This window comes from Sinomonas sp. ASV486 (assembly GCF_030908215.1).
GTDB lineage: Bacteria > Actinomycetota > Actinomycetes > Actinomycetales > Micrococcaceae > Sinomonas > Sinomonas puerhi.
The window spans coordinates 175,257-232,927 of the sequence record NZ_JAVFJK010000003.1 but is presented as its reverse complement, the minus strand read 5'-3'; the positions used below and the strand labels follow the sequence as shown (position 1 = coordinate 232,927).

Sequence of the window (57,671 nt, the reverse complement as noted above, 5' to 3'; positions counted from 1 at the left end):
TGCCGTCGATGCCGGCCATGAGCTGGGCCGAGAACGCGAGGTACGGGTTCGACGACGGGTCCGGCGCGCGGAACTCGATGCGCTTCGCCTTCGGGTTCGAGCCCGTGATCGGGATCCGGATGCCGGCGGAGCGGTTGCCCTGCGAGTACACCATGTTGACCGGGGCCTCGAAGCCCTTGACGAGGCGCTTGTACGAGTTCACCGTCGGGTTCGTGAACGCAAGCACCGCGGAGGAGTGCTTCAGGAGGCCGCCGATGTACCAGCGGGCGAGGTCCGAGAGGTTGGCGTAGCCCTTCTCGTCGTAGAAGAGCGGCTCGCTGCCATTCCACAGGGACTGGTGGCAGTGCATGCCCGAACCGTTGTCGCCGAAGATGGGCTTCGGCATGAAGGTTACGGTCTTGCCCCACTCGAGCGCCGTGTTCTTGATGATGTACTTGAACTTCTGAAGATCGTCCGCAGCACGCACGAGCGTCGAGAAGCGGTAGTTGATCTCGGCCTGGCCAGCGGCGCCGACCTCGTGGTGGGAGCGCTCGACCTCGAGGCCTGCGGCGTCGAGGGCGAGGCACATGGCGTCGCGGAGGTCCGCCTGGTGGTCCACGGGGGCCACCGGGAAGTACCCGCTCTTGAACGGCGTCTTGTTGCCGAGGTTGCCGCCCTCTTCCTCGCGGCCCGAGTTCCACGGGGCCTCGATCGAGTCGACCTTGTAGAAGGAACCCTGCGGGGAGGACTCGAACTGGACGTTGTCGAAGACGAAGAACTCGGCCTCGGGGGCGAAGAACGCCGTGTCTGCGATACCAGTGGAGGCGAGGTATGCCTCGGCGCGCTCTGCTACGCCGCGCGGATCGCGGTGGTATGGCTCGCCCGTGCGGGGGTTCACGATCGAGAAGTTCAGCGCGAGGGTCTTCTCGACGCGGAACGGGTCGAGGAACGCCGTTGTGACATCCGGGATGAGCTGCATATCAGACTCGGCGATGCCCTGGAATCCGCGGATCGAGGAACCGTCGAACAGCTGGCCGTTCTTGAAGAAGTCGTCGTCGACCGTCTTGGCCGGGATGTTGAAGTGCTGCTGGACGCCCGGGAGATCGGTGAAACGGATATCGACGAACTTGACGTCCTCATCCTTGATGTATGTGAGGACTTCATCCGCAGATTTGAACATCTGTACTCCTAATGCGTCGGTGGTAACAGTCGGGCCGGCGCGATCATCGCACGCGCATGCACTGCGCGGCGCCGAACGCCTCGCTGCAACTGGTACCACACTACGAACAGGGGGTTTCCCGTCCATGTCGGCATTGTTTCGGCGAGGTTACGCGGCCCGACCCCGTGTAAACGCTAGCGGCACGTGATCCCGAGGGCCAGCCCGCGCCCAGAAGTCGTCCGCTGACCCCGGGCAGGTCGGGGGTTCTGACGCTCTTAGAATGGATGGATGATCGACCGCAGAGACATCGGATCCTGGATCAGTGGCCCCCAGCTCGCTGAAGGGGACTTCCCGGGGAGGCGGCTGGGCATGCCGCGCACGGGACCGGGCTCTGTCGGCCGGCCGGGGCGCCGCGTCCTGGCCCTATGCATTGACTGGGCAGCGTCCTACGCGATCGCCGCCGCGTTCTTCGGCGGAAGCCAGATGTCGATCCTCCTCGTGTTCGCCTTCGAACAGGTGCTTCTCGTCGGGTTGGCGGGCTTCGGCCTCGGCCACCGGCTCGCGGGCCTCAAGGTGCGTCGCCTCGACGGCGGGTCGGTCGGGATTCCGCGGGCGGCTCTGCGTACGCTCCTGCTGTGCCTCGTGATCCCCGCGGTGATCTTCGACCCGGACCAGCGCGGCATCCACGACAAGGCCGCGGGGACCGTCGTCACGCGCCTCTAGAAGCCCACCTGCACGCACCTCTGAGGTCACCGGTCCGAGCCCCCTGAAAGTGATCGGGCTGAGAGTGATCCGGCTGCGACCCGGCATGCGAAAGGCCCCGGCAGTCCTGCCGGGGCCTTTCGCTTCAGAGTGCGGCTATTCCGTGCCTTTCTCAGCGACCGCGCATCGCGCGACGGTCGGGGCGGACCCTGTTCGGGTCGATGCCCTTCGGGATGGGCAGCTTGCTGCCGAGGGACCCGATGCGCTTGTTCACCGCGGTGACCTCGACCTTGGTCAACTGGGGCTTGAGCTTGTTCATGGCGCCGGCAACGTTGCGGAGCTGGGTCTGACCCTCGTCGCGGCCTGTCTCGATCACGTGGATCGGAACGTTGGGGAGGATGCGGGCGAGGCGCTTGCGCTCGCTTTCCACGAGCGGACGGACGCGGGAGCTCGGGCCCTCGGACACGAGGACGACGCCGGGGCGGCCGACCGCACGGAACACGACGTCCTGCGTGCGCGGGTTCACGGCCACTGGCTGCTCCTCGACGATCCAGCCGCGGCGAAGCGAGTTGAGGGCGGCGCCGGCCGCGCCGGGCTGACCTTCGATCTGCGAGTAGGCGGCGCGTTCGGCGCGCCGGCTGAGGATGAAGACCGCACCCAGGACGCCCAGGAGGACGCCGATGATGAGGCCAGTGATCCAGTTGTCGAGGAGGAATCCGATCAGCAGGCTCACGGCCGTGACCCCGAGGAACACGAGCAGCATGAGCCACACGGAGTTGGGATCGGCCTTCCGAGTCATCTGGAAGACCTGGATGAACTGCTGGAAGCCGTTGGGCTTCTTCGCCTTCTTCGGAGCCTTGTCCGAGGGCGTGGTGTCGGTGCTCTTCGCCATAGTGCCTCAATTCTAAGTCACCGGCGGCCTCGCGGGACGCCCGAACGCCCGCTCTCAGCGAGAACGGGCGTTCCGGTGGATGTGCGCGGCCTCAGCCGAGGTGGGCGGCGACCAGTGTTGCGGCCTCCTGGCGCGTGGTGCCGGAGGACTCGATGTGGGCCAGCTGGGCAGGGATCTCCCAGCCCTTCTTGCGCATGGCGGTGGCCCACAGGCGGCCGGCCCGGTACGAGGACCGCACGAGAGGCCCGCTCATGACGCCGAGGAAGCCGATCTCCTCGGCTTCCTGGGAGAGCTCGACGAACTCCTGGGGCTTGACCCAGCGATCCACGGGGTGGTGGCGCTCCGACGGGCGCAGGTACTGCGTGATCGTGATGAGGTCGGTCCCGGCGTCGTGCAGGTCCCGCAGCGCCTGGGAGATCTCCTCACGGGTCTCGCCCATGCCGAGGATGAGGTTCGACTTCGTGACCATGCCCTGATTGCGGCCCTGGGTGATGACGTCCAGGGAACGCTCGTATCGGAACGCGGGCCGGATGCTCTTGAACAGGCGCGGCACGGTCTCGACGTTGTGCGCGAACACTTCGGGCCTGGACTCGCAGATCGCGGTGATGTGCTCAGGCTTGCCGGAGAAGTCGGGGATGAGGATCTCGACGCCGGTGCCCGGATTGAGCTCGTGGATCTTGCGGACGGTCTCGGCGTACAGCCACACGCCCTCGTCTTCGAGGTCGTCGCGGGCAACACCCGTGACGGTCGCGTAGCGCAGCGCCATGGACTGGACCGAACGGGCCACCTTGGTGGGTTCGAAGCGGTCCAGCGGGGAGGGCTTGCCCGTGTCGATCTGGCAGAAGTCGCAGCGACGTGTGCACTCCGAGCCGCCGATGAGGAAGGTGGCTTCCTTGTCCTCCCAGCATTCGAAGATGTTGGGGCAGCCTGCCTCTTCGCAGACGGTGTGGAGCCCCTCCTTCTTGACCTGATTCTTGAGCTGGATGAACTCGGGCCCCATCTGGACCTTGGCCTTGATCCACTCCGGCTTGCGCTCAACGGGGACGGCGGCGTTGCGCTGCTCGATGCGCAGCATGCGGCGGCCTTCGGGTGCGAGGGTCACGCGGGAACTCCTTCGGTCTGGGCGACGAACTCGCCGGCACGGCGGGAGAGCTCCTCCGTGATCCGGCCGACGATGTCCAGCGGGCCGACTTCCCGGCCGCACTCGGCGGAGATCGTGGTGGTCCCGGCATCGGTGATGCCGCACGCGATGATCTGCTCGTAGGGCTCAAGGGTGTTGCTGCAGTTGATCGCGAAGCCGTGGCCCGTGATCCCTTCATGCACACTGATGCCGATGGCGGCGATCTTCCGGTCACCGCCGCGCTCGTCCGCGCGGACCCAGACCCCTGAGCGTCCGTCGACGTGCTCGGCCTTGACCCCGTACTCCGAGATGACGGTGATCATGACGTTCTCGAGGAGCTCGACGTAGGCGCGGACGCCGCGCGGCTCGGCGAGCCTGACGATAGGGTAGCCCACGAGCTGGCCCGGGCCGTGCCAGGTGAGCTTGCCTCCTCGGTCCACGGGCACTACGGGGGTGCCGTCGAGAGGACGCTCGTGGTCCTCGGTGCGCTTCCCGGCGGTGTACACCGGGGAATGCTCGAGGAGGAGGACAGTGCTGGGGGCGGTTCCCGCCGCCACGTCCTCGTGGAGCTTGAGCTGGGCGGCCAGACCATCGGTGTATTCGACGTAGTCAGGCGCGAACCCCAGCCGGGTGAACGCAAGAGTCATGCGGACAAGCTTAGTCCTCGGCCCGGAAGCTTCCCGAAGAGTGTGACGAGCCTCGCATCCGGGGCGCCTGTGGATAACTTCCGAGGCACTTTCCCGATCTGGGGTAGACATGAGCCATGGACGCTTTCAGCGCTGGTCATGGTGGTGCGGGCGGGGATCCGGCCGAGGTCCCCGCCAGGGGCGGCGCCGCGGGCCCCGCCGACGGGATTCCGGTGCTCGCCGGACACGAGGTAGTGCGTCCCCTCGGCGTGGGCAGTGCGGGGACGGTGTGGCTGGTGCGTGAGGCAGCGAGCGGCCGCCAGTTCGCGGCGAAGGTCCTGCTCGCGGGTGCCGAGGGCGCCGATCTGGACGACGCCCTCGCCCGGGCCCAGAAGGAAGTGAGGATCGCCCGTGCGCGCCCGCACGACCACGTCCTTCCGGTCCATCGGGCCATGTCGGCGCAGGCCGCCGGCGGAACGGGGCGGGATGCCATCGCGATCCTCAGCGACTATGCCCCCGGAGGTTCGCTCGGCCATCTCCTGCGGGTGCGGGGCCGACTCCCGATCGGCGAGTGCATCACCGTGGTGGCACCGATCGCGCAGGCCCTCGCGGCGCTCCACGCCGAGGGCACCGCGCACGGAGACGTCTCCCCGGGCAACATCCTCTTCACGGTGGACGGCATGCCGATGCTCGCGGACTTCGGCCTCGGCCGAATGGTCGGGGACGCCGCTTCGAACCGCGGCGGAACGCCGGGCTTCTCCGACCCGGTTGCGGCAGGCGCCGGGCCGGCCGGCGGAGCGGACCCGTTCACGCACGACGCCGCCCGGCCCGGTCGCGCACGCGGGCTCGGACCCGCCACGCTCGCCGCGGCGGGCGACGTTTTCTCACTCGGTGCGGTGGCCTGGTTCATCCTCACCGGCGAGCCGCCTGCCCCGACGGACCAGAGACCACCCCTCTCGCTCATCATCGAGGACGTGCCGGCCGAGCTGGCCGCGGCCATCGAGGCAGCGCTGCGCGATGACGCCCGGCAGCGGCCGTCCGCAGAGGAGCTTGCGCGTTCGGTGCTGCGCAGTGCGCGCCCGGCAAGCGTGGACCTCGCGCCAGCGGTGGACGCGAGCGTCCTCCCGGAGCTGCAGACGCGGCGGAGGGAGCCGCCGTCCGGGAGGCGGGGTCCACTGTCTGCCGGGCATTGGCCCCGCGGTCTCCTGCGCCCCGGCATGGGGCGCTCAGGCATGGGGCGGTCAGGCGTCCAGCGCTCCGGCATCCAGCGCCCCCGGGCCAGCGGTTCTGGCGGTCTGGGACCCGGGAGCTCCGGTCTGCAGGGTGCCGGACGCAGGCACGCTGCCGCAGCCCGCCGCCGCCCACGGACGTCGCCTCGGAGCGACTCGCGTGCCCGACTGCGGGTCGGGCTGCTGTGGTCGGCCGTTCTCGGGGCTGCGGTGCTCGCCGGCGCGTGGTGGATCGGGTCCTTCGGGCCTGGCATGAGCCGCGCCGAGGGCCGAAGTGCCAGCACCGCAGCGCAGGCCGGCTATCCGCGGCCCGCAGCCTGGTCGGTGCTCCCCGAGGCCCTGCGCCGTGGCGCAGACGCGGCCGACCCCGTGCAGGCCGTCCAAGCATTGTCCGAGATCCGCGCCCGGGCGATCGCGGGACACGAGCGTGAGCTCCTCGATTCAGTCAATGCGAAGGGCTCCTACGCGGCATCGGCAGATGCGGCCCTCCTCGACCGGCTCATCGCCGACGGCCAGAGGCTCGAAGGCTTCGCCGCCCGGGTCCTCTCCGCCGACCTCGAAAGGGGGGAGACGGGCCAGGCCTCCCTGCCGTCCGCAGGGCCGCCCACCCCGGGCGCGGAGACCGCCGTCGTGCGCGTGCGGATCGTGACGAGCGGCTACACCGTCAAGAACAGCGACGGCGTGACGGTGGGGGAGCGGCCGGCGGGCCTCGACCAGGAGCTGAGGATCATCCTCGAGCGCGACGAGCAGGGCTGGAAGGTCGCGCGCATCGCCGCCGCCTAGCCTCCCGCACCCGCGTCACGGACTGTTCCGATGCAATGTAGGTCACACTCGCCGTGGCGGCCACCGACGGACCCGGCGGGGGGCGCTGCCCTGCCTATGATCGGAGAATGACTGGCTCCAGCTACTTCCGCTATCCCCACGTCCACGGGGACCTCGTGGCGTTCGTCGCCGAGGATGACGTCTGGCTTGCGCCGGTTGCCGGTGGCCGCGCCTGGCGGCTCTCGTCGCTCGGCCTCCCCGCGCGCAACCCGCGCTTCGCCCCCGACGGCAGCAAGGTTGTGTGGACCGTGGTGCAGGGCAGTGCGCCCGAGGTGGTCTCGGCCGACGTGGACGGCGGCGGGTTCCGCCAGCTGAGCTGGTTCGGCCACTCGACCACACGCGTCAAGGGGTTCACACCGGACGGACGCGTGGTCGTCACGAGCGCGCACAACCAGCCGGACGGCCGGCACACCCACGCGTACTCGATCCCTGTGGACGGCGGGTGGCTCGAGGAGCTCCCGTACGGACCGGTGGACTCGGTGGCCTTCGGGCCGAGCGTGGGAGACGATCGTCCGGTCGTTGTCGGGAGCGTCCTGACCCGAGACCCTGCGCACTGGAAGCGGTACCGCGGAGGGGCCGAGGGCAAGCTGTGGATCGATCCGGACGGCGGCGGAGAGTTCCGCCGTCTCGCCACCGGTCTGGACGGGAACCTCGCCGACCCGATGTGGGCGGGAGGGCGCATCGCCTTCCTCTCTGACCATGAGGGAGTCGGCAACCTCTACTCGGTCGACCGCACCGGCGGCGATCTCGCGCGCCACACCGACCTGGACCGCTTCTACGCGCGGCATGCGAGCACTGACGGTCGCCGCGTCGTCTTCGAGAGCGCGGGGGAGCTCTGGATGCTCGACGGCCTCGACGCGGAGCCCCGCCGTCTTGAAGTGGCACTCGCCTCGGCCTCCACGTCCCGACGCACGGTTCCGCTCGCCGTCGGCCGTCACCTCGGCGAGGTTGTCCCGACTCCTGACGGCCGCGCGAGCGTGGTCGAATCCCACGGCACCGTGCACTGGCTCACGCACCGCGACGGCCCGTCCCGGGTCGTCGAGGCGACCCCCGGCGTTCGCGCGCGCCTGGCGCGGCCCCTCGGGGCGGACTCCGTCGTGTTCATCGCCGACCACGACGGCGAAGAAGGGCTCTTCATCCGGCGCCTCGCCGCCGACCCCGCGGCTGCCCCCCACGAAGCCCCACACACTGTGCCCACGACGCACGACGGCGCCCCGGCCGGTGGCGGTGACGTCACCGCACACAGCCTTCCGCTGCCTGTCTCGGCGCGCGGACGCGGAGGGTTCGACGCGCAGGGCGCCGCCGGCGCCGCTGACGGGGCTGCGGCGGGCAGCGACGTTTCCGTGGGCGGCCCCGCAGAGGGGGCCGGCAACGCGACCGAGCCGGCTCGGCGCACGCCGGATATGCCGGGGTCCGCCGGGGGCCAGCGAAGCCTGCGGTCCTACTCCGTGCCTGCGCGGACCGCTGTTCCGGCGGCGGACGAGGCGGACACGCTTCCGAGCCTGCGCCGCATCGCCCTGCCGTCCCCGCACCGGCCGGCCGAGCTCGTCCCGAGCCCCGACGCGAAGTTCATCGCCGTCGGAACCTCGTTCGGCGACGTCTACCTCGTGGACGCAGAGCACGGCACAGCGACGACCCTCAGCACCGTCGAGGAGGGCACGATCGAGCAGCTCGCATGGAGCCCCGATTCGCGGTGGCTCTCGTGGAGCGAGCCCGTGACGGCATTCGGCGCGCGTTCGAAAGTGCGTCTGGCCGAGCGCGAGACGGGCCGGGTCGCGGACGTGACCGACGGACGCTTCTGGGACGCATGGCCCGCCTTCACCCCGGATGGGAAGTACCTCGCCTTCCTCTCGGGGCGCAGCTTCGATCCGGTCTACGACGGCCACTCATTCGATCTTTCATTCCCGAGTCCCATCAAGCCGTACATTGTGCCGCTCGCGGCGACGACCTCGAGCCCCTTCGGCCCGCGGGTCGCAGAGTTCACCTCGGAGTCCGCCCCCGAGGACGCCGCCACCGATTCCGATCCCGCCACGCATGACGACGCGCAGTCTTATCTCACCGAGCCGTCGGAGGGCACCGACGCGTCCGAGGGATTCACGCCTGCCGGGCAGCACGTGGACCACATCGAGGTGACGGTCGATCTGGAGGGCATCCAGCACCGCATCACGTCGCTGCCCGTACGCCAGGGCAACTATTCTCGGCTCACGGCTACCAAGGACGCCCTCCTCTGGATGTCCCAGGACCTCACCGGCGCCACGGGCGAGGGAAAGGCCAAGCCCAGCGACAAGGATGCCGCTCCGACGCTCCACCGCCTCGACCTCGCGACCGGCGCCGAGACGACGATCGTCAGCGCGCTCGAACGCTACAGGGTCAGCGCCGACGGCAGCCGGGTCGTGTACGTGCGCGAACGCTCAGTCCACAGCGTGCCGAGCGACAAGCCGGCAGAGGACGGACACGGCGAGCACGTGAGTGTGGACCTGGACCGCATCCGGGTCCGACTGGACCCGATCGCCGTTTGGGCGCAGGCCTTCGACGAGGCCTGGCGCCTCCAGCGCGATTTCTACTGGACCGACGACATGGCCGGCGCCGATTGGGACGAGGTCCGAGATCGGTACCGTCCCCTCGTGCCCCGGCTCGGCTCGCACGACGACCTGGTCGACCTGCTCTGGGAGATGCATGGCGAGCTGGGCACATCGCACGCCTACGTCACGCCGACTCTCGTGACGGAGCCCGGTGCGGGGGGACAGGGCCGTCTCGGCGGCGAGTTCGACTTCGACGGCGGCTGGGTGGTGCGGAGGGTCCTGGCCAGCGAATCCTCGGACCCGCTCGCCTCGTCGCCGCTCGCCTCCTCCGGTGCCGGGGTCCGCCCGGGTGACCGCCTTCTCGCCGTGGACGGCGTGCCACTCACCTCCGACTTCGGCCCCGCCATCGCGCTCGCGGGCGCGGCTGGGAAGGTCGTCGAACTCACGATGCTCAACGGCTCCGAGCATGGCGACCGCGCTGGGGCGACCCGGCGGATCGCCGTCGTGCCCATCCGCGATGAGGAGCGACTGCGCTATCAGGAATGGGTGCAGGCCAACCGGCGGCTCGTGCGCGAGGCGTCCGAGGGGCGCTTCGGCTACCTGCATGTACCGGACATGGGCGCTCGCGGCTGGGCTCAGCTCCACCGTGACCTGGACACGGAGACCGCGCTCGACGCGCTCGTCGTCGACGTGCGCCGCAATCGCGGGGGGCACACGTCCCAGCTCGTCGCGGAGCTCATCGGCCGCCGCGTGATCGGCTGGACCATGCCGCGTGGAGAGCAGCCCAGGACGTACCCGCGGCACGCCCCGCGCGGACCCGTCGTGATCCTCGCCGACGAGTTCGCCGGATCCGACGGCGACATCATCACCCAGGTGGGCAAGCTGCGGGGGATCGGCCCTGTGGTGGGCACTCGAACCTGGGGCGGCGTCATTGGGATCGACAACCGGTTCAAGCTCGCCGACGGCACGTCCGTGACCCAGCCGCGCTACGCGACGTGGTTCGAGGGAGGGATCGGCTGGGGTGTCGAGAACTTCGGCGTCGAGCCGGACATCGAGGTGCCGTACCCGCCGCAGGCCTACGCCGCGGGGATCGACCCGCAGCTTGAGCACGGCATCGGCGTGCTCAAGGAGATGCTCGTCGAGATCCCGACCCAGCGCCCCCCGGCGCGCGAGGGGTACCGTTCGGTGCATCCCACGGCCCTCCCTCCGCGCCCGCAGGACCTCGCGGAGGCCGAGGCGGTGCCCGCCTACGAGGGCTGAGCCCGGCTGGCGGGGCCTTGCCTTGCCAGCACGGGCGGGGTCCGGTCCTCGCGTGGGCGGAGCCCGTTCGTGACGGCGGAACCCGTCACGTGGCGCGATTCAGACGGCGAGAGGCCCCTCCTCCGGGAGGGACCTCTCTTGTCAATGCCGCAGGAGTGTCAGTTCTGGGTCGGTGTGGCCGTTGGCCCAGGCTCAGGACTCGAGGGTGGCCTTGAGCGTGATCGGGATCGAGAGGGCCGAGCTGACCGGACAGCCGGCCTTGGCCTTCTCGGCGATCTGCTGGAACTCGTCCTGGGCGATGCCGGGGACCTGCGCGGTGACCGTGAGCTGGCTGCCGGTGATGCCCTCGCCGGCCTTGAAGCCGACCTCTGCGGACGTCTCGATGCGCTCGGCCTTGTAGCCCGCGCCGTCGAGCTCGTTGCTGAACGCCATCGAGAAGCACGAGGCATGGGCCGCGGCGAGCAGCTCCTCTGGGCTCGTCTTGCCGTTGGCCTCCTCGGTGCGGGCCTTCCATGTGACGTCGTAGGTGCCGAGCCCTGACGTGTCGAGGGTCGTCTGGCCGGAGCCCTCGAACAGATTGCCCTGCCAGACGGTGTGCGCTTTGCGGATCGTAGGCACGCGTGCTCCTCGCGAAATCGTTGTTGTGCGGCGCGGACGGAACGACCGCGCCGTCTTGGCCCATCGTAGGCACAGCGAGGCCCCGCACGCTGAGCATTAAGCCGGCGGACGGGGCCTTCGATCGGGGCGCTTCGGTGCGCGCCTCTGCATCAGCGACAGATGGCCGTTACTGCCAGATCGTGGCGATCGCGATGTTGAGCAGCGCGAGACCGCCGACGCCGTGCGCGAGTCCAGGGGACACGGTCTCGCCGGCCTTGCGCCGTCGGTTGCCCACGAACGCGAGCGCGCCGACCACTACCGCGATGATGAACTTCACGGTGAGCTTGATGTACAGGCTCGTGGTGAGGGGTTCGACGCCGCTGTCTGCCTGCTTCGAGAGCACGGTCACGAGTCCCACGAGGATGATGCCCGTGACGAGCTGCGTCATGGCACCGTCGAACTGACGCGGGCCGACCGTGGGGCTCTTCATGTTGGCGATCCATGGGCCGACGATCATCGCCGCACCCACCACGTGCAGGAAAATCACAATGTTCAGGACGACAGTCATGGTCCCGAGTTTAGTGGTGGGCCGAGCGGGCCCCCGTCGAAACCGGCGGCGAGCGCGTTCCAAGTGCGTAACGAATGTCGGGGCGCCACGACGCAACGGCGCCCGCCCCGGGAAAGGGGGCGGGCGCCGTCGTTCGTCTGGCTGGATCTATAGCGTCAGAGACGCATCAGAGTCCCAGATCGGCCTCGAACGCGCCCTCCTCGAGGCGTGCGCGGAGCGTCTGGAGGAAGCGTCCGGCGTCCGCACCGTCAACGAGGCGGTGGTCGTAGGTCAGCGAGAGGTACATCATCGAGCGGACCGAGATCACGTCGTCGCCCTCGGCGTTCTGGGAGACCCAGGGGCGCTTGACGATCGCGCCGGTGCCGAGGATGGCGACCTGCGGCTGGTTGATGATCGGCGTATCGAACAGCGCGCCGACCGAGCCGATGTTCGTGATGCTGAACGTGCCGCCGGAGAGCTCATCGGGACCGATCTTGTTGTTGCGCGTGCGCGCAGCCACGTCGGCGATGTGGCCCGCGAGCCCGGCAAGGTTCAGGTTGCCCGCGTTGTTGATGACCGGGACGAGGAGGCCCTTGTCCGTGTCCACCGCGATCGCCAGGTGCTCCGCGTTGTGGTACGTGATCTGCTGGGTTTCCTCGTTGTACTCCGCGTTCAGCTTCGGGTGCTGCTTGAGCGCCTCGGCAACGGCCTTCGCGATGAACGGCAGGAACGTGAGCTTCACGCCGTTCTGGGCGAGGAACTTCGCCTTGGAACGGTCGCGGAGCTTCGCGATCTTGGTCATGTCGACTTCGTGCACCTGCGTGAGCTGCGTCGAGATGTCGAGGGACTCGCGCATGCGCCGTGCGATGACCTGGCGGATGCGGGGCGCCTTCTCCGTGGTGCCGCGCAGCGATGACGCAGGAGCCGCGGAGGCCTCCTTGGACGCAGCCGCGGCCGGGGCGGGCGTGGCAGCCGGAGCTGCAGCCGCCTTCTTTGCCTCGACCGCAGCCAGGACATCCTGCTTGCGGATACGGCCGCCGACGCCGGTGCCGGTGAGGCTCGTGACGTCGATGCCGTTCTGGTTGGCCAGCTTGCGCACGAGAGGTGTGACGTAGCCCGACTCGGTGCCCTGAGCGGCAGGCGCGGCAGGCGCCGCTGCGACCGGCGCAGGCGCGGCGGCCGGAGCCGGTGCAGCAGGAGCAGCCGGTGCAGCCGGGGTGGCCGGTGCCGGGACCGCAGCGGGTGCCGGTGCGGCGGCGGGCTCGGGTGCCGGTGCGGCGGCGGGAGCGGGAGCCGGGGCTGCCGGAGCACCGGAGCCGACGACGGCGAGCACGGCGCCGACCTCTGCGGTCTCGTCCTCTGCGACCCTGATCTCGAGCAGGGTACCGGCGACCGGCGAGGGGACCTCGGTGTCGACCTTGTCGGTGGAGACCTCGAGGAGCGGCTCGTCGACCTCGACGGTCTCGCCCACGGCCTTGAGCCAGCGGGTCACGGTGCCTTCCGTGACACTCTCACCGAGGGCGGGGAGCTTCACTTCGTGCCCCTCGGCCGGGGCGGTGGAGGCAGCTTCGGTGGTGGGCTCGGGAGCAGCGGCCGGCGCGGGAGCAGCGGCTGGCGCGGGAGCAGCAGCCGGAGCCTCGGGCGCCGCGGGGGCCTGCTCGGCGGCGGGTGCCGCAGGGGCGTCAGGCGCCGATGCGCCGTCGCCGATGATGGCCAGGGGTGCGCCGACCTCGGCAGTCTCATCTTCGGCGACGAGGATCTGCTCGAGGATACCCGCGACGGGGGAGGGGATCTCGGTGTCGACCTTGTCGGTGGAGACCTCGACGAGGGGCTCGTCGACCTCGACTCGGTCGCCGACCTGCTTGAGCCAGCGGGTGACGGTTCCTTCGGTGACGCTTTCACCGAGGGCCGGAAGGGTAACGGATTCAGACATGGGTGCCCGTGCTCCTAGATTCTTCTCTGTGCGAATGGTGTCTGCGTCGGTTCAGCCGTGGAGGGGCTTGCCGGCCAGTACGAGATGCGCCTCGCCGAGGCTCTCGTTCTGCGTCGGGTGGGCGTGGATGAACTGGGCGACGTCCTCGGGGTACGCCTCCCAGTTGACGATCAGCTGCGCCTCGCCGATCTGCTCGCCCATGCGGGCGCCGATCATGTGGATGCCCACCACGGGGCCATCCTTCTGACGGACAATCTTGATGAGGCCTGACGTGCCGATGATCGAGCTCTTGCCATTTCCCGCGAGGTTGTACTCGGCGGTTTCGACCTGGTCGTCGCCGAACTTGGCCTTCGCGGCCTTCTCGGAGTATCCGACCGTGGCGATCTCGGGATCGCAGTAAGTGACCTTGGGGATGTTGATGTCCTCGACGACGACGGGGTTGAGCCCGGCGATCTCCTCAGCCACGAAGATGCCCTGCTGGAACCCGCGGTGGGCCAGCTGGACGCCGGGAACGATGTCGCCGACGGCGTAGATGTTGCCGACGCCCGTGTGGAGGCGCTCGTTGGGGATGACGAAGCCGCGGTCCATGGTGATGCCCGCCTCCTCGTACCCGAGGTTGGCAGTGAGCGGGCCACGGCCGACCGCGACGAGGAGGAGCTCGGCCTCGAACGTCTTGCCGTCCACGAGCGTCACCTTGACGCCGTTCTCATCCTGCTCGACGCCCTGGAAGAACGTTCCTGTGCTGAACTTGATGCCGCGCTTCTTGAAGGCGCGCTCGAGCTGCTTGACGATCGTGGCGTCCTCGTTCGGGACGAGCGAGGGAAGGCCTTCGACGATCGTGACGTCCACGCCGAACGAGTTCCAGACCGACGCGAACTCGACGCCGATGACGCCTCCGCCGAGCACGATCGCACTCTTGGGCACGTAGTCGAGGGTGAGCGCCTGCTCGGAGGTGATCACGCGGCCGCCGATCTCGAGGCCGGGCAGGCTCTTAGAGAAGGAACCGGTCGCGAGGATGATGTTCTTGCCCTTGTAGGCAGTGCCGTCGACGGTGACGGTGTCCTGGGCGGTAAGCCGCCCTTCGCCCTCGATGACCGTGATGCCCTTGGCCTTGATCAGGCCCGTGAGGCCCTTCCACTTCTTGGAGATGATGCCGTCTTTGTAGGCATTGACAGCGGGCATGTCGATGCTGTCGAGAGTGACGTTGATGCCGTACTTGGCGGCGTCGCGGGCGTGGTCCACGAGCTCGGCCGAGTGGAGGAGCGCCTTGGTCGGGATGCAGCCGGTGTGCAGGCACGTGCCGCCGAGCTTGCCCTTCTCTACGAGCCCGACGCTGAACCCCAGCTCGGAGGCGCGGATTGCGGCAGCGTAGCCGCCGCTTCCTGCGCCGAGGATCAAGATGTCGAATTCGTGCGCAGTTGCCTCTTCGGCCACGTGTACGCTCCCTCGCCTTGAGGACGGCGTGTTCCGCCGTCGGATGTGACAGTTGGCCTGCGGCTGTAGCGCGCCGGCCGGGTATTCAGGGAAACCCTATCCCCCCGACTGACTATGCTCCACCTTCGCCGAACGAAAGTCGCTGCCTTGTGTCCAGACTCACGGAACTTTATCACTTCTCAACAGATGGATTTTAAATTTCGAATTATGGAAACTGTCTGTTGGCCGACGAAGGGTGGCAGTGGCCGGGTGGCAGGCTGGGGCCTCGGACGTCAGGCGCTGGCGACGCGTTCGAGGTAGCCGATGAGGGTCCGGACGGTCGATCCCGTGCCCTGCTTGGGAGTGTGTCCATAGGCCGAACCCGTGTTGAACGCCGGCCCGGCGATATCCAGGTGGGCCCACGGGACCGAGCTGCCGTCGGGACGCTCGCCGACGAACTCCTTGAGGAAGATCGCGGCGGTGAGCATGCCTCCGGGCCGTTCGCCCACGTTCGCGATGTCTGCCGTGGCCGAGTCGAGCCCCACGCGCAGTTCCTCGGGGAGAGGCATGGGCCAGGCCGCCTCGCCCGCGTCCGCGGCGGCGTCGAGCAGCGGGCGGGTCACGGCGTCGTCTCCCATGACACCCGCCGTGCGGGTGCCGAGCGCGATGAGCGCCGCACCGGTGAGCGTCGCGACGTCGATCAGCGCGTCCGGGTTCTCCTCACTCGCCGCCGCGAGCCCGTCCGCCATCACGAGGCGCCCCTCAGCGTCGGTGTTGAGGACCTCGACCGTGCGGCCGCCACGGACGGTGATCACGTCGGACGGTCGCTGGGCGCTGCCCGACGGCATGTTCTCGGCAATGCAGAGCCAGGCCGTGACCTTGACGGGGAGCCCCAGCCGGGCGGCTGCGAGTGCCGCATTGAGCACGGTTGCCGCCCCTGCCATGTCACTCTTCATCTGTTCCATGTTGGCGGCCGGCTTGATCGAGATGCCGCCCGAATCGAACGTGATGCCTTTGCCCACCAGATGGATGTTCTTGGCGGATGCCGCCTTCGCCGGGACGTACTCGACCTTGACCAGTCGGGGCGGGCGGGAGGAGCCCTGGCCGACGGCGAGGATTCCCCCGAAGCCCTCTTTGGCGAGCCTCTTCTCGTCGAACACCGTGACCTTCACAGGCAGGGCCTTCGCGAGGTCCCGTGCAGCTTCGGCGAACGTTTCGGGGTAGAGCTGGCTCGGCGGCATGTTGACGAGCGTGCGGGTCGCGTTCACGGCCGCGCCGACAATCGACGCGCGGGAGAGCGCAGCCTCAGCATCGGCCGCGGCCACTGCCGGCGCGTAGACGATTGCGCTGCCCACGTTGCCCTTGATGCCGGTGCCGGCGTCAAGGGCAACCGCGTCGGCCGATTTGTGCTCTGTATAGGAGTAGGCGCCCAGTGCGGCGCCCTCCGCGACGGCTGCGATGTCCTCCGCCGTCGAGGAAGGCAGGGCGAGGACCACCGTGTCGTTGCCCGCGAGCTGGCGGATGGCGGATCCGGACGCGCGCCGCAGCTGTTCGGCGCTCGGCGCGGCGCCGCCGTCGAGCTTGCCGATACCCACGAGCGCAAGGACATGCGCTCCCAGCTCGGGGAGCCCGGGGAGCCGGTGCAGCTGGTCCTGAGCGCCCGTGACGCCGAGTGCCGCGAGTGTCGAGGCGACGGCCTCGGCATTTCGCTCGCTCAGTGGGGTTTCGAGGAGCACAGGTCCGTCCGCCCCTTGCGCGACGCCGATGACGAGCACATCGCTCGGGGTCTTGCGCAGGTCCTTCGACACTGCCCTCAGGGTGACTTCACGGTTGCTGAACACTGCGGCGCCTCGATTCTGCAGGGGCTGCGGTGCAGTGCGCCGGCCTCGCCCGTGCGGGGGAACTGTGGTGGAAAGGGTCACGTCTTCCCGATCGTAGCCGGACGCCGGGCGGCAGGGCGGGTGCGGATGGAATGATAGAGGGCCAATGACTGTTGGAGCGTGCAGAGTCAAGAGAGGACAGATGCCGTGATCGACCCCGCCTCCGGGCCACTGCAGGATCCCGCCGGCCTCTACACAGCAGCCCTCGAGCTCAGCCGTGACGAGGGTGTGCGTGGCTTGCCGCTCATCATGGGCTTCACCGGGTTCGCGGACGCCGGCCATGCCGTGCGCCAGATCAGCGAGGAGTTGATCAGCGTCCAGGCCGATGGCGCCCTCGTGGCGTTCGACGTCGACCAGCTGCTCGACTACCGCTCGCGCCGGCCCCGCATCCGTTTCGTCGAAGACCACCTCGAGGACTACGACACCCCGAAGCTCGCGCTCTACCGCCTCGAAGACGGGCTCGGGAGGCCGTACCTCCTGCTGTCCGGACCCGAACCAGACCTGCAGTGGGAGCGGTTCGCGCGGGCCGTCGTCGGCCTCGTCGAAGAGCTCGAGGTGAGCCAGACGCTGTGGGTCCATGCGATCCCCATGCCTGTTCCGCACACGCGGCCCCTCGGGGTCACGGTCCACGGCAACCGGCCCGAGCTCGTCGAGGGGATCTCGCGATGGAAGCCCGTCGTCGAGTTCCCCGCCGCGGTGGGGCACCTGATCGAGCTCCGGCTTATTGAGGCAGGCCATGACGTGACCGGATTCGTTGTCCACGTCCCGCACTATCTCGCCGAGGCCGAGTATCCTGCCGCGGCCGTGACCGGCCTCGAGCACCTCGGCGCGGCTGCGTCTCTCATGCTTCCGAGCGATCGTCTCCGGGAGGCCGCGCGCGAGGTCGAACGGCAGGTGGCGGACCAGGTGGCCGCATCCGAGGACATCCGCGAGGTGATCTCTGGGCTCGAGGAGCGCTTCGACGACCGCAGCGCGGAGGTGCCGCGCAGGTCGCTCCTGGCGGGCTCTGCAGACGAGCTCCCCTCCGCCGAGGACCTCGGCGCGGCGGTCGAGGCGTACCTCGCATCGCACGGCGAGGCGGACGCGGCGCGGGACACCGAGACGGGCGACGGCGCGGGCTCGCCCCGCGATGGTGACGCACCGCACGGGCCGGATGACGCGGGAGGAGCGCCCCGGGACAACCCGCCGAAATAGGATCGTGGGGTGAACAGCTGGCGCGCCTATACGGTCTGGGGAATCGGAGTCTTTGCCTATCTGGTGGCGGTGCTCCAGCGCACGTCCTTCGGCGTGGTGGGACTCGAGGCGGCCGACAGGTTCCATGCCGGCGGTGCCGCGCTCTCGGCGTTCACCGTTCTGCAGCTCGTGGTGTACGCCTCGCTGCAGATCCCGGTGGGCATCCTGGTGGACCGTTTCGGCAGCCGCGTCATGGTCGCGGCTGGCGCGGTCTTCATGGCCCTCGGCCAGCTGCAGATCGCCGAGGCGGAGTCCGTGGTGACGGGCATCATCGGGCGCATGCTCGTCGGCATGGGTGACGCCATGACGTTCGTCTCGGTCCTCAGGCTCGTTCCGCTTTGGTTCTCGGGCCGCAGATCGCCGCTCATGAGCCAGCTCACGGGCGTCATCGGCCAGCTCGGCCAGCTCGTGAGTGTCATACCGTTCCTTGCGCTCCTGCGGGCCACCGGGTGGTCGCAGGCCTTCATGAGCCTCGCAGCCCTCTCGGTCCTCGTGGTCGTGCTCGTCCTCACCCTCCTGCGCAACGCGCCACCGGGAACGAAAGTCGAGCCGGAGGGTGAGCCCGAGGGCACCCGCGCCGTGCTCGCCGCTGCGTGGCGCCAGCCAGGGACACGGCTCGGAATGTGGAGCCATTTCACCGTCCAGTTCAGTGGGAACGTCTTCGCGCTCATGTGGGGTTTCCCGTTCATGGTCGCGGGGCAGGGGTACGACGCGCAGACGGCGGCGGGGCTCATGTCCTTTTTCGTCGTCGTGGCCATCATTGCCGGGCCTCCGATGGGGCGATTCGTTGCCCGGTATCCGCTGCGCAGATCGACGCTCGTGCTTGCCATCTGCGCGCTGACGGCCGCCGTCTGGATCGCTGTGCTCCTCGTGCCGGGACACGCGCCGGTGTGGCTCATGGCCGTGCTCGTGGCCGTCCTCGCCCTCGGGGGCCCGAGTTCGATGATCGGCTTCGACTTCGCGCGCACGTTCAATCCGTCCCACCGCCTCGGAACGGCCACCGGAATCGTCAACATCGGGGGGTTCGTCGCGGCGCTCCTGACGATGTTCCTCGTTGGATACCTCCTCGACCTCCAGCACGCACTCGGTCTCTCGCCCCAAGGGCTGTACAGTCTCGACGCGTTCCGCGTGGCCCTCTCGGTCCAACTGCTCGTCCTCGGCGGCGGCGCACTGGCCCTGATCCGGGTTCGGCGCAAGGTGCGGCGCAATCTCGCGGCCCAGAACGTTCGCGTAGCCCCCCTGCGCGAGGTGTGGGCCGACTACCGGGCCCGCCGCCGCTGAGCCCAGACGCCGCTGAGCCTAGACGCCGCTGAGCCTAGACGCCGCTGAATTCGGCCACTGCCGCTGAGCCCCGGTGCTGCTGAGTCCGCTGCTGGTGAGTCCCGCCATCGTTGGTTCGGACGCCTGCTCTTGGTCTGCGTCGGGTCTGGCCGGTGCTGGATTCTCCTCCACACAAACCTTCCGGGCGCGTTGTCCACATAGCGAGGCCCTCGGTGTCCAGCGGGCCACGTGGTCAGAAGACTGGCTCCATGGACGAAACCCAGCATTCCGCACCCCACCCAGCGCCTACGGACGCGGCCGCACCAAAAGAGCTTGCGGCGCTCTCCCCTGCAGACGAACCCCTTGCCATCCGCACCGCCGAGGACATCCTTGCGTACATCCCCCACGCCCTCGGCGAGTGGCCCCACGAGAGCCTCGTCGTGGTGCGCCTCGCCGGTGGGCAGCTGGGGTCCACGCTGAGAATTGACCTTCCCGGCCGCCGCGGGCCGTCGGCCCTGCGCCGGTTCACCGACACAGTGGCCGAGTACGTTGCCCATGGCGGGCCAGCAGCCGCCGTGCTGGCCCTCTACACACACCGAGCGTGGTCGGATCCACAGCGTCCGCCGCACCGCGAGGTCGTGGACGCCGTCGTGGCGAGGCTCGCCGAGGAAGAGGTCCAGGTGGGGGAGGTGTGGGTAGTGGGTGAGAAGCATTGGCGCACCGCGACCTGCACCGACATCCTCTGCTGCCCGTGGCCCGGGACCAGCGTGGAATCGCTTCGGGCAAGCCGGATCGAGGCCGAGATGGTCTACCGGGGGAGCTCCTACGGGACACGTGACCTTCTTGAGCCCGTGGGGATTCCCGTGGCGCCACCGGCAGCCGTGGCCGCTGCGATCGAAGCCTGCCTGCAGGACCCAGAACGGTGGTGGGACCCCCTCGTCTTCACCGCGGCGCTCGCGGCCTGGGAGGACGTGCTCTCCGGGCAGGCGGTGCCTGATCCGTCCCGCCTGCGGCTCCTGGCGGCGACCGTCATGCGGCCAGCGCTGAGGGACGCCGTCCTGGTCGCTTCGGCTTCGGATGCCGCGACGGCATGGCAGGGCTCTTCCGCCACGGCAGTGCTGCGGGCTGCGCAGCCCGAGGGACAGCCCCCAGGTCTGCCCGGCGGCGTGTCGGTGGCCACTGCGTCGGCCGCGCTTGACCTCTGGTCTGCGAGCCCTCCGGGCTTCGAATTCGGCCCGGTCCTGCTGGGCTCGACCGGATCAGCGCCCGCATGGGATCGGATTGCCCGGCTCGAACGCATCGCCTTGAGCCTGGCCCAGATGGAGGAGCCCGAGGTCCGCGCCCCGGCGCTGTCCATGCTGGCCTGGGTCCAGTGGGCGAGGGGCCGGGGCGGCCGGAGTCTCAAGTTCCTCGAACGGGCGCTCTCCGCGGACCCGGACTACCGGCTCGCGCAGCTCCTCTGGGACTTCGTCCAGCATGGCCAGCTTGCCGGGTGGGCGCTCAACAGGGAGACAGCCTGGCACCGTGCGGCGGAGGCCGCTGAGGAAGAGGTGGGCCGGTGCCTGCGTGCCGGGGATGAAGGAGCGGCGCCTTCATGAGAGAATAGTCGGCAGACCCGGTTGGGTCCGAACTTCGGCTGGATGTTCTCGTTCGGGTTTTGAATCCGCGCGTGCGGGAACGAATCCAGTGGCCGAGGGGTTGTAGGAATACAGACCCTTCGGACCGGAGCGGCAGCGTGAGCAGCCGATCGGACTTGACAGGGTCATAGTGGTGTTGCCCTCAGGGCAATCACCGGCACTGCGGCAGGAAGGTAATCGTGACGCCCCCCACGGAGAATGAGACCGCCGAGACGGCGCTCGAGGAGAACGCCTCGGTGAGCGCTCCCGCGCGCACCGCGGCCAAGCGGTCTGTGGCCAAGACGGCTGCACCTAAGGCGAAGGCGCCCGCACGCAAGCCGGCGGTGAAGGCCGCCCCGAAGGGCCGGGCGAGCGCAAAGACCGCAGAGACGGCGGCCCCAGCGGCAGCGCCGACCGAGGACGCCGTCGTGGAGGACCTCGAGGCGGTCACGCCCGATGAGGGCGAGATTGCCGCGGAGAGCGAGGCCGAGAAGGCATCGGGCTCTGCCATCGTCATCTCAGATGCCGACGATGACGACGCTCCGGTCCAGCAGGTCACGAGCGCCGGTGCGACGGCCGATCCGGTCAAGGACTACCTCAAGCAGATCGGCAAGGTGGCCCTCCTCAACGCCGAGCAGGAAGTCGACCTCGCACTGCGGATCGAGGCGGGACTGTTCGCCAAGCACAAGATCGACGAAGAGGGCGCGACCTACGACGCCCAGCACCTCCATGACCTCGAACGCATCGTGCACGACGGCGAGCGGGCCAAGAACCACCTGCTCGAGGCAAACCTGCGCCTCGTCGTCTCGCTGGCCAAGCGGTACACCGGCCGCGGCATGCTGTTCCTCGACCTCATCCAGGAAGGCAATCTGGGCCTGATCCGCGCGGTCGAGAAGTTCGACTACACGAAGGGCTTCAAGTTCTCGACCTACGCCACGTGGTGGATCCGTCAGGCCATCACCCGTGCCATGGCGGATCAGGCCCGTACGATCCGTATCCCGGTCCACATGGTGGAGGTCATCAACAAGCTCGCCCGCGTCCAGCGGCAGATGCTCCAGGACCTCGGACGTGAGCCCACCCCCGAGGAGCTCGCCACTGAGCTCGACATGACGCCCGAGAAGGTCGTCGAGGTGCAGAAGTACGGCCGCGAGCCGATTTCGCTCCATACGCCGCTCGGCGAGGACGGCGACTCGGAGTTCGGCGACCTGATCGAGGACTCGGAGGCCGTGGTCCCCGCGGACGCCGTGAGCTTCACGCTGCTCCAGGAGCAGCTCCACTCGGTCCTCGACACCCTCTCCGAGCGGGAGGCCGGCGTCGTCGCGATGAGGTTCGGCCTCACGGACGGCCAGCCCAAGACCCTCGATGAGATCGGCAAGGTCTACGGCGTCACGCGCGAGCGCATCCGTCAGATCGAATCGAAGACGATGTCGAAGCTGCGTCATCCGTCACGCTCGCAGGTTCTGCGGGACTACCTGGACTGAGTCAGGCACGTGAGAGGGCCCGGACACCTTCGGGTGTCCGGGCCCTCTCACGTGATGCTTCAGCGGGACGCTCGCCCGCGGCGAGTTCGGCCCTCTCTGCTCAATCAGTCCTCGGCAAGCGCGACCTTGTCGGTCAGCCGGCTCGACTCGTCGTGCCACATCGATGCCAGCGGACGCAGGGTCGGCTCGACGGCGCGGGCGTGGTGGGCGCAGAACTGGAGTGCTCCACCCGACGCTTCCAGGACCACCCGCACATAGGCTTGGGCGCCACAGCGGTCGCAGCGGTCAATGGCGGTCAGGGTGGGATCCGCGAGTGCTGCAGTCATCTCAGCCTCCTTAGCTCTTTCACCGGGTGCTGGTACACGGTTCATTACATCTAACACCGGCACACCGCGGTTTTCTGCCAAGGATTCGCAACTTTCGCTCGCGGCGTATTGCAGTTCGGACACAGCCTGGGCGACGTCGGCCACGGTTCCATGCACACCGAGCGCCGCTGCCGATAACTGGCGGGCGGCGGACTAATCTTGCTCTGTACCCTGTCAAGACCACTGGGCCGGCCCGCACAGCACAGCGCTGCCCGCCAGCCCGCAACAGCACCACCCGAAGGAGTCCCGCGCGCGTGACACCGAGTTCTGAATACACCGCCCGGCACCTGTCCGTCCTCGAGGGACTCGAGGCCGTTCGCAAGCGGCCAGGGATGTACATCGGTTCCACCGACTCGCGCGGCCTCATGCACTGCCTGTGGGAGGTCATCGACAACTCGGTCGACGAGGCTCTCGCCGGGTTCGGCCACGAGATTGCCGTCATCCTCCATGCGGACGGCTCGGTTGAGGTGCACGACGACGGCCGCGGCATCCCAGTCGACATCGAACCCAAGACCGGCCTGAGCGGCGTCGAGGTCGTGTACACGAAGCTGCACGCCGGTGGAAAGTTCGGCGGCGGCTCCTACACGGCGTCGGGCGGTCTCCACGGCGTGGGGGCCTCGGTCGTCAACGCGCTGTCGGCCCGGCTCGACGTCCAGGTGGACCGCGGCGGGAAGACGTACCAAATGTCGTTCCGGCGCGGCGAGCCCGGCCGGTTCAAGGACGCGGCCCGGCCCGGCCCGGACTCGCCCTTCGAGCCGTTCGTCAACGACTCCGTGCTCGACGTGGTCGGCAAGGCGAAGCGGGGCGTGACGGGCACCCGTGTGCGGTACTGGGCGGATCGTCAGATCTTCACACCGGATGCGAAGTTCTCCTACGACGACCTGGCGAACCGCGCCCGCCAGACCTCGTTCCTCGTGCCCGGCCTGCGGATCACCGTCCGCGACGAGCGCGGGCTGCCGGGAACGCCGGGCGCCGAGGGGCCGCATGAGGAGGTGTTCCACCATGATGGCGGCATCTCCGAGTTCGTCGAATACCTTGCCATCGACGCGCCGGTCACTGACGTCTGGCGGCTCCATGGCACCGGGACGTTCTCCGAGACGGTTCCCGTGCTCGACGAGCAGGGGCACTCGCGCATCGCCGAGGTCGAACGCTCGTGCGAGGTCGACGTCGCCCTGCGCTGGGGGGTTGGGTACGACACGGCGCTGCGCACGTTCGTCAACATCATCGCGACCCCCAAGGGGGGCACCCACCAGGCCGGCTTCGAGGCCGCGATCCTGAAGGTGTTCCGCAAGTCCGTCGAGGCCAACGCGCGCAAGCTCAAGGTGGGCAACGACAAGATCGAGAAGGACGACGTCCTCGCCGGCATGACGGCCGTTCTCACCGTGCGGCTCGCCGAGCCCCAGTTCGAGGGCCAGACGAAGGAGATCCTGGGCACGCCCGCGGTCCGCCAGATCGTCTCACGCGTGGTCGAGAAGGAGCTTGGCGCCAAGCTTTCCTCGACCGCGCGCGGCGACAAGAACCAGAGCGCCGTGCTCCTGGAGAAGGTCGTCAACGAGATGAAGTCGCGCATCACCGCGCGGGTCCACAAGGAGACGCAGCGGCGCAAGACGGCGCTCGAGACCTCGACGCTGCCGGCGAAGCTCATCGATTGCCGCACCGACGACACGGCCCGCTCCGAGCTGTTCATCGTAGAGGGCGACTCGGCGCTCGGTACCGCCCGGCACGCGCGCTCGAGCGAGTTCCAGGCCCTCCTGCCGATCCGGGGCAAGATCCTCAACGTCCAGAAGGCATCGGTGGGGGACATGCTCTCCAACGCCGAGTGCGCTGCGCTCATCCAGGTGGTCGGCGCCGGCTCCGGGCGGAGCTTCGACATCGACGTGGCCCGATACGGCCGCGTGATCCTCATGACCGATGCCGACGTTGACGGCGCGCATATCCGCACGCTGCTGCTCACCCTGTTCTTCCGGTACATGCGTCCCATGGTCGAGGCCGGGCGCGTGTTCGCCGCCGTCCCCCCGCTGCACCGCGTCGAGGTCGTTAACCCCGGGTCGAAGCCGAACGAGATGGTCTACACGTACTCGGACGCCGAGCTCCACCGTGTTCTGGCGCGTCTCGAGGCCGAGGGGCGCAAGCACAAGGAGCCCCCGCAGCGCTACAAGGGCCTCGGGGAGATGGATGCGGACCAGCTCGCGGAGACCACGATGGACCCCCGGCATCGCAGCCTGCGGCGCGTGACGATCGAGAGTGCCCAGCGCGCCGAGGAGGTGTTCGAACTGCTCATGGGCTCGGACGTGGCCCCGCGCAAGGACTTCATCGTGACCGGCAGCGGCCAGCTCGATCGTGAGCGGATCGACGCGTAGCGCGACGGGCCTCGCCTGAGTGCGTCGCGCCTGAGGACCTCGCGCGACGGGGCGTCAGACGAGGCCCGGTGCGAGGAGCAGGACCGTCGGAACGGCGATGAGCATCAGGCTCGCGGTGAGGACGATCGCGGTGGCGCCCCTCCCGAGCGGGGGCCGCGGCGACAGGAGCCTGCTGAGGCGCCCGGCGATGTCGACGCCGTTCGTGTCGAAGGCACCGGCCGCGAGGCCCGAGTCCGCTTCCGTCTGCGGGGAGGGAGCGCCCCGTGCCCGCCGGGCGCCGTCGGACGCGGACGCGGACGCCGAATGCTCGGCATCGCCCACTGCAACGAGGGCAATCGCGCGGATGAGGACGTCGTCCGGGGCTGTGCGCCGCGCGACGTCGTCGGCGAGCATCTCAATGAGCGAGTTGACGGACTGCCGCGCGAGGCGGCTCGTCGGCAGCCACGGCAAGGCTGATCGCCAGGCCTCGAAGGCCCAGAGGAGCAGGTGATGGCGCTGGGTGAGGTGGGCCCGCTCGTGGCTCACGACAGCGTCGAGCTCTTCGGGCGCGAGGGTCTCCATGAGTCCGTCGGACAGGACGGTCACGGACCGGGACCCGCCGGGCAGGCAGTAGGCGACGGGGGCAGGATGGCTGATCACCCACGTGCGCTCTAGCGCGCCGGAGGGCGCGCTCAGGAGGAAGAGCAGCTCGCGGTGCCGGTGCCGCTGGGCCACGATCCGCGCGTAGGTCAGGAGGAGCGTGAAGACAAGGTGCAGGCTCAGGAGGGCCGCCGCGCTGAGCGCGAAGAGGTGCCAGAAGTGGAGCTCGGCGGTGGTCTGGTTGGCGACGACGATCGTCACCGCGCGGCGCACGGCTGCCACGAGGCTGTCGCCGAGCGGAGACAGCCCGTAGACGAGCATCGCGCCGATCATCGAGAGCCCTCCGGCGAGCGCGATCGACTGCCACAGGACCATCGCGGCGAAGGGGGAGCGGGCGGGCCAGCGGGCGCGCGAGAGCGCCACCGGCACCGGCCACGCGAGGACCAGTGCCAGCAGCGCGAGGAGGTAGGAGGCTACGAGCACGCGCCCACTCCGGCGGTGCGGATCAGCCGCGCGCCAGGAGCTTGCGGAGGGTCGCCGCCTCGGCCTCGGTCACAGAGCCGATGAACCGTGCGAGCACGGCCTCACGGTCGGGTGCGGTACCGAGCGCCTCGTGCATGAGGCGCGCTGTGTGATCCTCGCGGGTCGAGATGGAACGGTAGCGGTGGGGCCGTGTGCCGCGCTCGCGCTCCACGAGGCCCTTCTTCTCGAGCCGGGACAGGACGGTGAGGACCGTGGTCACTGCCAGATCCTTGCCTTCCTGCCCGTGGCTCGCGGTCTGGGCCAAGCGATCACGGAGGTCATTCGCGGTGGAGGCCTCCGGGGCGGTCCACAGGAGGTCCATCACCGAACGCTCGAGTTCACCCAGGCTTGCCATGTTTCTTCCCAGTCCTTAGATGCAGTTCCGACGCAGCCAACCCTTGACACGTCTACTCCATTCTACGCACGGTAGAACAGTTTCGTGGTGCTACGGCGCGAGCCGTTCGCTCACAGCGCGATCGGGACAACCTCGACCTTGCGCGAGAGATCCGGCACCTAGCAATGTTCTACACTCTGTAGAAGTCAATCTTTCTACGCAACGTAGAAGTTTAGTCGGCAGAACCGGGAGCATGTGCGTGGACGCTTTGGAGATAGCACGCTGGCAGTTCGGAATCACCACGGTCTACCACTTCATGATGGTGCCGCTGACCATCGGCCTGGGACTCGTCGTGGCGGTCCTGGAGACTGTGTGGGTCCGCACGGGCAAGGTCGAGTTCCTGAGGATGACCAAGTTCTGGGGCAAGCTCTTCCTCATCAACTTCATCATGGGCGTGGCCACCGGAATCGTGCAGGAGTTCCAGTTCGGCATGGCCTGGAGCGAGTACAGCCGGTTCGTCGGCGACGTGTTCGGCGCCCCGCTGGCCATGGAGGCGCTGCTCGCATTCTTCGTCGAGTCGACGTTCCTCGGCCTGTGGATCTTCAGCTGGAAGCTCCTGCGGCCGGGGCTGCATCTCGCCGCCCTGTGGATCGCGGTGATCGGCTCGGCGGTCTCGGCCTACTTCATCATCGTTGCCAACAGCTGGATGCAGCATCCGGTGGGCGTCAAGGTCGTGGACGGAAGGCCCGTCATGACGGACGCGTGGGCCGTCTTCACCAACAACACCGCGCTCGTCGCCGTACCGCACACCATCTTGGGTGCCCTCGGCGTGGCCGGCGGGTTCCTCCTCGGCATCGCCTGGTACCACCTGTGGCGCCGGCGCCATGATGGCATCGACACTGTCGAAGTCGCCCAAGAGGGCACGGCGCGCGGCAAGCAGCGCGTCGTCGTCGGCGAGGCCGTCGGTGTGGCTGGACGCGACCGCACGGACCATGCCGTCTGGCTCAAGTCCCTCCGGATCGGCGCCGTCGTCGCCATGATCTCCTTTGCCGGGACCGCCATCACAGGCGACCTCCAGGGCAAGCTCATGTTCGAGCAGCAGCCCATGAAGATGGCAGCCGCCGAGGCGGCGTGCCACGACGGCACCAGCTTCTCGGTCCTTTCCGTGGGCAACCTCGGGTCGAAGGACTGCTCGGACGTCGCAGCGGTCATCGAGATCCCGGGCCTGCTCTCCTTCCTCGCCCACAACGACTTCACCACGAACATCCAGGGCGTCAACAGCCTCCAGGACCAGTACAGGAAGGCCTATGGCACCGCGGTCCCGGACAACCCCATCTACGGCGACCGCGCCGGGCAGGCCATCAACTACGTGCCCGTGATGGAGGTCACCTACTGGGGCTTCCGGGCGATGATCGGGTTCGGCGGTCTCGCTGCGCTTGCTGCCCTCATCGCGCTCGTCATCACGCGCAAGGGCACCGTGCCCGAGTCCCGCTGGCTCATGCGGCTGGCTGTCCTCGGCATCTTCGCACCGTTCGGCGCGAACGCAGCGGGGTGGATCTTCACCGAGATGGGGCGCCAGCCCTTCGTCGTCGCGCCCAACCCCGCCATGGCAGGCAGCGTCGACCAGGTGTTCATGTTCACAGCGGCCGCAGTGTCTCCGGGCGTGACGGCGGGGGAGATCCTCACGTCGCTCATCGTCCTGACCCTCCTGTACGCGGCCCTCATGGTGGTCGAGGTCCGTCTCCTCGTGACCTACATCCGCGGCGGCGTCGCGTCCGCCATGCCTGAACTCGCCGAGACCGCGCAGAAGCACGACGGCGGCCCGCACGACGGCGGTGATGGCACCGGCGGCGGCGGGGCCGAAAAGCCCGCCGACGACGTCCTGGCCTTCGCCTACTAGGAGGAAACGACTGATGGAAACCCTTCCCACAGCCCTGGGCACGACATGGTTCTGCGCGATCGCCGTCCTGTGGCTCGGCTACCTCTTCCTCGAGGGCTTCGACCTCGGCGTCGGCATGCACATGAAGCTCTTCGCCCGCGGTGAGCGTGAGCGGCGCGTGCTGCTCAATACGATCGGCCCCGTCTGGGACGGCAACGAGGTGTGGCTCCTGACTGCGGGCGGGGCAACGTTCGCGGCCTTCCCGCGCTGGTACGCCTCGCTCTTCTCCGCGCTGTACCTGCCACTCACCCTCGCCCTCGTCGCGCTGATCTTCCGGGCCGTCGCGATCGAGTACCGGGGCAAGGTCCACTCCGACCGCTGGCGCACGGCGTGGGACTGGGCGCTTGCACTCGGCTCGGGCGTGGCCGCGTTCTGCGTCGGAGCGATGCTCGCACTCACGACGACGGGCCTGCCGCTTGACGCGAACGGCGACCGCGTGGGCGGGCCGTTCGTGTGGCTCAACGGGTACGCGGTGCTTGGCGGCCTCGCGGTCGTCGCGTTCGCCCTCGTCCACGGGCTCGCATTCCTCGCGCTCAAGACGGACGGCGAGATCCGCACGCGCGCCCATGGCGCGTTCGTCCGCTGGCTTCCCCTCGCAGTGCTCCCGCTCGTCGTCTGGGTCCTCGCAGTGCAGGTCCGCACGGGTGCCTGGTGGAGCTGGGCTCTGACGGTTGTCGCGGCGGCCGCAGCCGTCACCGCGTGGCTCCTGGGGCGGCGGGGCTCGGAGGGCCGCGCATTCATCGGCCTCGCCGCATTCCTCGTGGCCGGCGCTGCGGCGATCTTCTCCGCCGTCTACCCCGTGGTGCTGCCCTCGACCCTCGATGCGGCCAACAGCCTCACGGTGGGCAGCGCGTCGTCGTCCGACTACACGCTGGGCCTCATGACGGTGGTTGCGCTCATCGGGCTCCCGCTCGTGCTCGCCTACCAGGTCTGGACCTACTGGGTGTTCCGTCGCCGCCTCACGGTGGACAGCATCCCCGCGGCGCACTCGGTGGTTCCGGCGATCGTGGTCCGACTCGTCACGGGCAAGTCGGCCTAGGGCCCCATGCGACCGGAGATTCCCCTAGGACCCTCGACCCGCCGGGCGCTCCTGGGCCTCGGCCTCCTCGCCGTGGCCAAGGCTGTGGGGCTCATCCTCATGGCCCAGGGGATCGCCGCGGGTATCGCGGGGCTCGCGTCCGGGACCCCCGGCACGGGGACCGTCCGCGATGCGGCCCTGTGGGCAGCCGCAGGTGTTCTGGTCCGGGGCGTCGCACAGTGGGGAACGTCCGCGGTGGGCCGGTGGGCCGCCGTTGGGGTGAAGGAGGAGCTCCGCGCCGAGCTGATCGAGGCGGGGATGGACGCCGGTGGCACCGAAGGCCCTTCCGCGGACGACGGCGCGGACCGCGTCGCGTCGTCGCCCGCAGCGACCGCCGTGCTCGCCGGCCGGGGCCTCGACGCCCTCGACTCGCTGTACACGCAGTACCTTCCCGCGATGGTCGGGACCGCCACCGTGCCGGTGCTGCTCGGGGCCCGGATCCTCGGCGCGGACTGGGTGAGCGCGCTCATCCTCGTGCTCACGCTCCCGCTCGTGCCCCTGTTCATGATCCTTATCGGGCGCCACACCGTCGGTGCGGTGTCGGAGGCCCAACAGGCGCTCCTGCGGCTCGGCTCACACCTGGTCGAGCTTGCGCAGGGCCTGCCCGTGCTCGTCGGCCTCGGCCGCGCACGCGAGCAGCGCGTGGCCCTCGGTGAGCTGTCCCGTGCCTACAAGGGCCGGACGATGGCCACGCTCAGGGTCGCCTTCCTGTCCTCACTGGCCCTCGAGCTCATCTCCACGATCTCTGTGGCCGTGGTGGCGGTGTTCATCGGCGTCCGTCTCGTGTATGGCGAGATGACCCTCGAGGCAGGGCTCCTCGCCCTCATCCTCGCTCCGGAATGCTTCCAGCCGCTGCGCGATCTCGGCAGCGCCCACCATGCGAGCGAGGACGGCACGGAGGCCCTGCGGCGCACGCGTGAGCGGTTGGCTGTGCCGCACGGCGCACGGCTCCTCTCGGCAGCAGAGCGGCCCGGCCGTGAACCGGGTCGCGACGGCGGCGTCCCGCAGCTGAGCGTGGAGCGGCTCTCCGTGAGGTACGACGGCGCGCCCCACGACGCCGCAGGACCGCTCACCTTCACCGCTCCGGCCGGGCGCGTGACCGTGCTGGCCGGCCCCAGCGGCTCAGGCAAGACCACCATCCTGGCCGCGATCGCCGGGCTCGTGCGCGACGGCGCAGGGGCGGCTGTCTCGGGGACGGTGCAGGGCTCGGATCCTTCCGGGATCGCATGGGTCCCGCAACACCCGCAGTTCACGCAGCGCACCGTCGCGGCCGAGCTCGCGCTGTACGCGGGGAGTGCGGTCGATCGGGATGCGACGCTCACGGACGCCATTCTCCGCAGGCTCGGCCTCGCCGGGCTCGCCGACGCCGACCCGAGCGAGCTGAGCCCCGGACAGCAGCGCCGCGTCGCGGTGGGCCGCGGCCTGGCCCGCGTCGCGGACGGGGCGGGCCTCGTGCTGCTCGACGAGCCCACCGCGCATCTCGATGGCGCCTCCGCGGACCTCGTTGAGCGGGCCATCGGCGCACTCTCCGGCCGCGCGACGGTCCTGCTCGTCTCCCACGAGACCCGAACGGCGGCCCTCGCTGACCACGTCGTCGAGCTCGCACCTTCCGCTGGCACCGCATCCGAGAGGTTCCGCTCCGCGACGCCGGAGACGCCCGCCCCGACACGCGATGCGCCGGCGGTCACCACCGCGCCTCGCGGCACGTGGCTACGCGTGCTCGTCTCCCTGATCCGCCCGGACGTTTGGAAATACGCCCGCGCGGCCCTTGCCGGCCTCGGATCTGCCGCAGCCGCAGTGGCCCTCTCGACGCTGTCCGGCTGGCTCATCGTGCGCGCTGCCGAACAGCCTCCGATCCTGTACCTGCTGACGGCGATCACGGGGGTGCGGTTCTTCGGCATCGCGCGGGCCGTGCTGCGGTACCGGGAGCGCCTGGTGCTGCACTCGGCGGTCCTGTCAACGCTCACCGTTCTGCGCGACCGGCTCTGGGGTGCGTTGTCGAGCCGTGGGCTCGCTGCGCGCCGGCTCCTGGTCCCGGGTGCGGCACTTGAATCCCTCGTCGGGGACGTCGAGGCGGTGCGCGACCAGCTCCCGCGGGTGCTGCATCCCCTCGCGACCGCGGTCCTCGTGGGCGCCGGCGGCGCCGTCGCCGTCGGGATCCTGCTGCCCGGCCAGCTGCCCGTGCTCGCGGCAGCCCTCGTGGTGTCGCTCATCGCCGCGCCGGCGGCAGCCCTGGCAGCGGACCGGCGCTCGGCCGTGCGCCTCCAGAGCGGCCGTGCACGCTTCCTGGCCCGGATGGGGCAGGCACTCGCCGCAGCCGGTGACCTCGCGGCGAACTCCCGTACCGGTGCCGTCCTTGCCCGCCTCCGGTCGGAGGACGGAGCGCTCACCCGCCTCGAGCGCCGCGGGGCGGCGGCCGAGGGCCTCGCGCAGGGGATCGTCATTGCCGCGACCGGCATCGCGGCCGTCTTGACCCTCGTCACCGCCCACGCGGCGGGCGCCCCGGCAACCACGGTCGCCGCCGTCCTGCTGCTCCAGCTCGCGCTCGCCGAGCCGCTCGCAGCCGCGAGCACGGCCGTCCAACAGCTACCGGCACTCCGATCGGCGCTCACGCGCGTCGCGGCGGAGGAGTCGGTGGGGGCCCCGCGGGCGATGCCGGGCCGAGACGCGGCCCACACGGAGGCGGCCCACACGACCACTGCCCGGCCGAACGCAGTCCAGCCGAACACTGCCCACCCGAACGGAGCCGAGGCGACCGCAGCACAGGCGAACACTGCCCGGCCGAACACTGCCCGGCCGCAGACAGCCCAGCCGACGACAGCCGGGGCGGCTCTGTTGCGGCCCGACCCACGGGTGTCCGCGGCCGGACCTACGGGTGTCTGCCTCCGCGACGTGGGCGTCGGGTGGCCCGGTGGCTCCGACGTCGTCACTGGGCTGGACCTCGCGGCGGGGCCGGGGGACTGGGTCATCGTTGCGGGTCCATCCGGAGCCGGCAAGTCCACCGTGCTCGCGCTCCTCACGGGGTTCCTCAGACCGCGCCGGGGGACTGTCGAGGTCACCGGACCCGTGGCCTGGTGCCCTCAGGAGTCGCACCTCTTCGACTCGACCGTCCGCGGAAACCTCGCAATCGCCCGCGACCGCGACCACGCGCCGTCGGACGCCGAACTCGAAGAGGTCCTCGCGAGGGTCGGCCTGCTCGCCCATGTGCAGACCCTCCCGTACGGCCTTGACGCGCGCATCGGCAGCCGTGGGTCCTTCCTCTCGGGCGGCCAGCGGCAGCGGCTCGCCGTGGCGCGCACTCTGCTCGCGGGGGCCGAGACGGTGCTCCTCGACGAGCCGACCGCCCACCTCGACGCGGAGGCCGGCCTCGAGCTCGTCACCGCGCTGCACGAGGCGCTCGCCGACCGGACCGTCATCATGGTCACACATCACGCCTCGGAGCTCATGCCCGGGGACCTGCTCGTGGAACTCGGAGCGCGGCGCGCGGACTCCGCGCACGACGCCGGCCTGTCGGCGCAGCTGGCCCGCTGAGCCCCGGCGGCGGGCACAGTTCGCCGGGGACAGTCCGCCGTGGAAGGCCGAGGGGGTCTGTGCGCCCGTTCAGGCCTTGACGTCGTGCAGGTGGTGCTCGACGTCGTGGAGGAAGTACCGCGCGAGCGTCACGACCGTGAATTCGCTCCCGTTGCTGCGCAGGCCGCGCCGGCCGAACGCCTCGTCGGGGACGCCCGCGAACGCGTCCCGGGCCAGGGCGCCCTGCTCGGCCAGTTCGGAGCGGACGGTCCGGGGATCTGCGCCGGCATAATCCTTCTCGCGGGCAGTCGCATCCTGGTCCCAGTCCGCGAACCGCGCCCCGTCCTCGGCGAGGATGAGGTCCAGACGCCGGCGGAATAGCTCGAAGACATCACGCACGTGGCACGCGTACTCGAGCGCAGACCAGGTCGACTCGTCCGGGCGCACCCGCACGTCCTCGCGGATCAGCGCCGCATCCCAGCGCGGCAGGGTCGCTTCCACGCGCCGCGCGACGTCCTGCGGGGTCAGCGAGTCGGGGTCGAATCCGCACTCGGGGCAAGGACGGTCGAGGACCCAGGTCCAGTCCTTGGTGTCAGGGGTGATGGCCATGGCGGCAGTCTAGCCCGCGGTCCGGAAGGGCCCGACCCGCCGGTGCATCACGTGAGGCTGGGTCCGATCTCGTCCACCGACTGGCTCAGCGGCACACCCGAGCCGTCGCGGCGGCCGTGTTCGCTCGGCAGCGAGCGCGCCACGCCTGCCGCCGACGAGGCCTTCGCGGGACCTCGGCCCACCCACGCGAGCGTCAGCCGATCCTCCCCCTTGAGGAACCGATGCGAGCGCACGCCGCCGGTCGCACGGCCCTTCGCAGGGTACTCGTCGAACGGAGTCACCTTCGCGGTCCCGGCGGTGGTCCCCGGCAGGGCGGCGTCGCCGTTCGCAATCGTGACGACGACGGCGCTGTGTCCAGTAGCGTCGCCTGCGTCACCGGCGGACACCACGCCGAAGAAGATAGCCGTATCGCCCTCGGCGAGCTTGATCCCGGCCATGCCGGCGGCGGTGCGGCCCTGTGGACGCACCACCGACGCGTCGTAGCGCAGCAGCTGCGCCTGCGCCGTGACGAACACGAGGGTGTCGGCGTCCGCCGCCGGCGCGGCTCCGATCACGGCGTCGCCCGGCCTGAGCGTGATCGACTCCCAGTCCTCGCGGTTGAGGGGGTAGTCCGATGTGACGCGCTTGACCACGCCCTGGGCGGTGCCGATCGCGATCACGGTGTCCAGCGGCACGAGTGCCACGAGCGTCTCGCCCTTGGCGAGCGGGACGAAGTCCTTCATCGGCACCCCTCCGGCCAGATTGGGAAGCCCGGTCGAGGCGGCCAGCATCGGGAGGTCGACGGTCTGAAGGCGCAGCATCCGGCCCGCCGAGGTCAGGGCGCCCACCTCGCCGCGCGCCGTCGTGTGCACGACCGAGCGGAACACGTCGTGACGCACCCGTGGCCCCGACTCGACAAGCGGTTCGTCGTGGGCGGTGCGCGCCACCATGCCCGAGGCGGACAGGATCGCCCAGCAGGGGTCGTCGGCGATCTCCAGCTGCAGCGGCGCGGCCTTCGCGGCGGCCGAGGTCCCGGCTGCCGCAGCGCCAGCGGCAGCTCCGATTGCACCACCGGCCGAGGCCCGGCTCCCGAGGGCGGGCGCGTCGTCGTGCTCGAGGAGTACCGTGCGGCGCGGCGTGCCGTACGTGGCGGCGACTTCGCCGAGCTCGCGCGAGACGAGTTCGCGCAGGAGGGTGTCCGAGCCGAGGATCGCCTCGAGCTCCTCGATCTCCCGGCGCAGCTCGTCCTGCTCCTTCTCGAGCTCGATCCGCGAGTACTTGGTGAGCTGGCGGAGACGCAGCTCGAGGATGTAGTTGGCCTGGATCTCGGTGAGGTCGTAGACCATCATGAGGCGTTCGCGTGCGGCCGCGACCTCGTCGGAGGTGCGGATGATCTGGATGACCTCGTCGATGTCCATGATGGCCACGAGAAGGCCCTCGACAAGGTGCAGGCGGTCCTTGCGCTTGCCGAGCCGGAACGCGGTGCGGCGCCGCACGACGTCGAGCCGGTGGCCCACGTACACGCGCAGGAGCTCGAGCAGCCCCAGCGTCTGCGGCTGGCCGTCCACCAGCGTGACGTTGTTGATGCCGAATGAATCCTCGAGCGGCGTGTAGCGGTAGAGCTGCTGCAGGACCGCCTGCGGATTGAAGCCGTTCTTGACCTCGATGACGAGCCGCAGCCCGTGCTGGCGGTCGGTGAGGTCGGTGACGTCGGAGATGCCCGTGAGCTTCTTGGAGTTGACGGCGTCCTTGATCTTCTCGATGACCTTCTCAGGCCCCACCGTGTACGGCAGCTCGGTCACGACGAGGCCCGTGCGGCGAGCCGAGATCTGCTCGACCGCGACCTTGGCACGGGTCTTGAACGAGCCACGGCCCGTCCGGTACGCGTCGCGGATGCCGTCAAGCCCCACGATCCGCCCGCCGGAGGGCAGGTCGGGGCCGGGCACGAGGTCCATGACGTCCTCGAGCGTCGCCTCGGGGTTCTCGATGACGAGCTGGGCGGCAGCAATGACCTCGACGAGGTTGTGCGGCGCCATGTTCGTGGCCATGCCCACCGCGATGCCCGTGGTGCCGTTGACGAGCAGGTTGGGGAACGCCGCGGGGAGGACCTCGGGCTGGGTCAGCTGTCCGTCGTAGTTCGGGACGAAATCGACGACGTCCTCGTCGAGGTCGCCAGTGAGGGCGAGCGAGGCCGCGGCCAGGCGGGCCTCGGTGTAGCGCGGGGCGGCCGGACCGTCGTCGAGCGAGCCGAAGTTGCCGTGCCCGTCGATGAGCGGCAGTCGCAGGGAGAAGCCCTGTGCCATGCGCACCATCGCGTCGTAGATGGCCGTGTCCCCGTGTGGGTGCAGCTTGCCCATGACCTCGCCGACCACCCGCGCGCTCTTCACGTGCGCGCGGTCCGGGCGCAGTCCCATGTCGCTCATCATGTAGAGGATGCGGCGCTGGACCGGCTTGAGGCCGTCGCGGGCATCGGGGAGCGCCCGGGAGTAGATGACGGAGTAGGCGTACTCGAGGAAGGACGTCTCCATCTCCTCGGCGACGTCGATGTCGGTGATGTTCTCCGCGAAGTTGTCGGTTCCGGGGAGAGCATCCGTGCCGGAGAGCTGTCCAGCGCTGCTGCGCGGGTTCTGTCGACGTGCCAAGACTCGGTAGATCCTTCATGTGGTGGTGCAGGGAGGCTGAACTAGGCTAAGCCTATGGCGGACTCGGCATCGACGGACGCATTTGGCCAGCCCAGCGCACCTGAGGGCCACTATCCGCATCACTGGGAGGCAGACGTCGTGCTCCGCGACGGCGGGACGGCGCACCTGCGACCGATCCGCCCCCAGGATGCTCAGGCCCTCCAGGACTTCCATATCCACCAGTCCGAGAGCTCGACCTACCTGCGGTTCTTCAGCTACAAGACGCGCCTGACGAGTGCCGAGCTCAAGCGCTTCACCGAGGTCGACTACAGCAACCGGGTGGCCCTGGTCATCACCCTCGGCGACGAGATCATGGGGGTCGGACGCTACGACCGCCTCGCCGACCCGACCGAAGCAGAGGTCGCGTTCAACATCGCGGACCGCCACCAGGGCCGCGGGCTCGGCTCGATCCTCCTCGAGCACCTCGCCGCGGCGGCGCGGGAGAACCAGATCCGGCGCTTCACGGCCGAGGTCCTGCCGGAGAACCGCAAGATGCTCACGGTGTTCGCCGAGGCCGGGTACGCCGTCAGTCGGCATTTCGACGAGGGCGTCGTGAGCGTCGAGTTCGAGATCGATCCAACCGAGAAGTCCCGCGCGGTCATGGAATCCCGTGAACACCGTTCCGAGTCCAAGAGCGTCCTCGGGCTGCTCGCGCCGACCTCCGTTGCCGTCATCGGCGCGAGCCGCACGTGGGGGACGCTGGGCTACCAGCTGCTCGAGCACATCGTCGAGGGGGGCTTCACCGGGCGCGTGTACGCGGTGAACCCCGAGGCGCTCGAGCTCGGCGGCATGATGGCGCACGCGCGGATCGGCGAGGTCCCCGAGACCGTCGACCTCGCCCTCGTCGCGGTCCCCTATGACGAGGTGCCCGGCGTCGTCGCCGAATGCGCCGCCGCAGGCGTCAAGGGCGTCGTCATCGCCTCCGGCGGATTCGCCGAGCGGGGCGAGGGAGGCCTCCTGCGCCAGCGGGAGATCGTGAGGCACGCGCGCGCCCACGGCATGCGCGTCGTCGGGCCCGAATCGCTCGGCGTCGTGAACACAGACCCCCGAGTGCGACTCAATGCCTCGCTCGCCCCGCGGCTTCCGCGTCGGGGCAGCCTGGGCCTGTTCAGCCAGTCGGCGTCGATCGGGGTGGCCCTGTATGCCGCGGCCGAGCAACGGCGTCTCGGCTTCACTGCGATCTTCTCCTCGGGCAACAGGGCGGACGTGTCCGGCAACGACCTCATGCAGTACTGGGAGGACGACGAACCGACGCGCGCGGTGGGGCTGTACTTCGAATCGTTCGGCAACCCCCGCAAGTTCTCCCGCATCTCGCGGCGTCTGGCGCGCAGCAAGCCGGTCATCGTCGCCAAGAGCGACGTCACCGGGCTCCGGCTCCCGCCTGGCCATTCGGTCCGGACCACGCAAGCGCCGCCCGGGGCGCTCGACGCGGTGCTCCGGCAATCCGGCGTCATCCGCGTCGGGACTATTGAGGGGCTCATCGACGTCGCCCAGATCGCTGTCGGGAGGCTGCCCACAGGTCCCAACGTCGCGGTGCTGAGCAACGCGCTCGGGCTCGCGCGAGTGGTCGCGGACAGCGCTGAGGGCGAGGGGCTCAACGTCGTCGCAGTGGCCGGCGACCTCGACCTTTCCCAAGGCCAGTCCCGCGCGCTTCCCGAAATGAATCGTCGGCTGACCGATATGGGGGCGCGCGAGGACGTCCATGCCGTCGTCGTCGCGGTCCTGCCAGCGCCCGGCGTGCGCGTGCCTGCGCTGGCCGAGACCCTGGCCGAGGCCGCCGAGGCTCTCGGAAAGACTGTCGTTGCAGCGTTCCCCGGGGTGATTGACCGTCGGGTGGACACCGAGGGACTCCTGCCCGCGGCGGATGGGGCCCCGCAGGACGCCGCACCGTCCGCGGCGGCAGGTTCAGCGCCTGAGGCCGTGCCGGCGGCAGCACCCGCGACGGTGCCCAGCTACGCGAGCGCGGGCGACGCCGTGGCCGCGCTCGCCGCCGTCGTACGGTACAGCGAGTGGCTCGCGCGCGACCAGGGTCCGCTCTTCGAGGCGGACTTCGACGACGACGCAGCCGAGGCGATCATCGGCTCCGCCCTCGCGGGAGTCGAGGGTACCGAACTGCGACAGCTCGGCCCCGAGGACGCTGCGCGGCTCCTGGCGTGCTACGGCATCGCCGTCCTTCCCGCGCTGGGCATCGCGACCGCGGACGAGGCAGTGGCGGCCGCCGACGCGCTCGGCTGGCCCGTAGCCATCAAGTCCGCCGCGGACAACCTCCGGGCGCGCCTCGACCTCGGAGCTGTCCGGCTCGACGTGCGCGACGCCGCAGACCTCCGGGCCGAGTTCGACCAGATGCGCACTGCGCTGGGCCCCTACGGGGAAGCCCATTTCGAGGTCCAGAGCATGGCCCCGCTCGGCCAGGCCTGCGTGATCAGGGCGATCGAGGACCCGCTCCTCGGCCCGATCCTCTCCTTCGGGCTCGCGGGCGACGCCGTGTCCCTCCTCGACGACTGGGCGCACCGCATGACGCCGCTCACCACGGGCGACGTCCACGAGATCGTCCGCGCGCCGCGGACCGCCGTCAAGCTGTACGGCCATGAAGGCCTCCCAGCCCTCGACGTGCCGGCGCTCGAGGACCTCGTGGGCCGTGTCTCGCTGCTCAAGGACCGCCACCCCGAGGTATCACTCCTCGAGCTCAAGCCCGTCGTCGTGAGCGCGCAGGGCCTCACGGTGCTCGCTGCTTCGGTGTGGGTGGGGAACGCGGCCCAGCGCATGGACAGCGCTCGCAGGGCCATGATCGCCCAGTGACGTGACAGCTCCTTTTGAGCTGTTCCGCAACGTTCTGGGAGAATGGCACCCATGAGCCACTTCCCGTCCGGCGCACCCACAGGCCAGCACGGCAGTCAGGGGGAGGGGGAGACCCTGACCGCGGCGCTCGAGAGGACGGGCTTCTACCCGCTGCTCGTCGGCCACGTGGTCGAGGACGCCCTCGACGGCCGTACGCCGGTCGCCCACCTGAGCCACCTCGAGACCCACTTCGAACGTGCCGAGGTCCGCCGCCATGTGACTGTCCTCGTGCTCACGGATGACATGCTCGTCGTCACCCATGTCGACGAGTCGCCCCTCGACGAGAAGGGGAGCCGCGTCGCCGCCCAGGTGTCCACCGAGTCAGTCCCCGTCGCCCAGATCGCCACCGTGGTGCTGTCCTACGTGTATGCCGATCCTGCCGAGTACACGGCCGGAGACCCGGTGAGCGAAGTGACCCTGGCCATCGCATGGAGCGGCGGCCAGCGCGTCGACATGGTGCCCGCCGGATGCGGCGACCCCCAGTGCGAGGCCGACCACGGGTACACCGGCACCGTGGCCCAGGAGGACCTCGTGCTGAGGATCAGCGCCGATGCCGACGGCCCACGCGCCGTCGGCACCGCGAAGCACTTCGCCCGACTGCTGCGCGCCCTGAGCACGGGCTCGCGGCCGCTTCCACCCGCACCCACGAGGCCCCGCCTCGCCGGCCTGGCCTCGAGGACGCTGCGCGGCCACGGTGGCCGCTAGATGACGGCAGCCTCCGACTCGATGCCCAGCCGCACCCCGTCCAGCACACCAACCGCTTCTGCGGCCGGCTCTGCGGCCAGCGGCGCTGTGCCCCTGCCGCCGCCACCCGCCTTCGGCTCGCGATCCATCGCCGATGTCCTCCCGTCCTGCGCCGCAGCGCTCGGCGCCCAGGGGTTTCCCAACCCCCTGGCCATCCCCGCGTCCTCGCGCATCTGCCTCGTGATGGTCGACGGTCTCGGCCGCAACCTCCTGTCCAAGCGGACGGCCCATACTCCCTTCCTGCGCGAGAAGCTCTCGGCAGGCCAGGGCGCCATCCCCGAGACGCTGGACGCGGCATTCCCGAGCACCACGGCGGCGTCGCTGGCAAGCCTCGGCACGGGCGTCCCGCCCGGCCAGCACGGCATGGTGGGGTACGACGTCTACGCTCCGCACCTCGACCGCGTCGTGAACCAGCTCAACGGCTGGGATCCCGACGTCGACCCTCAGCGCTGGCAGCCGTGCCCCACCATCTTCGAGCGGATCCATCCCGATATCCACGTTGCGACGGTGAGCCTGCCGCAGTTCGAGGGCTCGCCCATGACACGTGCGGCCCTGCGCGGCGGTGAATTCATCGGTGCGGTGAGCCTCCACGCGCGCACGACGGCGGCTGCCGAGGCTATGGCAGCGCACCCGCGGATGCTGGCGTACTTCTATCTGAACGAGCTCGACAAGGCCGGTCACCAGTACGGCTGGACCTCCGCCGAATGGACGGTGGCCCTCGAGGAGGTGGACTCGTCCCTGCGGCGCCTCGATGCCCAACTTCCTGCAGGGACCCTCATCCTCGTCGTGGGCGACCATGGGATGGTGGACATCGCTCCCTCGCGGCGACTCGACATCGGCGCCGATCCCTCCCTGACCGAGGGCGTCCGGCACACCGCTGGGGAACCCCGCATGGTTCACCTCCACGTCGAGCCGCCGCGGAACGGCCGCGGCGCGGGTCACCCCGCGGAAGACGATGCGGCGTACGACGCCGCGGTGGCCGCGGTCGCTGCCCGCTGGCGCGAGCGACTCGGGAACCAGACCTGGATCCTCACACGCCGGGAGGCCATCGACCACGGCCTGTTCGGGCCGGTGGTGACCGAGAGCGTGCACGCGCGGATCGGCGACCTCATCGTGGCCGTGCATGGCGATGTGGCCCTGTACGACGGCCGCCGGGTGCGTCCTCAGGCGTTCGAGATGGTCGGCCAGCACGGGTCGTGGACGAAGGCCGAGAGACACGTCCCGCTCATCGCGTTCCGCGCACGGGGACGGGTCCAGGGGAAGCGCTCGGGCCGTGGCTGAGCTCGTCTTCTTCACCGGCACGATGGACAGCGGCAAGTCGACCCTGGCCCTCCAGATGGACTATAACCACCGTGCGGGAGGCCGTCTGGGCCTCCTCTTCACGCGCCATGACCGTTCGGGGGAAGCCGCCATCACGAGCCGACTCGGCCTCAGGACACCCGCGATCGAGGTCACGTCGTCGTCGAGCTTCTGGGACGAGGTGGTCCGGCGTCGAACCCATGGGGAGGAGGTGGACTACCTCATCTGCGACGAAGCCCAGTTCTACCGCGCGGAGCAGGTCGACGACCTTGCCCGAGTCGTGGACGAGCTGGAGGTGGACGTGTACGCCTTCGGGATCGGGACCGACTTCCGCGCGCGCCTGTTCGAGGGTTCGCAGCGGCTCGTGGAGCTCGCCGACAGGATCGAGAGCCTCCAGGTGCCGACGCTGTGCTGGTGCGGTCGGCGGGCAACCCACAACGCGCGCACCGTCGGCGGGACGATGGTCCGGACGGGGGAGCAGGTCGTGGTCGCGGATATCACCGGCCGAGGCACTCTTCCGCCCGCAGGCGTGATGGCTCAAGGCCAGCCCGTCGAGGTCGGCTACGAGACCCTGTGCCGCCGGCACTACATGGCCGGGCGCACCGCCGCGACGGCGGACGTCATGGGCGAGGGGGAGCAACTCCTGCCGTTCGGTGAATAGCAGATCGCTCGAGGTAGGTGCTTCCCGCGCGGCCGGGGTCAGTCGCCCTTAGTCCCGAAGACGATCTCGTCCCAGCTCGGGACGGAGGAGCGCTTGGGCCTTCCGGACCGCCGCGGCGCCTCCGTGCCCGGACCGGACTGGCGTGGCTCCGGCCGCGCTGAGTCGGCGCTGCCGGACGCCACCTGCGTTGATTCCGGGCGGCCGATCTCTGGGCCGCGGGACTCCGTGGGCCGGGACTCCGAGTTCGACGGCGCGCCGGCGTAGGGGGCGTCCTCCGGGGAGCTGCCCCCTTGAGAGGTCACCCCCGAGGTGTGCTCCTGACCGTCTGACTGGTGATCGGGCCCTGGCGGATGTGCAGAGGGGACCAGGGTGATCTCGTGCGTGGCCGTGCTGATGCCCGGCTTGAGACCGAGGCTGTCGTCTCCCTCGTGCACGCGAGGGTTCAGGCGTGAGAGCAGCGACGTGATCCCGCCGCGCGGCGCGGCAACGCGGTCGTCGTCCGCCGCGCTCCCCGGTCGGGTGGGGCGATCGTGACGCTCGGCCCCGTCTGTGACCTCGGCGTCGTCGTCAGCATCCGCGGCGTCAGCGTCGGAGGGTCGTGGATGCGCAGCCGGGATGCCATGCGTGAGGAGGAGCGCGAGCGCATCGTCGCCGTCCTCGTCGACGCCGAGCCGTTGCCCGCGCCGGGCACGCAGCATGTCCAGCAGCTCGGCCTCACGGTCAAGGGGCGTCGGGAGGGCTGCCTCCGCGCGGCGCATGGCCTCCGGTGCCTCGACATCGAAGGGCCTGTCGGACACGGCTGCGAGGCGGCGCCGAGGGGCCGGGCCGTCGAGGGGCTCGAGTTCGCTGAGCTGCTGCGCCCACCGATTGGCGTTGGCCACCGTGCGGTGGATGGGGTGGTAGGTCCACATCGCGGGCGGCTCTTCTCCGATGGACGACGGCGCGCCGTCGGGCAGCTCGAAGCGCGCGACCACGGTCCATTGGCCGTCGGGACGTCGCCACGAGTCCCACTCGACGCTGTCCGCAGACACGCCGTGGAGGGAGAGCCGGTAGGCGGCCATCTCTCCGAGCGTTGCGGGCCGATCGGCCTGGGGGCCGCGCAGGGCATCGTGCGTGGGGAGCCGCCCTGGCACCTCGACGCCTTGGGCGCGCCGTGCCACGTGCTCGCGCTCCGCCAGGACGGGCCCCTCGAAGCGCTGCACGCGCGCGAGCGGGATGCCGGACGAGACCGCAACCTCCTCGGCAGTTGCCCCGCCCCGGATCTCGGCCTGAATCTGTCGTGGTGTCATACCGGCGCCATCGCCGGTCGCTGGACGCTGGGGTGCGGGCCTGGAGACGGCGCGGCGCAGCGCCTCGTCGAGCGGGAGCCGGAAGACATCTCCGTTCGCCGCGCTCACGAGGAGGTGGGCTCCGTCCTCGTGGACACCCACGAGCCGCAGTTCCTGCGCTTGATCCTGCGCTCGCTCCCGCATTGAGGCCCTCCAGCTAGCTTTTAGTCTGAGTAGAACTGTGCCATTTGCCGGGGGAAAACACGGGCTGCGCACGCGGTGCGCCGCGAATTTCCAAGCATGTTCGACCCCAATAGGCAGGTGCCCGTGGCCCATCGCGGTGGTTCTGGACGGAATATTCCGGGCCGGAGTGGCGTTTTGAGGCTGCATCGGGAACAATCTCCCCCGTCACTGGGCACAAAATGGGGGCCGAGTGCGTTGGAGTGGACTACGTGGGATGCCACGTGACTAGCTAGCTTTACGGAGCGTGAACGAAGAACTATGGCGACCGACTACGATGCGCCGCGCAAGAACGAGGAAGAGCTCAACGAGGATTCCATCGAGGAGCTGAAGTCCCGCCGCACCGACAAGCAGTCCGCTTCGGTGGACGAGGACGAGGCGGAGGCCGCGGACAGCTATGAGCTGCCCGGCGCCGATCTCTCCGGCGAGGAACTCCTCGTGCGTGTGCTGCCGGCACAGGCCGATGAATTCACGTGCGCCTCGTGCTTCCTCGTCCGTCACCGCTCCCAGATTGCACGGGAGAAGAACGGCCTGCTGTACTGCAAGGAGTGCGAGGGCTGAGCCCTCGGCGCGCGCAAGGAAAACAGAAGATCGGTGGCCCCGGCGCGACAGCGCGCCGGGGCCACCGTGCATTCCAGAACGGAGTTTCACCTCTGACGGTCTCGTCCGCCAACCCGTTGTCCTGTCAGACGGACTCGGCCGGCCCGGGATGGTCGGTGAGCGCAGCCACGAGCTGGGCCGGATGGCGGGTCGAGACGAGCCAGTATGGCGTGCGGTCGTCCGGGTCGTTGAGCTCGAGGCGCACCACGGACGAGATCCAGCCGCGGATGCAGAGGTACGCGAGCCCGTGGAGCCGTACGCCGCGTTCAGCGGTTGCCTCGTCTCCCGTGAACGCCTCAGCATCACCGGCGACGGCGAGTGGGAGGGTCGCACGTCCGGCGCGGAAGGACTTCGCGGTGACCACGACTGCTGGGGTCGAGGCGATCAGGGCGCCCGCGAGAATGACGAAGAGCACCATGGCGGCTGTGTAGCCGGCAGCAAGGCTGATCGGCGCGAACACGAGGATACCCGCCGCCGAGACGCCGATGGTCACGAGCCAGACCCACCAGGCGGGCCACAGCTTCTCTGAATAGACAACGGGGTCGGCGGTGCCCGCGGCGGGGGCGGGCGTCGTGGCTTCAGGCATAGTCCCAAGCTTTCCACCCCCCGCGGTGTGGCGACAAAACCGGGCCTCGCGCGCAGGGCCGCTACAGTTGACGGGTGAGTGCGCAGCAGCAGACAGTGTCCGAGGGGATTTCCGGTTCCCATCGGATTTCTGGTTCCAATGGGATTTCCGGCGACGCGTCGGTCTGGGAGCCGACCCTCGAGGTCCAGCTCAAGATGCTCGACGACGGGATCGAGCCGCCATCCTACGCGCACCCGGGCGATGCCGGTGCGGATCTCAGGGCCCGAGTCGACGTCACCCTGGCCCCTGGAGAGCGGGCCCTCGTGCCGACCGGTGTGAGCATCGCCCTCCCGTTCGGCTTCGTCGCCCTCATCCACCCACGCTCGGGTCTCGCCACGAAGCACGGCCTCACCGTGGTCAACGCCCCGGGTACCGTGGACGCCGGATACCGCGGCGAGCTCGCGGTGACGCTGCTGAACACCGACGCCGCGCACACGCTCACCCTCCGGCGTGGCGATAGAATCGCACAGATGGTGATCCAGCGCGTCGAGCATGCGCGCTTCGTCCCCGTCGAAGAACTGTCCGAATCCGTGCGCGGCTCGGGGGGCTTCGGTTCGACCGGCGGATTCACTGCCCAGTAGCCGGTGCGTCCTGCGCGGGTGCCCGGCACATCCAAGTGCCCGGCCGCGGCGGGCAACGACTGGGGCCGGCCAGACTGCCGGCAAGACTAAGGAGTTTGTGTGGCACTGTTCGGACGCGGCAAGAACGCCAAGCTGACGGCCGAGGACGCTTCGGTGCTCAGCACGCCGGCCCAGAAGCGTCCCGAGCCGGACAAGAGCGGCTACGGGCGCGCGCAGAAGGGGCCTTTCGACGCGAGCGAAGCCAGCACCGAGAGCGGGTATGTCGACCTCGGCTCCATTCTCGTGCGGCCTACCGATGGCCTCCAGCTGCGCCTCGAGCTCGAGGAGGCCACGCAGCGAGTTGTCGCTGTCACCATGGACCTCTCAGGATCGAGCCTCCAGCTCCAGGCATTCGCGGCTCCCCGCTCTGAGGGCCTCTGGGGCGAGATCCGCGCCCAGATCGCGCAGTCGGTCGAGAGCCAGGGCGGCACCGTCGAGGAGACCGAGGGCAGCTTCGGCCCCGAGCTCGTAGCCCGGCTCCCCGCAGACGCCTCGGGGGAGGGCCGCAGCTACCGCGCGGCCCGATTCATGGGCGTCGACGGTCCGCGCTGGTTCCTCCGCGGCGTCATCGGCGGGCGGGCGGCCGAGAGCCGCGAAGGCTCCGCCGAGCTCGAGGACCTCTTCCGCCACGTCGTGGTGGACCGTGGCGAGTCACCGCTTCCTCCGCGTGAGCTCCTGCCACTGCGCATCCCCGTTGAGGCTGCCCCGCACGAGAACGGCCGCGGTCACACCGCCCAGGCGCAGCAGCAGCCGCAGGCGCCGGAGCGGGGACCGGAGATCACCCATCTTGGCTGAGCGCACGGGCGCGATACGGCTCGAGGGCTTCGGCGGACTTCCCGAGCGTGGCCTCGTGGCGGGCCAGGGCGTGGTCCGGTCCCTCACGTTCGTGCCCGCGGGAGACGCGCCGCGCCTCACGGCCGTCATCGAGGACGAGTCGGCACTGCCGGGGCGGGGCCCTGCGCTGTGCCTTGTGTGGCTCGGGCGCCGCAGGGTCAGCGGCGTCAATGCGGGCACCCGACTCCGCTTCTCCGGGATGCTGGCCCACTTCCACGGCACGCCTACCATCTACAACCCGCGCTACGAGATCCTGGCCCAGGAGGACTGACATGACCGCACCCTATGGCGGCCACGAGGCCCCAGACGGCGAAGACCAGAAGCAGGGCGAGCGCACCCCGAGCGCGGCGGACCTCGCGGGTGCATACGCCGCCAAGGCGGGGCTGCACCGGCACCACGATGGGCGGATCGACGTCCTCCGCAGCGCCGGAGGGGTGCGGGGCATGCTCGAGAGCATCCTGCCAGGACTCGTTTTCCTCGCATACTTCACCCTCGCGCAGGACCTCGTGCTCGCCGTCGTGCTGTCGCTCGTGGTGGCGGCCGTGTTCGTCGTCGTGCGCCTCGTGGGCAGGACACCGCCGACCCAGGCGTTCGCCGGGATCATCGGCATCGGTGTCTCCGCGGCTCTCGCGCTCTTCACCGGCCGCGCCGAGAATTTCTATCTCTACGGCTTCTTCACCAACGGGGCGTACATCGTTGCCCTTGTCGCATCGGTCCTGCTCAAGTGGCCGCTCATGGGGGTCATCTTCGGGTTCCTCCGCAATGAGGGCCTCCACTGGCGTCAGAATCCGGTCCGGGCACGGCAGTACCGGCTGGGGACATGGATCATGGTCGCCGTGCTCGGCCTTCGGCTCATCGTTCAGATGCCGCTGTACTTCATGGGCGACGCCGGCCTCACGGCCCTCGGCGCGACGCGCCTGCTCATGGGCGTGCCACTGTACGCGCTCGGCCTCTGGGTCGCCTGGCTCGTCACGCGTCCGATCGGAGCACCGGGGCCGGAAGGGGACTGATCCGGCGAGGTCGGGCCAGTTGGCCCTATCCGGTCCACCTCGGCGCACCTAGCCTCGACGCATGGAGAACAAGGCCCTGAGGGTAGTCTTCCCGATCTTCCTCGGCATCCTGATCGCGCTGCTCGTCGGCTTCGGCGTCCAGGTCTTCTATCCGCAGCCCGAAATGTACGTAGGGCCGCAGGGCGGGAGCGAGAACGCCTACCTCGCGTACCACCAGACCCTCCAAGACTACAACGGGATTGTCTCCGGTGCGGTCTCGGCGATAGGCGCCGTGCCACTTGTGGTGGGGTCGCTCCTCCCGAAGCGACTCGTCGTGATCGCCGATGGGCTCCTGCTCGGCGGGGTTTTCACGCTCGTGTACGCCGCAGGACGCGGCATGGGCGCGACCGCTGGCCTCGGCACGGCCGCGAGCTTCGCCGCCGTAGGGGTGGGCTTCCTCCTGGCCCTGGCAGCGCTCTTTGTGCGTCAGACGGGGTGGACGCTGCGGCGGAACGCCCGAGCCTCGTCGTCGTCCGACGTCGACGACGCGACGCTCGCCGTCGTCTTCCCCCTCGCGGCGGCGCCACTGGCAGCGATGGTGGTCTCGCTCGGCATCCAGGCGTTCTATGCCCAGCCCTACCTCGGAGGGTACTTCGGGTCGGGCTATCCGGACACGATGGCAGTCTACGGGCGCAACTCCGCCCTCATCGCCTCGTCGGCAGCGGTAGTTCTCCTCGCCGCGGGGTTCGCGCTCGTGCGGCGCGCATCGATCCCGGCCGATGCGCTCCTGCTCGGCGGCCTCGTTGCCCTTGTCATGGGTACGACACGGGCCATCAGTCCCAAGACCGCGGTCGTCAGCTTCGTCGTGGGCGTCTTCGCGCTGCTCGTTGCACTCGTGGTCGGCCACCTGCGGATGGTCGGGCGGCGTTGGCTCCCTGCAGCGGAGGCGGACGGCTCCGGGCCCCGGGCTGGCTCGCGGATGTTCGCGGTACTGCATCCGCTGGCCACGGGCGTACTGGCCGTCGTGGTCTTCTTTGTGGGCATCAACGCGTTCTACCCCGAGCCGACGGTCGGAGGAACCCAGTCGGCATGGCTGCGGACCGTGAGCCTGAGCGCGACGATCGTCGCCGTCGTCCTGCTCGTTGCGAGCCTCGCGCTCGGACGGATCTCCTCCGCCGATGCCAACGCGCTGCTGGTGAGCGGGCTGTTCACGCTGGTCGCGGGCGTCGTGCCCGCCGCCATGGCGGGCGAGCAGATGATCGTGTTCATCGCGCTGGCCGTGGCCCTCGTCGTCGTCCTCTTCGTAGGGTACCGGCGCTTCGCGGGGCGCGGACGCGGGCCCAAAGCACCCATGGGTGCCCCGCCGCTCCCGCCCGCGCCTGCCGCCTAGAGACCGCAGCCCGGAGTCGGGAGGTGCCTCAGCCGTCGAACGCGGCGTCCTCGTCGTCAGCGAGGACAGGCATCTCCTCGGACCTGTCGGACTTCTCGGACTGGGGCGCGAGGAGGCCGCGCAGGTCATCCTCGCCAGCGATCGTCGAGATGAAGAACAGCTCGTCCCTGTGGTCGATCACATCGTCCCGGCTCGGGGCGATCGGCTTCTGGTCGCGGAGGATCGCCACGAGCGTGCAGTCCTCCGGCCACTCGATCTGGCCAACGGTCTTGCCCACGACGAGGGAGTCGGCGGGCACCGTGAACTCGACGATAGAGGACACTCCCGTCTGGAGGGTCAGGAGGCGCACGACGTCGCCGATCTCCACGGCCTCCTCGACGAGGGCCGTCATGAGCCGCGGCGTGTTGACCGCGACGTCGACACCCCACGAGCCGTCGAACATCCAGTCGTTCTTCGGATTGTTGACCCGGCCCACCGTGCGGCCCACGCCGAACTCCGTCTTGGCCAGGAGCGAGACGACGAGGTTGACCTTGTCGTCTCCCGTCGACGACACGACGACGTCGGCCTCGTCGACCTTGGCCTCCTTGAGCGTCGAGAGCTCACACGCGTCGCCGATGAGCCACTTCGCCCCGCGGAGCCCACTGCGTCCGATGACCTCGGGCTTGGGGTCGATGAGCAGAACCTCGTGGCGGTGCGCCAGCAGCTCCCGCGCGATCGAACTGCCGACGCTGCCGGCTCCGGCAATGATGACCTTCACTCGGACTCCTTGGCAGGGGGCGCGGACAGGATGCGGGAGACCTCGGCTCCGTCGGCGATGTCCATCATGACGTGAACGGTGTCGCCCTCCTGGTAGGCGGTGGTCGAGGTGGGCAGGATGCCTTCGCCGAACCGGGTGATATAGGCCACGCGCACACGGGCCGCATGTTCGATCCTGGCCAGGGGCTGGCCCAGCCACGTGGGGTCCACGGCGACCTCCGTGAGCACGAGGCGTCCCGACGGGTCGCGGTAGTCGCCCGCAACGCCGGATTCGGGCAGGATGCGCCGCAGGACCTGATCGGCGGACCACCGGACCGCGGCGACGGTGGGGATGCCGAGCCGCTGGTAGATCTCGGCGCGTCCCGGATCGTAGATGCGGGCGACGACGTGCGGCACGTGGAACGTCTCACGCGCCACCCGGGTGGCGAGGATGTTCGAGTTGTCGCCGCTCGAGACGGCCGCGAACGCGTAGGCGTCCTCGATCCCGGCCTGCTTCATCGTGTCGCGGTCGAAGCCGATTCCCGTGACCTTGCGGCCAGAGAAGGTCCTGCGCAGGCGGCGGAAGGCGCGATCGTCCTGATCGATGATGGCAACGGAGTGGCCGGAGTCCTCAAGGGTGTGGGCCAGGGTGACGCCGACGCGTCCGCAGCCCATGATCACGTAGTGCGCCATGGCCCCCAATGTACCGCGCGATGACATATCCCGCGGTTGTCGCATAACGTGTCAGGGTGCTGACGATATTTAATGCGGTCAAGCGCGTGGTGGTGGGCCGCGCGCTGCGCAGCGACCGACTCGCGCACACCCTCCTGCCCAAACGCATCGCGCTGCCGATCTTCGCCTCGGATGCGCTCTCTTCCGTGGCGTACGCGCCTGACGAGGTCTTCCTCACTCTGGCGCTTGCCGGCGTGTCCGCTGTGGCATTTTCGCCCTGGGTGGGGCTCGCGGTCATCCTCGTGCTCGTCACGGTCGTTGCGTCGTACCGGCAGAATGTCCACGCCTACCCGTCGGGCGGCGGCGACTACGAGATTGCCACCGAGAACCTCGGCAGGTTCGCCGGGCTCACAGTCGCGAGCGCGCTGCTGGTCGACTACGTGCTCACGGTCGCGGTGTCCATCTCATCTGCCGCGACCTACCTGACCACAGCGGTGCCTTCGCTCCACGGCACGCAGGCGGTGATCGCCGTCGTGGGCGTGGTGGTCCTCGCCCTCGTGAACCTGCGGGGGATCCGCGAGGCGGGCACGGTGTTCGCAGTTCCCACGTACGTGTTCATGGCCTCAATCCTCGGCATGACCCTGGTCGGGATCATCCAGTGGCTCACCGGCACCCTGAGGCCAGCCCAGAGCGCCGACTTCACCATCGTCGCCTCACCCGAATTCGATCAGGGGCTCGTGGGCCTCGCGGGCGCGTTCCTCCTGCTCAGGGCGTTCTCCTCGGGTGCGGCGGCGCTCACCGGCGTCGAGGCCATCAGCAACGGCGTGCCGAACTTCCGGCCGCCCAAGAGCAGGAACGCGGCCACGACCCTGCTCCTCCTCGGCGCGGTCGCCGCATCGATGCTCGCCGGTATCATCTTCCTCGCGAACGTGACCCGCGTGCATCTCGTGCAGGACCCCGCCACCGAACTCCTCAAGGACGGTCAGCCACTCTCGGGCGACTACATCCAGACCCCGGTCATCGGCCAGATCGCCGACTCCGTCTTCGGCACGGGCAGCATCCCGTTCTACATCGTGGTTGCGGCGACCGGCGTGATCCTCGTCTTCGCCTCCAACACGGCGTTCAACGGCTTTCCGGTCCTCGGCTCGATTCTCGCCCAGGACGGGTACCTCCCGCGCCAGCTGCGCACCCGCGGCGACAGGCTGGCGTTCAGCAACGGGGTCCTCGCCCTCGCGGCCGGCGCGATCGTCCTGATCGTTGCGTTCAACGCCGATGTCACGCGGCTCATCCAGCTCTACATCGTCGGTGTCTTCGTCTCGTTCACCATGAGCCAGCTCGGGATGATCCGCCACTGGACGCGGGAGCTCAAGCGCGTCAAGGACCGGGCGGTGCGCGTGCGCATGCAGCGTTCGCGGGTCATCAACACCATCGGATTCGCGATGACTGCAACCGTCCTCGTCATCGTGCTCATCACCAAGTTCGAGCACGGAGCCTGGATCGCCCTCCTCGCGATGTTCGCCATCTTCCTCATCATGTCGAGCATCCGCGTGCACTACACGAACGTGGCCCGTGAGCTCGCGGTCGGCGACGACGTCTCGGCCCGCGCGCTGCCCAGCAGGGTCCACGCTGTCCTGCTGGTCTCCCACGTGCGCAAGCCCGTGCTGCGTGCGCTCGCCTATGCACGGGCATCCCGTCCGTCGAGGCTCGATGCCGTGACGGTGGACATCAGCCCCGAGGAGACCGCCCAGACGGTGTCGGACTGGGAGAAGCTCGAGATCCCGGTTCCGCTCACCGTGCTTGCGAGCCCCTACCGAGAGACCGTCACCCCGCTCATGGACTACATCCGCGGCATGCGACGTGACTCTCCGCGGGACCTGATCGTGGTCTACATCCCCGAGTACGTAGTGGGCAAGTGGTGGGAGCAGCTGGTGCACAACCAGACCGCTCTGCGCATCAAGACCCGGCTCCACTTCGAGCCGGGCGTCATGGTCGCGTCCGTCCCGTGGCAGCTGAAATCGAGCGAGGAAGCCAGGAGGCTGCAGGAACTGTGAGCTCAACCGAAGAGACGGGCCCCGCACACGTCCTCGAGCTCCGCCTGGGGCCTGTAGCCCACGGAGGGCATATGGTCGCGCGCCACGAGGGCCGGGTTGTGTTCGTCCGACACGGCATCCCCGGCGAACTGGTCCGCGCCGAGCTCACCGATGGGGGAGACGACGCGAAGTTCTGGCGCGCCGACGTGGTCGAGGTCCTCGAGCCCTCGCCGCACCGCCGCGACCACCCTTGGGACCGTGCCGACTCGCTCGCCGCGCATGCGCGGGGCGGCCTGCCCGTAGGCGGGGCCGAGTTCGGCCACATCGCGCTCCCCGAGCAGCGTCGCCTCAAAGAAGCCGTGATCCGGGAACAGCTCTCCCGACTCGCCGGCGTCGGGCAGAGCGGGACTGATCACGGCGGGACTGAGCTCGGCGCGACCAGGCACGGTGCGGGACTCGATGTCGAGGTCGAGCCGGTTCCGCTCGCCGCGGGTTCGCACGACGACGCCGGAGGCCTAGCGTGGCGGACCCGCTGCAGCTTCGCGGTGACGCCGGACGGCAGGCTCGCGATGCACGCCCACCGGTCCGAGACGCTCATCCCCGTGGAGGACATGCCGCTCGCGACGCGGGAGATCAACGACCTGCGCCTCTGGGACCTCGATCTGCGCGGCGTCGAGCGCCTCGAGGTCGCGGCGCCCGCCTCCGGTTCGGCGCCCCACGTGCTGTTCGGCCTCGCCGACGGTGTGGCGCCGTCGAAGCTCGCGGGTGCCCTGGAGGGGCTTGACCCGGCCGTCTCGGTGAGTGCTGTGGGTCCTACAGCAGGGAAGACGCCGATCACGATCAGGGGACGGGGCTCGGTCTCCGAGCACGTCCTCGGGCACCACTACACGGTCACCGGGGACGGTTTCTGGCAGATCCACCGCCGCGCGCCCGAGACCCTCGTGACCGCCGCGATGGAGGCGCTCGACGGCGTGCTCGCGCCCGGTGCGCAGGTGGCCGACCTCTACGCCGGCGCCGGCCTGTTCACGGCACCGCTCGCGGCCGCGGTCGGACCGGGCGGTTACGTCCTCTCCGTCGAGGGTGCCCCCGGGACGAGCCGCGACGCGCGGCGCACGTTCAAGCGGCAGCCCGAGGTCGCCGTCGTGCAGGGGAAGGTCGAGCGCGTCCTGCGGCGGCAGAGTGACCAGGGTTCCTTCGACGCCGTCGTCCTCGATCCTCCGAGGGCCGGCGCCGGTCGGGACGTGGTCCGCCAGCTCATCGACATGGCACCGCGCGCTGTTGCCTATGTCGCCTGCGATCCCGCCTCGTTCGCCCGCGATCTGGGCTGGTTCCGCCAGGCAGGGTGGCGGCTCGAGAGCTTCCGGGCCTTCGATCTGTACCCCATGACGCACCATGTGGAGACCGTCGGGCTCCTGCTGCCGCCACCGAAGGGCTGGTGACGCTGCGGTGAACCGTCGCCCCGCCGCACCGCGCGAACTAGGATGGGCCGGGATGGCCCCGGCCTGCAGGCAGGCGTGCGGTTAGGCATGCCTAACTAGCACCGCCCCGAGGCCGGGACAAAGATGGCAGTGTTGCGAGAGGAGTCCTGCATTGAGCACTGTGGACAGCTTCGGAGCCAAAGGCGTCCTGAACGTCGGCGGAACCGAGTATGAAATTTTCCGGCTGAACTCTGTGGAAGGCGCCGAAAGCCTCCCCTTCAGCCTCAAGGTCCTTCTGGAGAACCTTCTTCGCACCGAGGACGGCGCGAACATCACCGCGGACCACATCCGCGCACTCGCCGGCTGGGACGCGAACGCCCAGCCGAACACCGAGATCCAGTTCACCCCAGCCCGCGTCATCATGCAGGACTTCACCGGCGTCCCGTGCGTCGTTGACCTCGCGACGATGCGCGAGGCCGTCAAGGAGCTCGGCGGTGACCCCACGCGCGTCAACCCGCTGGCCCCGGCCGAGCTCGTGATTGACCACTCGGTCCAGATCGACGTGTTCGGCAACGCCGGCGCGATCGAGCGCAACATGGAGATCGAGTACCAGCGCAACGGCGAGCGGTACCAGTTCCTGCGGTGGGGCCAGACGGCGTTCGAGGACTTCAAGGTCGTCCCCCCGGGCATGGGCATCGTCCACCAGGTCAACATCGAGTACCTGGCACGCACGGTCATGACCCGCTCGGTGAACGGCAAGCTCAGGGCCTACCCCGACACGCTCGTTGGCACCGACTCCCACACCACGATGGTCAACGGCCTCGGTGTGCTCGGATGGGGCGTCGGCGGCATTGAGGCCGAGGCAGCCATGCTCGGCCAGCCCGTCTCCATGCTCATCCCGCGCGTTGTCGGCTTCAAGCTCTCCGGGGCGATCCCGGCGGGCGCGACCGCGACGGACGTGGTGCTCACCATCACCGAGATGCTCCGCAAGCACGGCGTGGTCGGAAAGTTCGTCGAGTTCTACGGCGAGGGTGTCGCGGCGGTCCCGCTCGCGAACCGCGCGACGATCGGCAACATGAGCCCCGAGTTCGGCTCGACCGCCGCGATCTTCCCGATCGACGACGTCACACTCGACTACCTGCGCCTTACGGGTCGCCCCGACGAGAATGTTGCGCTCGTCGAGGCGTACGCCAAGGAGCAGGGGCTCTGGCACGACGCGGGCCACGAGCCGCGCTTCTCCGAGTACCTCGAGCTGGACCTCTCGACTGTCGTCCCGTCCATCTCCGGCCCGAAGCGTCCGCAGGACCGCATCGAGCTCTCGGATGCGAAGGAGCAGTTCCGCAAGGACCTGCACAACTACGTCGAGGTCGGCAACGGCCACGTCGAGGACGGCTCGGTCGACGAGACGGTGGACGAGTCCTTCCCGGCCTCGGATGCCCCGACCACGACCGAGGCTGACAGCCACGTGCACGAGACCGCTCGCCTCGCGAACCCGGTTGAGTCCGCAGCTTCGGGCGCGTTCGGCCGCCCGTCGGCCCCGAAGCACGTGACGATGGCCGACGGCCGCGAGTTCGAGCTCGACCATGGTGCGGTCTCGATCGCATCGATCACCTCGTGCACGAACACCTCGAACCCGTCCGTCATGCTCGCTGCCGCAGTACTCGCGCGCAACGCCGTCGACAAGGGCCTCGTCTCGAAGCCGTGGGTCAAGACCTCGGTTGCTCCGGGCTCCAAAGTCGTCACCGACTACTACGAGAAGTCCGGCCTCGTGCCGTACCTCGAGAAGCTCGGCTTCTTCACGGTCGGCTATGGCTGCACGACCTGCATCGGCAACTCGGGCCCCCTCGAGTCGGAGATCTCTGAGGCCGTCCAGGCCAATGACCTCTCCGTGACCGCGGTGCTCTCCGGCAACCGAAACTTCGAGGGCCGCATCAACCCGGACGTCAAGATGAACTACCTCGCGTCCCCGCCGCTCGTGATCGCGTACGCCCTCGCCGGCACGATGGACTTCGACTTCGACGCCGAGCCGCTCGGGCAGGACCAGCAGGGCAACGATGTCTTCCTCAAGGACATCTGGCCGAACCCGACCGAGGTCCAGGACGTCATGGACGCCTCGATCGACAAGGAGATGTTCGTCAGCTCGTACGCGACCATCTTCGACGGCGACGAGCGCTGGAAGTCCCTGCCGACGCCGACCGGCAACACGTTTGAGTGGGACGCCAAGTCCACCTACGTGCGCAAGCCCCCGTACTTCGAGGGCATGAAGGCGCAGCCCGACCCCGTCACGGACATCTCGGGCGCTCGCGTGCTGCTCAAGCTGGGCGATTCGGTCACGACCGACCACATCTCGCCGGCCGGTTCCTTCAAGTCGGACACTCCTGCGGGCCAGTACCTCCTCGCCAACGGCGTCGAGCGCAAGGACTTCAACTCCTACGGCTCCCGCCGTGGCAACCACGAGGTCATGATCCGCGGCACCTTCGCGAACATCCGCATCAAGAACCAGCTCCTGGACGGTGTCGAGGGCGGCTTCACGAAGGACTTCACGCAGGACGGCGCGCCGCAGGCCTATGTCTACGACGCGTCCGTGAACTACCAGAAGGCCGGTACCCCGCTCGTGGTCATCGCGGGCAAGGAGTACGGCTCCGGCTCGTCCCGCGACTGGGCCGCGAAGGGTACGGCGCTGCTCGGCGTCCGGGCCGTCATCGCCGAGAGCTACGAGCGCATCCACCGCTCGAACCTCATCGGTATGGGCGTCCTGCCGCTGCAGTTCCCGGCGGGCGAATCCGCCGCGACGATCGGTCTCACCGGCACCGAGGTGTACTCGTTCGAGGGCATCACGGCGCTCAACGACGGCACGACGCCGGCCACCGTGAAGGTGACCGCGACGGCAGAGGACGGCTCCGCGAAGTCGTTCGACGCCGTCGTGCGCATCGACACCCCCGGTGAGGCGGACTACTACCGCAACGGCGGCATCCTGCAGTACGTGCTGCGCCAGATCTCGGCGCACTGACGCGGTCTGCAAGCACGGAAGGGCCCTACCGATCGGTAGGGCCCTTCCGTGCTTCGGGGGGAGCCGTCGACGACGTGGGCGCCGGAGGCGTTACAGTGGTTCGTGCACGTTTCGAGCAAGGAGTCGCCCTTGGGCATCTTGGAATCCGTCGAGGGTCCGAAGGATCTGGCGCGGCTGAGCGCAGGGGAGCTCGACGACTTGGCCGGAGAGATCCGGCAGTTCCTGATCCGCAACGTCGCCCAGACGGGCGGTCATCTGGGACCGAATCTGGGCGTCGTCGAGCTCACGCTCGCTCTGCACCGCGTCTTCGAGTCCCCGCGGGACAGCATCATCTTCGACACGGGGCACCAGTCCTACGTCCACAAGCTCGTGACTGGCCGCAAGGACTTCTCGACGCTGCGGCAGGAGGGCGGCATGTCCGGCTATCCGTCGCGGGCTGAGAGCGAGCACGACATCGTCGAGTCCTCGCACGCCTCTTCCTCGCTCTCGTGGGCCGACGGCATCTCCCGGGCGCGCAAGCTCACCGGTGAGGGCGACCGCTACACGGTCGTCGTGGTGGGCGACGGCGCGCTGACCGGCGGTATGGCCTGGGAGGCGCTGAACAACATCGCCTCGGACCAGGACCGCCGCGTGGTGATCGTGGTCAATGACAATGGCCGGTCCTACGCTCCGACCGTAGGTGGGGTGGCGGACTACCTTGCATCGCTGCGCACCGCCATCGACAAGGTGCGCACCGCCCCGGCGTACGAGGGCGTGCTCGATGCCGCGAAGCGGCGGCTGCAGAACGGTGGGCCCTTCGGGCAGTTCGTCTACAAGGGCCTCCATGCCACCAAGAAGGGCATCAAGGACTGGTGGGCGCCGCAGGGCATGTTCGAGGACCTCGGCATGAAGTATGTCGGCCCGGTGGACGGGCATGACGAGCGCGCGCTCGAGGAGGCCCTCGCGACCGCCAGGAACTTCGCCGGACCCGTGATCGTGCATGCCATCACCGAGAAGGGCCACGGCTATGCCCCGGCCCGCAACCATGAGGCGGACCAGTTCCACGCCGTGGGCGTCATCGACCCGGAGACCGGGCAGCCCGCCGAGTCCGGCGCGGCGGCGTCGTGGACGTCCGTGTTCGCGGACGAGATCGCGAAGATCGCCGACGAGCGCCCGGACGTCGTGGGCATCACCGGCGCGATGCTCATCCCGGTCGGCCTGAACAAGTTCGCCGAGCGGCACCCTGACCGCGTGTTCGACGTCGGCATCGCCGAGCAGCACGCGGTCACGAGCGCTGCCGGTCTCGCGTTCGGCGGGCTCCACCCCGTCGTTGCCCTCTATGCGACCTTTCTCAACCGGGCCTATGACCAGCTGCTCATGGACGTGGCCCTCCACAAGGCCGGCGTCACCCTCGTGCTGGACCGGGCCGGCGTCACCGGCCCCGACGGCGCGAGCCACCACGGCCAGTGGGACATGGCGCTCGTGCAGAGCG

Annotated in this window: 43 protein-coding genes (2 of these 43 cut by a window edge); 25 read left to right on the top strand and 18 right to left on the bottom strand. The window is 69.5% G+C overall.

The genetic code is table 11. From position 1 onward, the window contains the following. Positions 1-1,159 carry the 5' portion of a type I glutamate--ammonia ligase gene (glnA, locus tag RBS60_RS05850; RefSeq protein ID WP_307956590.1) on the bottom strand. Its footprint begins 266 nt before the window's first position, so 1,159 of the gene's 1,425 nt are visible here — the first part of the coding sequence; the start codon lies at positions 1,157-1,159; its stop codon lies beyond the left edge, outside the window. 267 nt (positions 1,160-1,426) lie between these two features. On the opposite strand from glnA, the gene RBS60_RS05845 reads away from it, so the two are divergent. Next, positions 1,427-1,861: an RDD family protein gene (locus RBS60_RS05845; RefSeq protein WP_307956589.1), complete on the top strand. Its 435-nt coding sequence runs from the start codon at positions 1,427-1,429 to the stop codon at positions 1,859-1,861. Between the two features lie 151 nt (positions 1,862-2,012). On the opposite strand, the gene RBS60_RS05840 is transcribed toward RBS60_RS05845, so the two are convergent. The 3 genes from RBS60_RS05840 to lipB all read right to left on the bottom strand — a co-directional run bounded on the left by RBS60_RS05840 (position 2,013) and on the right by lipB (position 4,499). After that, positions 2,013-2,732, bottom strand: coding sequence for a DUF4191 domain-containing protein (locus RBS60_RS05840; protein ID WP_307956588.1), 720 nt, complete (start codon positions 2,730-2,732; stop codon positions 2,013-2,015). A 91-nt stretch (positions 2,733-2,823) separates the two neighbouring features. Continuing rightward, complete coding sequence (lipA, locus tag RBS60_RS05835) at positions 2,824-3,834, bottom strand: lipoyl synthase (protein ID WP_307956587.1); 1,011 nt, start codon at positions 3,832-3,834, stop codon at positions 2,824-2,826. Beyond that, entirely contained in the window at positions 3,831-4,499 is a 669-nt protein-coding gene (lipB, locus tag RBS60_RS05830; protein WP_307956586.1) for a lipoyl(octanoyl) transferase LipB, read from the bottom strand. The genes lipA and lipB overlap by 4 nt, the downstream gene beginning before the upstream one ends. Before the next feature lie 116 nt (positions 4,500-4,615). Here lipB and RBS60_RS05825 point away from each other — a divergent pair, with 116 nt between their 5' ends. Together RBS60_RS05825 and RBS60_RS05820 are read left to right on the top strand one after the other, a co-directional pair. Continuing rightward, positions 4,616-6,490 (top strand): serine/threonine-protein kinase, encoded by a 1,875-nt coding sequence (locus RBS60_RS05825; protein WP_307956585.1) that lies wholly within the window; start codon positions 4,616-4,618, stop codon positions 6,488-6,490. 107 nt (positions 6,491-6,597) lie between these two features. Further along, positions 6,598-10,311, top strand: coding sequence for a S41 family peptidase (locus RBS60_RS05820; RefSeq protein ID WP_307956584.1), 3,714 nt, complete (start codon positions 6,598-6,600; stop codon positions 10,309-10,311). Between the two features lie 192 nt (positions 10,312-10,503). On the opposite strand, the gene RBS60_RS05815 is transcribed toward RBS60_RS05820, so the two are convergent. The 5 genes from RBS60_RS05815 to RBS60_RS05795 form a co-directional block, all read right to left on the bottom strand. Further along, the gene (locus tag RBS60_RS05815; RefSeq protein ID WP_307956583.1) at positions 10,504-10,929 is read right to left on the bottom strand and encodes an OsmC family peroxiredoxin; all 426 of its coding nucleotides are present in this window, start codon (positions 10,927-10,929) and stop codon (positions 10,504-10,506) included. 166 nt (positions 10,930-11,095) lie between these two features. Next, positions 11,096-11,476, bottom strand: coding sequence for a hypothetical protein (locus RBS60_RS05810; protein ID WP_307956582.1), 381 nt, complete (start codon positions 11,474-11,476; stop codon positions 11,096-11,098). A gap of 166 nt (positions 11,477-11,642) precedes the next feature. After that, complete coding sequence (sucB, locus tag RBS60_RS05805; RefSeq protein WP_307956581.1) at positions 11,643-13,388, bottom strand: 2-oxoglutarate dehydrogenase, E2 component, dihydrolipoamide succinyltransferase; 1,746 nt, start codon at positions 13,386-13,388, stop codon at positions 11,643-11,645. A gap of 51 nt (positions 13,389-13,439) precedes the next feature. After that, positions 13,440-14,822 (bottom strand): dihydrolipoyl dehydrogenase, encoded by a 1,383-nt coding sequence (gene lpdA / locus RBS60_RS05800; RefSeq protein ID WP_307956580.1) that lies wholly within the window; start codon positions 14,820-14,822, stop codon positions 13,440-13,442. 272 nt (positions 14,823-15,094) lie between these two features. Beyond that, positions 15,095-16,642: a leucyl aminopeptidase gene (locus RBS60_RS05795; protein WP_307956579.1), complete on the bottom strand. Its 1,548-nt coding sequence runs from the start codon at positions 16,640-16,642 to the stop codon at positions 15,095-15,097. Between the two features lie 186 nt (positions 16,643-16,828). Between RBS60_RS05795 and RBS60_RS05790 the strand changes: the two genes are divergently transcribed. From RBS60_RS05790 to RBS60_RS05775, 4 genes are all read left to right on the top strand, one after another. After that, entirely contained in the window at positions 16,829-17,875 is a 1,047-nt protein-coding gene (locus RBS60_RS05790) for a PAC2 family protein (protein ID WP_307956578.1), read from the top strand. Between the two features lie 9 nt (positions 17,876-17,884). Further along, positions 17,885-19,195: an MFS transporter gene (locus RBS60_RS05785; RefSeq protein ID WP_307956577.1), complete on the top strand. Its 1,311-nt coding sequence runs from the start codon at positions 17,885-17,887 to the stop codon at positions 19,193-19,195. Positions 19,196-19,443: 248 nt separating this feature from the next. Then, positions 19,444-20,772 carry a DUF4192 domain-containing protein gene (locus tag RBS60_RS05780; RefSeq protein WP_307956576.1) on the top strand — a complete coding sequence of 443 codons (1,329 nt, stop codon included), beginning with the start codon at positions 19,444-19,446 and terminating at the stop codon, positions 20,770-20,772. A 218-nt stretch (positions 20,773-20,990) separates the two neighbouring features. Next, the gene (locus RBS60_RS05775; RefSeq protein WP_307956575.1) at positions 20,991-22,271 is read left to right on the top strand and encodes an RNA polymerase sigma factor; all 1,281 of its coding nucleotides are present in this window, start codon (positions 20,991-20,993) and stop codon (positions 22,269-22,271) included. Between the two features lie 104 nt (positions 22,272-22,375). Here RBS60_RS05775 and RBS60_RS05770 read toward each other — a convergent pair whose 3' ends face one another. Then, complete coding sequence (locus RBS60_RS05770; RefSeq protein ID WP_307956574.1) at positions 22,376-22,597, bottom strand: hypothetical protein; 222 nt, start codon at positions 22,595-22,597, stop codon at positions 22,376-22,378. 293 nt (positions 22,598-22,890) lie between these two features. Between RBS60_RS05770 and RBS60_RS05765 the strand changes: the two genes are divergently transcribed. After that, positions 22,891-24,996, top strand: a complete 2,106-nt coding sequence (locus RBS60_RS05765) for a DNA topoisomerase IV subunit B (RefSeq protein ID WP_307956573.1) — start codon at positions 22,891-22,893, stop codon at positions 24,994-24,996. A gap of 54 nt (positions 24,997-25,050) precedes the next feature. On the opposite strand, the gene RBS60_RS05760 is transcribed toward RBS60_RS05765, so the two are convergent. Then, complete coding sequence (locus RBS60_RS05760) at positions 25,051-26,058, bottom strand: M56 family metallopeptidase (protein WP_307956572.1); 1,008 nt, start codon at positions 26,056-26,058, stop codon at positions 25,051-25,053. 22 nt (positions 26,059-26,080) lie between these two features. Beyond that, the gene (locus tag RBS60_RS05755) at positions 26,081-26,452 is read right to left on the bottom strand and encodes a BlaI/MecI/CopY family transcriptional regulator (protein ID WP_307956571.1); all 372 of its coding nucleotides are present in this window, start codon (positions 26,450-26,452) and stop codon (positions 26,081-26,083) included. Positions 26,453-26,690: 238 nt separating this feature from the next. Between RBS60_RS05755 and RBS60_RS05750 the strand changes: the two genes are divergently transcribed. The 3 genes from RBS60_RS05750 to cydD are packed head-to-tail and all read left to right on the top strand — an operon-like array spanning position 26,691 to position 32,979. Beyond that, positions 26,691-28,331, top strand: coding sequence for a cytochrome ubiquinol oxidase subunit I (locus RBS60_RS05750; RefSeq protein ID WP_307956570.1), 1,641 nt, complete (start codon positions 26,691-26,693; stop codon positions 28,329-28,331). 13 nt (positions 28,332-28,344) lie between these two features. Then, positions 28,345-29,409 (top strand): cytochrome d ubiquinol oxidase subunit II, encoded by a 1,065-nt coding sequence (gene cydB / locus RBS60_RS05745; RefSeq protein WP_307956569.1) that lies wholly within the window; start codon positions 28,345-28,347, stop codon positions 29,407-29,409. Between the two features lie 6 nt (positions 29,410-29,415). Next, complete coding sequence (gene cydD / locus RBS60_RS05740; protein ID WP_307956568.1) at positions 29,416-32,979, top strand: thiol reductant ABC exporter subunit CydD; 3,564 nt, start codon at positions 29,416-29,418, stop codon at positions 32,977-32,979. A gap of 69 nt (positions 32,980-33,048) precedes the next feature. Here cydD and RBS60_RS05735 read toward each other — a convergent pair whose 3' ends face one another. Next, positions 33,049-33,567, bottom strand: coding sequence for a DinB family protein (locus RBS60_RS05735; RefSeq protein ID WP_307956567.1), 519 nt, complete (start codon positions 33,565-33,567; stop codon positions 33,049-33,051). 47 nt (positions 33,568-33,614) lie between these two features. Beyond that, positions 33,615-36,188 carry a DNA topoisomerase (ATP-hydrolyzing) subunit A gene (locus RBS60_RS05730; protein WP_374049230.1) on the bottom strand — a complete coding sequence of 858 codons (2,574 nt, stop codon included), beginning with the start codon at positions 36,186-36,188 and terminating at the stop codon, positions 33,615-33,617. 54 nt (positions 36,189-36,242) lie between these two features. Between RBS60_RS05730 and RBS60_RS05725 the strand changes: the two genes are divergently transcribed. The 4 genes from RBS60_RS05725 to RBS60_RS05710 are packed head-to-tail and all read left to right on the top strand — an operon-like array spanning position 36,243 to position 41,769. Then, positions 36,243-39,026 carry a GNAT family N-acetyltransferase gene (locus tag RBS60_RS05725; protein ID WP_307956566.1) on the top strand — a complete coding sequence of 928 codons (2,784 nt, stop codon included), beginning with the start codon at positions 36,243-36,245 and terminating at the stop codon, positions 39,024-39,026. Between the two features lie 42 nt (positions 39,027-39,068). Further along, positions 39,069-39,770, top strand: a complete 702-nt coding sequence (locus RBS60_RS05720) for a DUF5998 family protein (RefSeq protein ID WP_374049229.1) — start codon at positions 39,069-39,071, stop codon at positions 39,768-39,770. Continuing rightward, positions 39,771-41,090, top strand: a complete 1,320-nt coding sequence (locus RBS60_RS05715) for an alkaline phosphatase family protein (protein WP_307956564.1) — start codon at positions 39,771-39,773, stop codon at positions 41,088-41,090. It begins immediately after the preceding gene. Then, positions 41,083-41,769: a thymidine kinase gene (locus tag RBS60_RS05710; RefSeq protein ID WP_307956563.1), complete on the top strand. Its 687-nt coding sequence runs from the start codon at positions 41,083-41,085 to the stop codon at positions 41,767-41,769. The genes RBS60_RS05715 and RBS60_RS05710 overlap by 8 nt, the downstream gene beginning before the upstream one ends. 38 nt (positions 41,770-41,807) lie before the next feature. Here the strand turns inward: RBS60_RS05710 and sepH are convergent, their stop codons facing one another. After that, a complete protein-coding gene (sepH, locus tag RBS60_RS05705; RefSeq protein ID WP_307956562.1) occupies positions 41,808-43,241 on the bottom strand; it encodes a septation protein SepH in 1,434 nt (477 codons plus the stop codon). A gap of 297 nt (positions 43,242-43,538) precedes the next feature. Here sepH and RBS60_RS05700 point away from each other — a divergent pair, with 297 nt between their 5' ends. Beyond that, positions 43,539-43,838 (top strand): DUF4193 domain-containing protein, encoded by a 300-nt coding sequence (locus tag RBS60_RS05700; RefSeq protein WP_229232680.1) that lies wholly within the window; start codon positions 43,539-43,541, stop codon positions 43,836-43,838. Positions 43,839-43,962: 124 nt separating this feature from the next. Here RBS60_RS05700 and RBS60_RS05695 read toward each other — a convergent pair whose 3' ends face one another. Next, entirely contained in the window at positions 43,963-44,463 is a 501-nt protein-coding gene (locus RBS60_RS05695; RefSeq protein WP_307956561.1) for a DUF3093 domain-containing protein, read from the bottom strand. Positions 44,464-44,588: 125 nt separating this feature from the next. Here RBS60_RS05695 and dut point away from each other — a divergent pair, with 125 nt between their 5' ends. The 5 genes from dut to RBS60_RS05670 all read left to right on the top strand — a co-directional run bounded on the left by dut (position 44,589) and on the right by RBS60_RS05670 (position 48,335). Next, positions 44,589-45,083 carry a dUTP diphosphatase gene (dut, locus tag RBS60_RS05690; RefSeq protein ID WP_307956732.1) on the top strand — a complete coding sequence of 165 codons (495 nt, stop codon included), beginning with the start codon at positions 44,589-44,591 and terminating at the stop codon, positions 45,081-45,083. 99 nt (positions 45,084-45,182) lie between these two features. Next, complete coding sequence (locus tag RBS60_RS05685) at positions 45,183-45,917, top strand: DUF3710 domain-containing protein (protein ID WP_374049228.1); 735 nt, start codon at positions 45,183-45,185, stop codon at positions 45,915-45,917. After that, positions 45,910-46,227 carry an OB-fold nucleic acid binding domain-containing protein gene (locus RBS60_RS05680; protein ID WP_307956560.1) on the top strand — a complete coding sequence of 106 codons (318 nt, stop codon included), beginning with the start codon at positions 45,910-45,912 and terminating at the stop codon, positions 46,225-46,227. Before RBS60_RS05685 ends, RBS60_RS05680 begins: the two co-directional genes overlap by 8 nt. A 1-nt stretch (position 46,228) precedes the next feature. Beyond that, the gene (locus tag RBS60_RS05675; protein WP_307956559.1) at positions 46,229-46,966 is read left to right on the top strand and encodes a DUF3159 domain-containing protein; all 738 of its coding nucleotides are present in this window, start codon (positions 46,229-46,231) and stop codon (positions 46,964-46,966) included. A gap of 61 nt (positions 46,967-47,027) precedes the next feature. After that, a complete protein-coding gene (locus RBS60_RS05670) occupies positions 47,028-48,335 on the top strand; it encodes a hypothetical protein (RefSeq protein WP_307956558.1) in 1,308 nt (435 codons plus the stop codon). A gap of 28 nt (positions 48,336-48,363) precedes the next feature. Here RBS60_RS05670 and RBS60_RS05665 read toward each other — a convergent pair whose 3' ends face one another. Both RBS60_RS05665 and RBS60_RS05660 read right to left on the bottom strand, forming a co-directional pair. Next, a complete protein-coding gene (locus RBS60_RS05665) occupies positions 48,364-49,092 on the bottom strand; it encodes an NAD-binding protein (RefSeq protein WP_307956557.1) in 729 nt (242 codons plus the stop codon). Continuing rightward, a complete protein-coding gene (locus RBS60_RS05660) occupies positions 49,089-49,763 on the bottom strand; it encodes a TrkA family potassium uptake protein (RefSeq protein ID WP_307956556.1) in 675 nt (224 codons plus the stop codon). Before RBS60_RS05660 ends, RBS60_RS05665 begins: the two co-directional genes overlap by 4 nt. A gap of 56 nt (positions 49,764-49,819) precedes the next feature. Between RBS60_RS05660 and RBS60_RS05655 the strand changes: the two genes are divergently transcribed. The 4 genes from RBS60_RS05655 to dxs all read left to right on the top strand — a co-directional run. Then, the gene (locus tag RBS60_RS05655) at positions 49,820-51,793 is read left to right on the top strand and encodes an APC family permease (RefSeq protein ID WP_307956555.1); all 1,974 of its coding nucleotides are present in this window, start codon (positions 49,820-49,822) and stop codon (positions 51,791-51,793) included. After that, positions 51,790-53,211, top strand: coding sequence for a class I SAM-dependent RNA methyltransferase (locus tag RBS60_RS05650; RefSeq protein ID WP_307956554.1), 1,422 nt, complete (start codon positions 51,790-51,792; stop codon positions 53,209-53,211). The genes RBS60_RS05655 and RBS60_RS05650 overlap by 4 nt, the downstream gene beginning before the upstream one ends. Positions 53,212-53,362: 151 nt before the next feature. Next, on the top strand, positions 53,363-56,200 hold the full coding sequence (locus tag RBS60_RS05645) for an aconitate hydratase (protein WP_307956553.1): 2,838 nt from the start codon (positions 53,363-53,365) through the stop codon (positions 56,198-56,200). Positions 56,201-56,329: 129 nt separating this feature from the next. Next, positions 56,330-57,671, top strand: partial view of a 1-deoxy-D-xylulose-5-phosphate synthase gene (gene dxs / locus RBS60_RS05640; RefSeq protein ID WP_307956552.1) — the 5' portion only. Its footprint extends 716 nt past the window's final position; the window shows 1,342 of its 2,058 coding nt (coding positions 1-1,342); the start codon lies at positions 56,330-56,332; its stop codon lies beyond the right edge, outside the window.

Coding starts and splice junctions, on each gene's coding strand:
- RBS60_RS05720 (WP_374049229.1), top strand. CDS start 39,069: ATGGCACCCATGAGCCACTTCCCGTCCGGCGCACCCACAGGCCAGCAC.
- lipB (WP_307956586.1), bottom strand. CDS start 4,499: ATGACTCTTGCGTTCACCCGGCTGGGGTTCGCGCCTGACTACGTCGAA.
- RBS60_RS05755 (WP_307956571.1), bottom strand. CDS start 26,452: ATGGCAAGCCTGGGTGAACTCGAGCGTTCGGTGATGGACCTCCTGTGG.
- RBS60_RS05840 (WP_307956588.1), bottom strand. CDS start 2,732: ATGGCGAAGAGCACCGACACCACGCCCTCGGACAAGGCTCCGAAGAAG.
- RBS60_RS05675 (WP_307956559.1), top strand. CDS start 46,229: ATGACCGCACCCTATGGCGGCCACGAGGCCCCAGACGGCGAAGACCAG.
- cydD (WP_307956568.1), top strand. CDS start 29,416: ATGCGACCGGAGATTCCCCTAGGACCCTCGACCCGCCGGGCGCTCCTG.
- RBS60_RS05780 (WP_307956576.1), top strand. CDS start 19,444: ATGGACGAAACCCAGCATTCCGCACCCCACCCAGCGCCTACGGACGCG.
- RBS60_RS05670 (WP_307956558.1), top strand. CDS start 47,028: ATGGAGAACAAGGCCCTGAGGGTAGTCTTCCCGATCTTCCTCGGCATC.
- sucB (WP_307956581.1), bottom strand. CDS start 13,388: ATGTCTGAATCCGTTACCCTTCCGGCCCTCGGTGAAAGCGTCACCGAA.
- RBS60_RS05845 (WP_307956589.1), top strand. CDS start 1,427: ATGATCGACCGCAGAGACATCGGATCCTGGATCAGTGGCCCCCAGCTC.
- RBS60_RS05770 (WP_307956574.1), bottom strand. CDS start 22,597: ATGACTGCAGCACTCGCGGATCCCACCCTGACCGCCATTGACCGCTGC.
- RBS60_RS05715 (WP_307956564.1), top strand. CDS start 39,771: ATGACGGCAGCCTCCGACTCGATGCCCAGCCGCACCCCGTCCAGCACA.
- RBS60_RS05725 (WP_307956566.1), top strand. CDS start 36,243: ATGGCGGACTCGGCATCGACGGACGCATTTGGCCAGCCCAGCGCACCT.
- RBS60_RS05660 (WP_307956556.1), bottom strand. CDS start 49,763: ATGGCGCACTACGTGATCATGGGCTGCGGACGCGTCGGCGTCACCCTG.
- RBS60_RS05825 (WP_307956585.1), top strand. CDS start 4,616: ATGGACGCTTTCAGCGCTGGTCATGGTGGTGCGGGCGGGGATCCGGCC.
- RBS60_RS05820 (WP_307956584.1), top strand. CDS start 6,598: ATGACTGGCTCCAGCTACTTCCGCTATCCCCACGTCCACGGGGACCTC.
- RBS60_RS05810 (WP_307956582.1), bottom strand. CDS start 11,476: ATGACTGTCGTCCTGAACATTGTGATTTTCCTGCACGTGGTGGGTGCG.
- RBS60_RS05735 (WP_307956567.1), bottom strand. CDS start 33,567: ATGGCCATCACCCCTGACACCAAGGACTGGACCTGGGTCCTCGACCGT.
- cydB (WP_307956569.1), top strand. CDS start 28,345: ATGGAAACCCTTCCCACAGCCCTGGGCACGACATGGTTCTGCGCGATC.
- RBS60_RS05700 (WP_229232680.1), top strand. CDS start 43,539: ATGGCGACCGACTACGATGCGCCGCGCAAGAACGAGGAAGAGCTCAAC.
- sepH (WP_307956562.1), bottom strand. CDS start 43,241: ATGCGGGAGCGAGCGCAGGATCAAGCGCAGGAACTGCGGCTCGTGGGT.
- RBS60_RS05695 (WP_307956561.1), bottom strand. CDS start 44,463: ATGCCTGAAGCCACGACGCCCGCCCCCGCCGCGGGCACCGCCGACCCC.